This window comes from Cellvibrio japonicus Ueda107 (assembly GCF_000019225.1).
GTDB classification, from domain to species: domain Bacteria; phylum Pseudomonadota; class Gammaproteobacteria; order Pseudomonadales; family Cellvibrionaceae; genus Cellvibrio; species Cellvibrio japonicus.
In genome coordinates, this window is sequence record NC_010995.1 from 4,176,759 (window position 1) to 4,233,998 (window position 57,240).

58 protein-coding genes (1 of these 58 cut by a window edge) are annotated in these 57,240 nt (G+C 54.1%); 25 read left to right on the forward strand and 33 right to left on the reverse strand.

Annotated elements, in window-relative coordinates:
* Positions 1–68: 68 nt before the first annotated feature.
* The 5 genes from CJA_RS16785 to CJA_RS16805 all read left to right on the forward strand — a co-directional run bounded on the left by CJA_RS16785 (position 69) and on the right by CJA_RS16805 (position 3,468).
* Complete coding sequence (locus CJA_RS16785; RefSeq protein WP_012489057.1) at positions 69–572, forward strand: Fur family transcriptional regulator; 504 nt, start codon at positions 69–71, stop codon at positions 570–572.
* Positions 569–1,339 (forward strand): zinc ABC transporter ATP-binding protein ZnuC, encoded by a 771-nt coding sequence (znuC, locus tag CJA_RS16790; RefSeq protein ID WP_041551711.1) that lies wholly within the window; start codon positions 569–571, stop codon positions 1,337–1,339. Before CJA_RS16785 ends, znuC begins: the two co-directional genes overlap by 4 nt.
* A gap of 1 nt (position 1,340) precedes the next feature.
* The gene (gene znuB / locus CJA_RS16795) at positions 1,341–2,126 is read left to right on the forward strand and encodes a zinc ABC transporter permease subunit ZnuB (protein ID WP_041552632.1); all 786 of its coding nucleotides are present in this window, start codon (positions 1,341–1,343) and stop codon (positions 2,124–2,126) included.
* Between the two features lie 145 nt (positions 2,127–2,271).
* Complete coding sequence (locus tag CJA_RS16800; protein WP_148208917.1) at positions 2,272–2,490, forward strand: hypothetical protein; 219 nt, start codon at positions 2,272–2,274, stop codon at positions 2,488–2,490.
* Between the two features lie 108 nt (positions 2,491–2,598).
* Positions 2,599–3,468, forward strand: a complete 870-nt coding sequence (locus tag CJA_RS16805) for a UDP-2,3-diacylglucosamine diphosphatase (protein WP_083766895.1) — start codon at positions 2,599–2,601, stop codon at positions 3,466–3,468.
* Between the two features lie 291 nt (positions 3,469–3,759).
* Here CJA_RS16805 and CJA_RS16810 read toward each other — a convergent pair whose 3' ends face one another.
* The 6 genes from CJA_RS16810 to CJA_RS16835 form a co-directional block, all read right to left on the reverse strand.
* Positions 3,760–4,524, reverse strand: coding sequence for a ZIP family metal transporter (locus tag CJA_RS16810; RefSeq protein WP_012489062.1), 765 nt, complete (start codon positions 4,522–4,524; stop codon positions 3,760–3,762).
* Positions 4,521–4,934, reverse strand: coding sequence for an acyl-CoA thioesterase (locus CJA_RS16815; RefSeq protein ID WP_012489063.1), 414 nt, complete (start codon positions 4,932–4,934; stop codon positions 4,521–4,523). Before CJA_RS16815 ends, CJA_RS16810 begins: the two co-directional genes overlap by 4 nt.
* 19 nt (positions 4,935–4,953) lie before the next feature.
* Positions 4,954–5,736, reverse strand: a complete 783-nt coding sequence (locus CJA_RS16820; RefSeq protein WP_012489064.1) for a hydratase — start codon at positions 5,734–5,736, stop codon at positions 4,954–4,956.
* Between the two features lie 95 nt (positions 5,737–5,831).
* Entirely contained in the window at positions 5,832–7,238 is a 1,407-nt protein-coding gene (locus CJA_RS16825; protein ID WP_012489065.1) for an HDOD domain-containing protein, read from the reverse strand.
* 178 nt (positions 7,239–7,416) lie between these two features.
* Complete coding sequence (gene recG, locus CJA_RS16830; RefSeq protein WP_041552636.1) at positions 7,417–9,513, reverse strand: ATP-dependent DNA helicase RecG; 2,097 nt, start codon at positions 9,511–9,513, stop codon at positions 7,417–7,419.
* Between the two features lie 17 nt (positions 9,514–9,530).
* Positions 9,531–10,451 carry a hydrogen peroxide-inducible genes activator gene (locus CJA_RS16835; RefSeq protein WP_012489067.1) on the reverse strand — a complete coding sequence of 307 codons (921 nt, stop codon included), beginning with the start codon at positions 10,449–10,451 and terminating at the stop codon, positions 9,531–9,533.
* 66 nt (positions 10,452–10,517) lie between these two features.
* Here CJA_RS16835 and CJA_RS16840 point away from each other — a divergent pair, with 66 nt between their 5' ends.
* The gene (locus CJA_RS16840) at positions 10,518–11,384 is read left to right on the forward strand and encodes an SDR family oxidoreductase (protein ID WP_012489068.1); all 867 of its coding nucleotides are present in this window, start codon (positions 10,518–10,520) and stop codon (positions 11,382–11,384) included.
* A 122-nt stretch (positions 11,385–11,506) separates the two neighbouring features.
* Here CJA_RS16840 and CJA_RS16845 read toward each other — a convergent pair whose 3' ends face one another.
* From CJA_RS16845 to ftsY, 7 genes are all read right to left on the reverse strand, one after another.
* Complete coding sequence (locus CJA_RS16845; protein WP_012489069.1) at positions 11,507–12,556, reverse strand: OmpA family protein; 1,050 nt, start codon at positions 12,554–12,556, stop codon at positions 11,507–11,509.
* Between the two features lie 157 nt (positions 12,557–12,713).
* Positions 12,714–13,460 (reverse strand): tRNA (guanosine(46)-N7)-methyltransferase TrmB, encoded by a 747-nt coding sequence (gene trmB, locus CJA_RS16850; RefSeq protein WP_238526787.1) that lies wholly within the window; start codon positions 13,458–13,460, stop codon positions 12,714–12,716.
* Between the two features lie 34 nt (positions 13,461–13,494).
* Positions 13,495–13,881 (reverse strand): DUF423 domain-containing protein, encoded by a 387-nt coding sequence (locus CJA_RS16855; RefSeq protein ID WP_012489071.1) that lies wholly within the window; start codon positions 13,879–13,881, stop codon positions 13,495–13,497.
* Positions 13,882–13,963: 82 nt separating this feature from the next.
* A complete protein-coding gene (gene rpoH, locus CJA_RS16860; RefSeq protein WP_012489072.1) occupies positions 13,964–14,824 on the reverse strand; it encodes an RNA polymerase sigma factor RpoH in 861 nt (286 codons plus the stop codon).
* Positions 14,825–14,923: 99 nt separating this feature from the next.
* A complete protein-coding gene (gene ftsX / locus CJA_RS16865) occupies positions 14,924–16,024 on the reverse strand; it encodes a permease-like cell division protein FtsX (protein ID WP_012489073.1) in 1,101 nt (366 codons plus the stop codon).
* Complete coding sequence (gene ftsE, locus CJA_RS16870) at positions 16,021–16,689, reverse strand: cell division ATP-binding protein FtsE (protein WP_012489074.1); 669 nt, start codon at positions 16,687–16,689, stop codon at positions 16,021–16,023. Before ftsE ends, ftsX begins: the two co-directional genes overlap by 4 nt.
* Before the next feature lie 12 nt (positions 16,690–16,701).
* On the reverse strand, positions 16,702–17,826 hold the full coding sequence (ftsY, locus tag CJA_RS16875) for a signal recognition particle-docking protein FtsY (protein WP_012489075.1): 1,125 nt from the start codon (positions 17,824–17,826) through the stop codon (positions 16,702–16,704).
* Between the two features lie 128 nt (positions 17,827–17,954).
* Here ftsY and rsmD point away from each other — a divergent pair, with 128 nt between their 5' ends.
* Complete coding sequence (gene rsmD, locus CJA_RS16880) at positions 17,955–18,572, forward strand: 16S rRNA (guanine(966)-N(2))-methyltransferase RsmD (RefSeq protein WP_012489076.1); 618 nt, start codon at positions 17,955–17,957, stop codon at positions 18,570–18,572.
* On the opposite strand, the gene CJA_RS16885 is transcribed toward rsmD, so the two are convergent.
* Positions 18,573–19,202 carry a fibronectin type III domain-containing protein gene (locus tag CJA_RS16885; protein WP_012489077.1) on the reverse strand — a complete coding sequence of 210 codons (630 nt, stop codon included), beginning with the start codon at positions 19,200–19,202 and terminating at the stop codon, positions 18,573–18,575.
* Between the two features lie 251 nt (positions 19,203–19,453).
* Here CJA_RS16885 and coaD point away from each other — a divergent pair, with 251 nt between their 5' ends.
* On the forward strand, positions 19,454–19,936 hold the full coding sequence (gene coaD / locus CJA_RS16890) for a pantetheine-phosphate adenylyltransferase (RefSeq protein ID WP_041552641.1): 483 nt from the start codon (positions 19,454–19,456) through the stop codon (positions 19,934–19,936).
* Between the two features lie 52 nt (positions 19,937–19,988).
* On the opposite strand, the gene CJA_RS16895 is transcribed toward coaD, so the two are convergent.
* Both CJA_RS16895 and mutM read right to left on the reverse strand, forming a co-directional pair.
* The gene (locus tag CJA_RS16895; RefSeq protein WP_041551716.1) at positions 19,989–20,240 is read right to left on the reverse strand and encodes a GlsB/YeaQ/YmgE family stress response membrane protein; all 252 of its coding nucleotides are present in this window, start codon (positions 20,238–20,240) and stop codon (positions 19,989–19,991) included.
* A gap of 136 nt (positions 20,241–20,376) precedes the next feature.
* Positions 20,377–21,189 (reverse strand): bifunctional DNA-formamidopyrimidine glycosylase/DNA-(apurinic or apyrimidinic site) lyase, encoded by an 813-nt coding sequence (mutM, locus tag CJA_RS16900; protein WP_012489080.1) that lies wholly within the window; start codon positions 21,187–21,189, stop codon positions 20,377–20,379.
* Between the two features lie 286 nt (positions 21,190–21,475).
* On the opposite strand from mutM, the gene CJA_RS16905 reads away from it, so the two are divergent.
* Positions 21,476–22,108, forward strand: a complete 633-nt coding sequence (locus CJA_RS16905) for an Npun_F0296 family exosortase-dependent surface protein (RefSeq protein WP_012489082.1) — start codon at positions 21,476–21,478, stop codon at positions 22,106–22,108.
* A gap of 69 nt (positions 22,109–22,177) precedes the next feature.
* Here CJA_RS16905 and CJA_RS16910 read toward each other — a convergent pair whose 3' ends face one another.
* The 7 genes from CJA_RS16910 to rpmB form a co-directional block, all read right to left on the reverse strand.
* Positions 22,178–23,023: an FTR1 family protein gene (locus CJA_RS16910; RefSeq protein ID WP_012489083.1), complete on the reverse strand. Its 846-nt coding sequence runs from the start codon at positions 23,021–23,023 to the stop codon at positions 22,178–22,180.
* 1 nt (position 23,024) lies between these two features.
* Complete coding sequence (locus CJA_RS16915) at positions 23,025–23,354, reverse strand: cupredoxin domain-containing protein (protein WP_012489084.1); 330 nt, start codon at positions 23,352–23,354, stop codon at positions 23,025–23,027.
* Positions 23,347–24,762 (reverse strand): ATP-binding protein, encoded by a 1,416-nt coding sequence (locus CJA_RS16920; protein ID WP_012489085.1) that lies wholly within the window; start codon positions 24,760–24,762, stop codon positions 23,347–23,349. The genes CJA_RS16915 and CJA_RS16920 overlap by 8 nt, the downstream gene beginning before the upstream one ends.
* Positions 24,759–25,418: a response regulator gene (locus tag CJA_RS16925; protein ID WP_012489086.1), complete on the reverse strand. Its 660-nt coding sequence runs from the start codon at positions 25,416–25,418 to the stop codon at positions 24,759–24,761. Before CJA_RS16925 ends, CJA_RS16920 begins: the two co-directional genes overlap by 4 nt.
* Before the next feature lie 226 nt (positions 25,419–25,644).
* A complete protein-coding gene (locus CJA_RS16930) occupies positions 25,645–27,612 on the reverse strand; it encodes a monovalent cation:proton antiporter family protein (protein ID WP_012489088.1) in 1,968 nt (655 codons plus the stop codon).
* 144 nt (positions 27,613–27,756) lie between these two features.
* On the reverse strand, positions 27,757–27,912 hold the full coding sequence (rpmG, locus tag CJA_RS16935) for a 50S ribosomal protein L33 (protein ID WP_012489089.1): 156 nt from the start codon (positions 27,910–27,912) through the stop codon (positions 27,757–27,759).
* 17 nt (positions 27,913–27,929) lie between these two features.
* Complete coding sequence (gene rpmB, locus CJA_RS16940; RefSeq protein WP_012489090.1) at positions 27,930–28,166, reverse strand: 50S ribosomal protein L28; 237 nt, start codon at positions 28,164–28,166, stop codon at positions 27,930–27,932.
* Between the two features lie 424 nt (positions 28,167–28,590).
* Between rpmB and CJA_RS16950 the strand changes: the two genes are divergently transcribed.
* Positions 28,591–29,454 carry a substrate-binding periplasmic protein gene (locus CJA_RS16950; RefSeq protein ID WP_012489091.1) on the forward strand — a complete coding sequence of 288 codons (864 nt, stop codon included), beginning with the start codon at positions 28,591–28,593 and terminating at the stop codon, positions 29,452–29,454.
* A 119-nt stretch (positions 29,455–29,573) separates the two neighbouring features.
* Here the strand turns inward: CJA_RS16950 and CJA_RS19420 are convergent, their stop codons facing one another.
* The 3 genes from CJA_RS19420 to CJA_RS16965 form a co-directional block, all read right to left on the reverse strand.
* Positions 29,574–29,888, reverse strand: coding sequence for a hypothetical protein (locus CJA_RS19420; protein ID WP_148208919.1), 315 nt, complete (start codon positions 29,886–29,888; stop codon positions 29,574–29,576).
* 278 nt (positions 29,889–30,166) lie between these two features.
* On the reverse strand, positions 30,167–30,613 hold the full coding sequence (locus CJA_RS16960) for a hypothetical protein (RefSeq protein ID WP_012489093.1): 447 nt from the start codon (positions 30,611–30,613) through the stop codon (positions 30,167–30,169).
* 20 nt (positions 30,614–30,633) lie between these two features.
* Complete coding sequence (locus CJA_RS16965) at positions 30,634–32,847, reverse strand: tetratricopeptide repeat protein (RefSeq protein WP_012489094.1); 2,214 nt, start codon at positions 32,845–32,847, stop codon at positions 30,634–30,636.
* A 210-nt stretch (positions 32,848–33,057) separates the two neighbouring features.
* On the opposite strand from CJA_RS16965, the gene CJA_RS16970 reads away from it, so the two are divergent.
* Positions 33,058–33,756: a Crp/Fnr family transcriptional regulator gene (locus CJA_RS16970; protein ID WP_012489096.1), complete on the forward strand. Its 699-nt coding sequence runs from the start codon at positions 33,058–33,060 to the stop codon at positions 33,754–33,756.
* A 10-nt stretch (positions 33,757–33,766) separates the two neighbouring features.
* On the opposite strand, the gene radC is transcribed toward CJA_RS16970, so the two are convergent.
* Positions 33,767–34,441 carry a RadC family protein gene (radC, locus tag CJA_RS16975; protein WP_012489097.1) on the reverse strand — a complete coding sequence of 225 codons (675 nt, stop codon included), beginning with the start codon at positions 34,439–34,441 and terminating at the stop codon, positions 33,767–33,769.
* 247 nt (positions 34,442–34,688) lie between these two features.
* Between radC and coaBC the strand changes: the two genes are divergently transcribed.
* From coaBC to slmA, 4 genes are read left to right on the forward strand one after another with little or no spacing between them, the layout of a single operon-like run.
* Positions 34,689–35,906: a bifunctional phosphopantothenoylcysteine decarboxylase/phosphopantothenate--cysteine ligase CoaBC gene (gene coaBC / locus CJA_RS16980; protein ID WP_085953173.1), complete on the forward strand. Its 1,218-nt coding sequence runs from the start codon at positions 34,689–34,691 to the stop codon at positions 35,904–35,906.
* A gap of 23 nt (positions 35,907–35,929) precedes the next feature.
* On the forward strand, positions 35,930–38,437 hold the full coding sequence (locus CJA_RS19815; protein ID WP_012489099.1) for a phosphomannomutase/phosphoglucomutase: 2,508 nt from the start codon (positions 35,930–35,932) through the stop codon (positions 38,435–38,437).
* A 22-nt stretch (positions 38,438–38,459) separates the two neighbouring features.
* Entirely contained in the window at positions 38,460–39,365 is a 906-nt protein-coding gene (gene argB / locus CJA_RS16990; protein WP_012489100.1) for an acetylglutamate kinase, read from the forward strand.
* A 49-nt stretch (positions 39,366–39,414) separates the two neighbouring features.
* The gene (slmA, locus tag CJA_RS16995; RefSeq protein ID WP_012489101.1) at positions 39,415–40,029 is read left to right on the forward strand and encodes a nucleoid occlusion factor SlmA; all 615 of its coding nucleotides are present in this window, start codon (positions 39,415–39,417) and stop codon (positions 40,027–40,029) included.
* Between the two features lie 44 nt (positions 40,030–40,073).
* Here slmA and CJA_RS17000 read toward each other — a convergent pair whose 3' ends face one another.
* Both CJA_RS17000 and pyrE read right to left on the reverse strand, forming a co-directional pair.
* The gene (locus CJA_RS17000; protein ID WP_148208920.1) at positions 40,074–40,721 is read right to left on the reverse strand and encodes a hypothetical protein; all 648 of its coding nucleotides are present in this window, start codon (positions 40,719–40,721) and stop codon (positions 40,074–40,076) included.
* 22 nt (positions 40,722–40,743) lie between these two features.
* The gene (pyrE, locus tag CJA_RS17005; protein ID WP_012489103.1) at positions 40,744–41,391 is read right to left on the reverse strand and encodes an orotate phosphoribosyltransferase; all 648 of its coding nucleotides are present in this window, start codon (positions 41,389–41,391) and stop codon (positions 40,744–40,746) included.
* 210 nt (positions 41,392–41,601) lie between these two features.
* Here pyrE and CJA_RS17010 point away from each other — a divergent pair, with 210 nt between their 5' ends.
* Positions 41,602–42,372, forward strand: a complete 771-nt coding sequence (locus tag CJA_RS17010) for an exodeoxyribonuclease III (RefSeq protein WP_012489104.1) — start codon at positions 41,602–41,604, stop codon at positions 42,370–42,372.
* Positions 42,373–42,443: 71 nt separating this feature from the next.
* On the opposite strand, the gene CJA_RS17015 is transcribed toward CJA_RS17010, so the two are convergent.
* The 3 genes from CJA_RS17015 to CJA_RS17025 form a co-directional block, all read right to left on the reverse strand.
* Positions 42,444–42,863, reverse strand: a complete 420-nt coding sequence (locus CJA_RS17015) for a Dabb family protein (protein ID WP_012489105.1) — start codon at positions 42,861–42,863, stop codon at positions 42,444–42,446.
* A gap of 91 nt (positions 42,864–42,954) precedes the next feature.
* Entirely contained in the window at positions 42,955–44,430 is a 1,476-nt protein-coding gene (gene thiI / locus CJA_RS17020) for a tRNA uracil 4-sulfurtransferase ThiI (protein WP_012489106.1), read from the reverse strand.
* Between the two features lie 352 nt (positions 44,431–44,782).
* Complete coding sequence (locus CJA_RS17025; RefSeq protein WP_041551724.1) at positions 44,783–45,994, reverse strand: cation:proton antiporter; 1,212 nt, start codon at positions 45,992–45,994, stop codon at positions 44,783–44,785.
* A gap of 50 nt (positions 45,995–46,044) precedes the next feature.
* On the opposite strand from CJA_RS17025, the gene CJA_RS17030 reads away from it, so the two are divergent.
* From CJA_RS17030 to CJA_RS17055, 6 genes are all read left to right on the forward strand, one after another.
* Complete coding sequence (locus tag CJA_RS17030; protein WP_041551726.1) at positions 46,045–46,353, forward strand: hypothetical protein; 309 nt, start codon at positions 46,045–46,047, stop codon at positions 46,351–46,353.
* A gap of 199 nt (positions 46,354–46,552) precedes the next feature.
* Entirely contained in the window at positions 46,553–47,953 is a 1,401-nt protein-coding gene (gene glnA, locus CJA_RS17035) for a type I glutamate--ammonia ligase (protein ID WP_012489109.1), read from the forward strand.
* A gap of 132 nt (positions 47,954–48,085) precedes the next feature.
* A complete protein-coding gene (locus tag CJA_RS17040; RefSeq protein ID WP_012489110.1) occupies positions 48,086–48,643 on the forward strand; it encodes a DUF4124 domain-containing protein in 558 nt (185 codons plus the stop codon).
* 150 nt (positions 48,644–48,793) lie between these two features.
* On the forward strand, positions 48,794–49,870 hold the full coding sequence (glnL, locus tag CJA_RS17045; RefSeq protein WP_012489111.1) for a nitrogen regulation protein NR(II): 1,077 nt from the start codon (positions 48,794–48,796) through the stop codon (positions 49,868–49,870).
* Entirely contained in the window at positions 49,854–51,290 is a 1,437-nt protein-coding gene (gene glnG / locus CJA_RS17050) for a nitrogen regulation protein NR(I) (RefSeq protein WP_012489112.1), read from the forward strand. The genes glnL and glnG overlap by 17 nt, the downstream gene beginning before the upstream one ends.
* Positions 51,291–51,638: 348 nt before the next feature.
* Positions 51,639–53,129, forward strand: coding sequence for a methyl-accepting chemotaxis protein (locus tag CJA_RS17055; RefSeq protein WP_012489113.1), 1,491 nt, complete (start codon positions 51,639–51,641; stop codon positions 53,127–53,129).
* A 46-nt stretch (positions 53,130–53,175) separates the two neighbouring features.
* Here the strand turns inward: CJA_RS17055 and CJA_RS17060 are convergent, their stop codons facing one another.
* Positions 53,176–54,339 (reverse strand): GNAT family N-acetyltransferase, encoded by a 1,164-nt coding sequence (locus CJA_RS17060; RefSeq protein ID WP_012489114.1) that lies wholly within the window; start codon positions 54,337–54,339, stop codon positions 53,176–53,178.
* A 160-nt stretch (positions 54,340–54,499) separates the two neighbouring features.
* Here CJA_RS17060 and CJA_RS17065 point away from each other — a divergent pair, with 160 nt between their 5' ends.
* The 3 genes from CJA_RS17065 to CJA_RS17075 form a co-directional block, all read left to right on the forward strand.
* Positions 54,500–55,153 carry an exopolysaccharide biosynthesis protein gene (locus CJA_RS17065; protein WP_012489115.1) on the forward strand — a complete coding sequence of 218 codons (654 nt, stop codon included), beginning with the start codon at positions 54,500–54,502 and terminating at the stop codon, positions 55,151–55,153.
* An 18-nt stretch (positions 55,154–55,171) separates the two neighbouring features.
* The gene (locus tag CJA_RS17070) at positions 55,172–56,749 is read left to right on the forward strand and encodes a TerC family protein (protein ID WP_012489116.1); all 1,578 of its coding nucleotides are present in this window, start codon (positions 55,172–55,174) and stop codon (positions 56,747–56,749) included.
* A 241-nt stretch (positions 56,750–56,990) separates the two neighbouring features.
* Positions 56,991–57,240 carry the start of an outer membrane beta-barrel protein gene (locus CJA_RS17075; protein ID WP_012489118.1) on the forward strand. The gene runs 320 nt beyond the window's last position, so the window shows 250 of its 570 coding nt (coding positions 1–250); its start codon is at positions 56,991–56,993; its stop codon lies beyond the right edge, outside the window.

Genomic DNA, 57,240 nt, shown 5'->3' on the forward strand with positions numbered 1-57,240 from the left:
GGCCGGTTATAAAATGAAAGGTTATAGAGTAACATAACCTTTCATTTCCCGGATTCCTATAGCCACCAATGATGACCAATCCCCCCTTGGCCTGTAGCCACCATGACCACGGCCATTGTATTAGCGATGCACTGGCGGATGCCCGCGACCTCTGTGCCAGCCGCGGCGTCCGCCTGACGGACTTACGCTTGCAGGTTTTGGAGTTGATCTGGCAAAGCCACAAACCCCTTGGCGCTTATAGCCTGATGGAAATGCTCGCGGCCGCCTCAACCCGCCGGGTGGCTCCTCCGACGGTCTATCGGGCCCTGGACTTCCTGCTGGAACAGGGGCTGATCCATCGAATTAATGCGCTGAATGCCTTTATCGGCTGCCCCAGCCCACGCCATCATCACCAAAGTTATTTCCTGATTTGCCGTGTGTGCGGCAATGCTGCCGAGCTGGATAATCCCAACCTAAGCGCAACCATTGAAGCCAGCGCAGAAGCAGCCGGTTTTTCGGTACAAACACAATCATTGGAGGTGATGGGCATCTGTGGGCAATGCAGCAAAGAACAGCGGGCTGCACCACAATGAGCCTGTTGATCAATGCCGAGGGAATCAGCTTGAGCCGCCGCGGACGGCAGATACTGCAACAGGTAGATATTACCCTTAAAGCGGGCAAGATCCTGACGTTGATTGGCCCTAACGGTGCCGGCAAAACCAGCCTTGTGCGCTGCCTGCTGGGCCTGACCCGTCCGGATACAGGACACATCCGGCAAACAGCCGGACTGCGTATCGGTTATATGCCACAAAAAATCCATCTGGAAACCAGCCTTCCCCTGACTGTCAGCCGTTTCCTTGCCCTGGGTGGTAAACCGCGCCTGGATTTGACCGAGGTTGCACAGATGACCGGCATCGACAAGCTCACCGGTTTACCGATGCAGTCCCTCTCCGGTGGCGAAACCCAGCGGGTTTTATTGGCGCGCGCACTGCTGCGCGATCCGCAATTGCTGGTATTGGATGAGCCGGTTCAGGGGGTTGATGTGAGCGGCCAAACCGCGCTCTATCGCCTGATCCATGAAATACGCAATCGCCGCGGTTGCGGAGTGCTGCTAGTGTCCCATGACCTGCATCTGGTGATGGCTAACTCGGACACGGTGGTTTGCCTCAACCAACATGTATGCTGCCATGGGCACCCCGAACAGGTAACCAGTGACCCTGCCTACCTTGCCCTGTTTGGCGACCTGCCAGAACGCGACCAGCAGCAGATTGCGATCTACACCCACCATCACGATCACCAGCACGATGTGCATGGCAAGGTGATTCGCCCCCATGTCCACGGCCCCCATTGCGAACATTGATATGCCTGATTTTCTCTACCTCGCCCTGCTTGCGGGATTGGCTGTCGCCCTGGTAGCCGGCCCACTGGGTTCCTTTGCTGTCTGGCGGCGCATGGCCTACTTCGGCGATACCCTTGCCCATTCGGCACTGCTCGGTATTACCCTGGGATTATTACTGGAAATTAACCTGAACCTGGCGGTGGCACTCGGCTGCCTGGTATTGGCGCTGATCCTGGTGGGATTGCAACAACAGCGCTACCTGGCAACCGATACCCTGCTGGGTATCCTCTCCCACTCAACCCTGGCCCTGGGGTTAGTCTGTGTCAGCCTGTTCAGTGAGAGTCGTGTCGACCTGATGGCCTATTTGTTTGGGGACATCCTGGCGGTAACGCCGGGTGAGACCCTGGGGGTGTGGCTCGTCAGCCTGGTGGTCGTGGCTACCCTGGTCGGGTTCTGGCGACCATTGCTGTCCATCACGGTTCACGAAGACCTGGCGCGCATCGAAGGTATTCCTGTCGATGCGGTGCGCACCCTGCTTATGTTGCTCATGGCCCTGGTCATTGCCATCGCCATGAAAGTCGTGGGTGTTCTATTGATTACAGCCCTGCTGATCATCCCCGCCGCCGCAAGCCGCCGTTTGAGCCATACCCCGGAGCAGATGGCTATCATCGCCAGCCTGCTGGGCGCCCTGGCAGTATGCCTTGGATTGAGTGCCTCCTATTGGTGGGATAGTCCCGCCGGCCCGTCCATCGTACTCAGCGCGACATTGTTGTTCAGCCTGACGCTGCTAAAGAGGCAGGGAGATTGAGGTGTGTGTAAGCTAAAGCTCACAGTTTTTGTTGTTAAAGACGACTGTTCGCCACTTTATAGATAGGTATACTGTGCACCAGATCACAGACAACCGTTAACCTCACAACCCTCTGGCCATGCCAGTCATTGCAAGGATTTTGCCCATGACTACCCTGAATATTGGTGAACAAGCGTTCGACAGTAAGGATATTGCTTCTAAGGTACAAAGCGATATTCGCTTCCTGATCAGTCGCCTGCAGCATCTCGAACAACAACCCAATCCGAATCCCATCGTATTGCAAACCTACCGTGACATGCTGGAAAGCCGCCAGGCTGTCCTGGATTGGCTGGTTCAGGATAAGAAAGCGGTGGTAAATCATTAATAACACCCCTGGCAACAGGGGTGTCCTGTCACTGAATCTTCATGGAATTGTTGCCTTTCCGTCATAGTGCTGCGCAAAACTTGTGCAAAATACTTACGGGATTGCACTATGACTCCATCTCAACCGGCCACCATCGCCAGCCCACCACTGACTGAACCCGGTTTTGTCCCAACCCCACCCAAAGCGTCTCCACGCCCTACCGGGCACCTGATCCGCGCCAAGACGCTTTGGTTGTCGGATATCCATCTGGGTTTTCGCGATAGCAAGGTGGATTACCTGCTGGATTTCCTCAATAACGTGCACTGTGAAACCCTTTATCTGGTGGGGGATATAGTCGATCTGTGGGCTATGAAGCGCCGTTTTTGCTGGCCGGCCAAGCATTATCAGGTGATGCTCAAATTCTATGAGATGGCCGCCAAAGGTATTCGGGTGATCTATGTACCGGGTAATCACGACGATCCCATGCGTCGCTTTGACGGAGAGCTATTTGGCCCCATTGAAATCGCCGAGGAATGCGAACACCGCACCGCCGATGGCAAGCGCCTGCTGGTGATGCACGGGGATGCGATGGATGCGTATATCAATCATTCCTGGCTGGCACGGGTTATTGGCGATCACGGCTACGAACTGCTGCTGTTTATTAATCGCTGGTCAAACCGGATACGCAAATGGATGGGCCGGCCTTACTTTTCGCTGGCGGGTTTGATTAAAAGTAATATCAAAGGGGCCAAAGCTGCCATAGAAACCTATGAGCGCGAAGCCTTGGATGAAGCGCGCCGCCGCGGATTTGACGGTGTTGTCTGCGGCCATATCCACTACCCGGCCCTGCGCGAGGAACACGGCCTGCGCTACGCCAACTGCGGCGACTGGATCGAGAGCTGCACGGCCTTAGTAGAAGATCACCAGGGCACTATGCGCCTGCTGCACTACAGCGACAAGATTGAATGGCAAGAACTGCAACATCTGCAGACAGCTTGAGGTTTTTCAGGGATCGACCTACACCAGGGACCGATCAGGGATGGCTAGCCAGGGATGCAATTGCATTAGGGAAAAATGCCGTGGACAACAGGAGAACCAGGGATTTGGCTGGCAGAGGAAGTAGCCTGGCTCAAGGAGCGAGCCCGGAAAACACAGGGACGGCAAGCATGATGCTAACAACAATACACATAACAACTGGCAGTAAGCGTTACACCAACCCGTTTTGCTTTCACCGGAGACATCCAGTCTCCGGTGTTCCTCTTCATCCATGGTTTTTATTTATGACTTCCATTAGCCGCTGATCAGTTGAAGCAGTACGGCACTCACAAATCCCAAGGCAGCCACTAGGCCCGATAGCTCATGGGTTTCGGAAAAGGCTTCGGGAATCATGGTCTCTACCACCATAGCAAAAATACCGCCCGCCGCGACACAACTCACCAGTGCCCGAACCATAGGTGACGCATCACCAAAGAGCAGCACTCCCAGGATGGCGAAGACGCCGGATAGCAGGATCATGCTGGCCCACAACCCCAACATAAATCCACCGGAACGCCCGGCGCGACGCATACCCGATGTGCTCGATAGCGCCTCTGGCACATTGGAGATAAAAATTGCCAGCAGGGTTGCGAGACTCAGGGTCCCGCCACTGGCAACCATCAGGCCAATGGCAATAGATTCGGGGATGGCATCCAGCAGGGTGCCCACGGCTATCGCCATACCATTATTGGATTGGGCGGGCGCCTGGTGAACAGAGCGCTTGCGATGCCTGGCAACCGGGGTGTTAAGGCGATGGTTAATCAGCGAGTAAATAATCGCCCCAGCCATAAAGGCGCCCGCCACCCGGAGTCCATCGAGTATTGCTACCCCGCTGTCATCCAGGGCATGACCAACCAGGTCCAGGCTTAATGCAGCGATCAGGATACCGCTGCCAAATGCCATCACATGGGCCACTGCACGCGCTGAGAAATGCAGGAACCATCCCAGCAGCGCACCAATGAGCAAGCCACAGGCTGCAATCAGCCCCCAGGTACCCGCTTCAAGCCAGACAGGCATCATTGGTCAAACCAGCGACGTACCGCATCGGGCAAGGGCACAGACTTACCGTTCTCGCTACTGACCCAAACTACCTTGGAATAGCCTTCTGCCGCTGCCGCACCCGGTTGGGCAGCGGTATAGACCTTGTAGTAAATCATAAAACTGGAGCGCCCCGGCTCAGCGATGTGCAGATCGATACGCAAGTCTTCCGGGTAAAATAAAGGCCGCAGGAAAGTGCACCCGATAGTTACCACCACAGGATGGGTATCGCTTTTTAAGGGCATACCCTCCTTGAGCATCCACTGGAAACGGGCCTCCTCGAAATAACGAAAATACAGGGTGTTATTGACATGGCCATAGGCATCCATATCGCCCCAACGAACGGGCATCGCGCAACTGAATACAGGTGCTGAGTTGGTGTTATCCGCCATAAAACCTCCTGCGCTGACCTTAGTAAGACTGACGGGGTAAAAAACTCACGGACATTTCGCCCAGGCCGGCATAGTGGATGCGGATGTCGGTATCCAGAGGCACCTCCAGCACACCAGCATAGGAGCCGGTGATCACCGCCTGCCCGGCAACTATGCCTTGCCCTTGCTTGCGCAAGAACTCCACCAGCCAGTACAGGGGAGCGCGAGGATTGCCATTTGGGTGTTTACCCGCATATTCATTCTGCTCGCCATTGGCATCAACCCGTATCGAAAACTCACCGGCAACGGCCGCCAAGGCATTATCTACTTCCGGCCCAATAAACAATCCCTGGTTAACCAAGCCATCGGCCAACATTTCGGGGAACGCGCAAGCCTCTGGCTGGTGATAACGGCAGTGGATCAGCTCCAGCGCCATGTGGGTATGCACTATGGCTGCATCCACATCCGCCGGTGTATAGGGCTCAGGCCGCGAAGGCAGATCGACACCGAAAAAGAAGGCCAACTCCGGTTCAATCCGCGCCTTGTCGCCCTTGGGCCATAAGAGCACGGGAGCAACAGAGTCTATGGTGCGTGTATAAATAGGGCCGACAACGATTTTGTCCTGCGGTGGCTGCAAGCATTTCCATCCCCCGATACTGTCATCCATCAGCTCACACCAATAATTGCTCACCGCCTGCTGGATATCCAGGGCATCGACCAGGGTATAGGGACGGCAGGATTCCGGGAGGCGATCATCGGCAATGCCATTGCGGCGACGCTCAACAAGAATGGCAGCAGCTTCAGAAGCGAGGGATGGGTTCATATACATTCCTTAAGGGCAATCAGTCGATAAAAACCAGGGGCCATAAAGCACCAAACCCCGGAAAGGGGCTTGGTATGGGGTAACGCGGGTCGGAGTTAGTGCCCGTGAGGGGTTAGCTCACAGGCGATATGCTTTAAATCTTCGCTGGACTCTATGATGTTGGCGACAGTGTTGTTCGCCTTTTCCGGATCGAGATGCAGGTCGTCATACACTTGCTGGGGCACGGGCAGCTTGGGCCCTCGACCTATACCATGGTAGCGCAGCAGTCGCTGGGCAACGAAAATCAGCTTGGCATATTGGCTATGCTCCCCCTGATAGTGGGGATTGTTCTGGTAGCGCAAGCCTACAACAACTTCTTCGGGCATTGACCACAATGACATCAGGGCACTGGCCAGTTGCTCGCGGGTAATGCCGAGCAGGTGACGCTCAATCGCATTGTGCCCAACGTGGGGGTTGGCATCGGCAAACTGGCAATAGCTGTGGTAGTAGGGAGGGAAAACTTCCGACAGGATCAGGTAGCCAAAGTTATGCAACAGGCCACAGAGGTAAGCCATCCCGAAACTGGGTCGATGATCGCGTGGAATGGCAGTTACCAGTCCCTCAATGGTCGCTGCCATATAAACCGCCTGCTGCCAGTAGGGCATAACCCCATGAGGCCCTTCTTTAGGGAGGGTCAGGGTTTTACCCAGCGACAAACCCAGCGCCAGGTTAAGCACCATATCAAAACCCAGTACACGCACAATGGCATCGTGGATGGATTTGATTTTCCCCGGTGCCGAGTAATAGGGAGACGCCGCCCAACTCACCACCTGGGCTGCCAGGCTTGGATCTGTCTCCACAATCTGGGCGAGATCGCTGATATCGGCATTGGGATTCACGCGCAATTTGATAATACGCTGGGCCGTATCAGACAGCGGCGGTAATTCCAGAGTCTCTTCCAGGCGCTGCTTTACCCGCAGTTGGGTGAAGTTGCGTACAGCGCCCAATATCTGTTCGCTATCGCTGCTGTTGCTGTCATCCTGCTCCAATGGCAGTAACGGCACGGCAATATCGCAGATCTGGGCGTCTTCGAGGATATTCCTGAAATCATCCCGGCTAAAGCGCAGCAATTGGGCCTCATCACCACAATCGACCCAGAGCTCGTTGCGCTCGACCAAACTGCGGTCGACCAACGTCAGCAGGCCGGCCACCTTGGGCAGGGCCGGTACGGAATGAACATTGTGGGACACACAAAACTTGTGCACTTCCTCGGGGCTGGCAGCGTGAAGGTCGCGCCCCAGCTGGCGATTTACCGCTTTAAGGTCGAGCAAACTATCAGCGGAATGGATCACCTGCACCCGACCATTGGTGTCCTGCAAAATTACGGATTTGGCTGCACTCATATTTCGCAAGTGTTGGTCATGCCAATGGGAGCGCTCGTTCTCATCCACAGGTATGGCAGATACTTGATAGTGCGCATTCTGCTTACTGAGCAAAGATTGAACACTGGTAGGAACTGGCACGGCCTACTCCTTCTCTGGTTTTGGGTCTGGTTGATTGTTGGGATATGCGCCAACCACGAATAGCGCTTCCCTTTTAGCTCTTCTAGCTTAGTTCAAATTCAAAATTGCGCTGAGCCGCATAAGTAGCATTGTGCGAGCAAACCTGCAAAAACAGCAAATCTTTACTCTCTTTGGCGTCTCAAACCTGCAAATAACGTTGATTCTGGCCCAGCCAACGCTGGACGATCAATTGCGATACCTGAGGGTGCTCACTCATCAATAGTAAGGCGGCATTTTTGACATCGGGCAATAAATGGCTGTCGCGCTGCAAATCGGCAATTTTGAATTGCATGTCACCGGTCTGGCGAGTGCCCAGCACCTCACCCGGGCCGCGCAACAACAAATCCTGTTCAGCGATATAAAAACCATCGCTGCTCTCGCGCATCACCCGCAGGCGTTCACGGCTGTTATTGGACAGGGGCGAACCATACAATAATACGCAGTGGCTGGCCGCTGAACCCCGGCCCACACGCCCGCGCAGTTGGTGCAGCTGGGCAAGCCCCAGGCGCTCGGGGTTTTCAATAATCATCAAGCTGGCATTGGCGACATCTACCCCCACTTCGATAACCGTGGTGGCAACCAGCAAATCCAGTTCGCCCGCTTTGAAACCCGCCATCACCGATTCTTTCTCTGCCAGCTTCAAACGACCATGAACCAGGCCGATACGCAGCTGTGGCAGCGACTGGGCCAAACTGTCTGCCGTCGCCTGGGCCGCCTGGGCTTCAAGGGCCTCGGATTCCTCAATCAGGGTGCACACCCAATAGGCCTGACGCCCCTGCTCACAGGCGAGGCGCACTCGTTCAATCACTTCTTCGCGCCGGTTATCACTAATCACTACCGTAGTAACGGGAGTACGACCCGGCGGCAGCTCATCGATTACCGAACAATCCAGGTCGGCGTAAGCACTCATTGCCAGGGTACGGGGAATAGGTGTTGCCGTCATGATCAATTGATGCGGGCGCACAACACCGGCAAGCGCTCCATCAACCTGGCCTTTTTCCGATAGGGACAGGCGCTGGTGGACACCAAACCGGTGCTGTTCATCGATAATAACCAAACCCAGATCAGCAAAGGCGACGGCATCCTGGAACAAGGCATGGGTACCCACCACCACCTGTGCAGTCCCTGCCGCAATCATTTCCAATTGATAACGGCGCTCGCCTGACTTGAGTCGGCCGGTTAGCCATCCCACCTGAATCCCCAGCGGTTCCAACCATTTGCCAAAATTGAGGCGGTGCTGCTCGGCAAGGATTTCTGTCGGTGCCATCACTGCAGCCTGTTTACCACTGGCAACAGCCGCCAGGGCGGCCAGGGCGGCCACTACCGTTTTTCCCGACCCGACATCGCCTTGCACCAGGCGCAACATGGGCAGGGGTTTGGCCAGGTCTTCTGCAATCTCGGCAACCACCCGCTGCTGGGCCCGGGTTAGCTGAAAACCCAGTTGCTTGAGAAACCCATGCTCCAGTGCCGGTGTCAGTCGCAAACGAGGCGCCCCATCAGCCTGGGTCTCGCGGCGTAACAACAGCAAGCTCAGGTGATGAGCCAGCAACTCTTCAAATGCCAGTCGCTGTTGGTAGGGATGCTCCCCCTCTAATAGCTGCTGCACATTCGCACCCACAGGCGGCTGGTGCAAATAGCGCAGGGCATCAGCCAGGGTACATTGATTGAGACGGCGACGTACTGTTTCCGGTAAAAGTTCGCGCAAGGGGTGCTTGTCGAGCCAGGTTAATGCCTGTTGTGCCAGGCTGCGCAAGCGCGGCTGGGTAAGTCCTTCCGTTGCCGGATAGATAGGCGTTAAGGTCTGTTCCAACGGCAGGGGCGATGCCCCGGCCAGGAAATCGTACTCCGGGTGGTACATCTCTAACCCTGCCGCTCCCCGGCGGGTCTCACCAAAAACACGCAGTCGGGCACCTGCCACAAGGCGCTGCTTCTGGGCATTATTGAAATGGTAAAAGCGCAGGGTGAGGGTCCCGGTGCCATCCTGTACCCGGCAAACCAGGCTGCGGCGTTTGCCCAAGACTATGTCACAGGCTCGCACCTCTGCCTCTATGACCGCATTCAAGTTGGGCTGCAGTGCACCTATCGGGGTGATGCGCGTGCGATCCAGGTAGCGCAACGGTAAATGCAGCAGGAGATCTTGCAAACTGAAAAGCCCTATTTTCGCCAGCTTTTCCGCCAGGGTAGCGCCAACACCCTTGAGGGCGTTGACAGGAATCTGGTCCAGGGTTTGAGTCATAGGCCCCGCATTCATTGCTAGGCCTGGGGCTGGTTCCGGCACATCTGAATCGCTTTGCGCAAGGCATCAATGGCTTTATGGCGCGGGAAACTGGCGCGCCAGGCTAATGCCACCGTGCGACTGGGTGATGGTTCGGTAAAGGGGCGGGTCACTAACAGGTCAGAGCTGTAAAGTGAACTCTCCGCCGCCGATAAGGGGAGAATCGTAATCCCCAGGCCAGAAGCCACCATGTGGCGCAACGTTTCGAGGGAGCTGCCTTCCGCCGCTGTGCGTACGTTATTGGAGGCCTCCTCACCGTGGTGTTGCAAATTGGGACAAGTGGTTAACACCTGGTCACGGAAGCAATGCCCCTCACCCAATAACAGCAGCTGCTCAGTATTAAGGTCGTTGGGTTCTACAGCGTCTTTTTCTGCCAGCGGATGGTTTTTAGGAAGCAAAACCACAAAAGGCTCATCGTAAAGCGCCTGGGTAACAACATCCGGCTCCACAAACGGCAGCGCCACAATGATCACATCCAGCTCACCATTGCGTAGCTTTTTACGCAAATTGTGGGTATACCCCTCTTCTACATACAGAGGCATTTTGTTCGCCAGCTGTTGCAAATGGGGAATAAACTGCGGCAGCAGATAGGGGCCAATTGTAAAAATAGCCCCCACCGACAAGGGACTGGAAAGTTGGTCTTTGCCGGCGTCAGCCAGGTCTTTGATCGCAGCGGTTTGCTCCAGTACCAGGTTGGCCTGGGCGACAATCTGCTCACCCAGTGGCGTAGGCTGAACACGGGATTTGGTACGCTCGAACAGCGCCACGCCTAATTCATCCTCCAACTTTTTTACCGCAATACTCAGGGTGGGCTGGCTGACATAACAGCGGTCGGCAGCACGGCCAAAATGCTGCTCTTGGGCCAGAGTGACTATGTAGCGCAATTCGGTCAGTGTCATGATATCCCCCGCTCTCCGGTTCCAACTTGAATAGTCTAAAACTATCAGATTAAAGACATTTATCAAATGGCAATTACACAAAATGATCCACAAAAACTGCTTATTCTCGGTTGTGGTGACATAGGTCAACGCCTGGCACAACAACTGGCGCCGCGAGGCTATCGCATCGTTGGTGTGCGCCGCTCACCCCAAGCTGATTTACCCCACCTCCAGTATCAGATTGCGGATGTCACCCGCGCTGGCGCTATAGATCACATCCTGGCGCAACACCCGGACGTGATTGTGATTAGCATGACCCCGGACGAGCGCAGTGATGCGGGCTATGCCCTGGCCTATGTCCACACCTGCCGGCAATTGCTGGTCGCGCTTGAACGCACCCGGCAACAACCCCGACTACTGGTGTTTGTTTCCAGCACCGGGGTTTACACCCAGCAGGATGGCAGTTGGGTCGATGAAAGTTCCCCCACGGAACCAACCCATTTCAGTGGTCGACGATTGCTGGAGGCAGAGCAACTCATCAGCCAAAGCGGCTTCCCCCACTGTATTGTCCGTCCCAGTGGTATTTATGGTCCAGGCAGGTATCGCTTAATAGAACAGGTTCGCCAGCAACAGGCGAGCCCCAGCCAGCACTTTACCAATCGCATCCATGCCGAGGATGTTGCCGGGGCTATATCTCACCTGGTTGAGTATTCACGTCATCACCCGATAGCAACACTTTACCTGGCCAGCGATATGGCACCAGCTCCCATGGCAGATGTTGTTCACTGGCTTGCCGGGCAAATGGAAATCCGCGATCCGTTTTCTGTAAATACCAGCCATGAGCGGAGCAACAAACGCATTAACAATCAACGCCTGTTGAACTCGGGTTTTAAATTCCGCTATCCTGACTATCGTCAAGGTTACGCGGAACTGCTGCACAACCTCGGCTTTTGAAATTATTCGCCTAAAAATCGGCAAAAAAATCGGTCACTCACGGCACTGCTCGCAGTGCCGTTTTTATTTGAGTCCAATAAAAAACCCGGCATTACGCCGGGTTTTGTCGCTTAAAACAGCAATTAGTTTTTCAGGGTCTCTGAATACTTAACGCTCACTTCACCTACAACGCGACGGTTCTGCGCACGGCCTTCGGCTGTGGCGTTGTTAGCAATAGGACGCTCCAGGCCATAACCAACTGCAGTTACGCGATCAGCAGCAATGCCAAACTTCTCAACCAAAGCAGCTTTAACCGCATCAGCACGTTGTTGTGACAGGCGCTTGTTGAATGCAGCAGAACCTTGGCTGTCAGTGTGACCCTCAACAGTAACTACGGTGTTTTCATATTGGGTCAAGGCATCAGCCAGCTTTTTCACTTGTGGCAAGTACTGGGGCTTCACCTCTGACTTGGCAGTGTCGAACAGGATTTCCAGATTGATAACCAGGGTTTTTTCCAGCACAACCGGGCAGCCATCAGCGTCTACTTTCAAACCGCTAACAGTGTTGGGACACTTGTCTTTGGAGTCCAGTACCCCGTCACCATCACTGTCTTTATCTTCCACAACGGGAGCTGGTGCAGGTGCAGCAGCAACCACCGGGGCAGATTTTTTGCCGAACAGGTAGGTCAAGCCAAGGTTGACAGCGAGATCAGTATACTCATTGTCCAGGCTGTTAAAGGCGCGCACATCGGTACGGAACTGCCAGTTGCCACCAAGGCTACGCTTTACACCGGCACCCAGGTTCACCAGGGTTTCACGCGCAGAGCCACCACCAGCAACATTCAGCTCGCGCTTGAGGTCACCGACACCCAGAGCCAGGTAAGGTTTCCACTGGCTTTCAGTGATGATGTTGTAAATACCATCCAGGCGATATTGGGTACCGTCCAGGTCGAAACCACCATTTTGGGTTTCAGTGTCGTAGCGGCTCCATACGGCTTCCAGCGTCCAGTTTTCATTGACGGGGAAACCAAAACTTACACCCCAGGTGTCTGCATCTTCCAGCGGATCGTCGAAGAAAATACGACCGCCTTGTACAGTGATTTCACCGGTGTGATCCTGTGCACTCACGCCAGTTGATACCACAGCGGCGATAAATGCGGAAAGGGTTAACATTTTTACTTTGCTACTGGCCATTTCGTTCTCCGTTGAAATTAGCTTGGTCCATTAACCACCTGTGCAAGTAACAAAATTCAACGACTGCAGCAGATATTTAATTGACCTGTGTGTTGTTAAGATCAGGTTTATCTTGAAATCCATTTCATCATTATTGGTAAAAAAGCACCTTAGCAAACTAGTTGATCTTTTGAAACAACAGATCCCACACTCCATGCCCTAATCGCTCGCCCCGTTTTTCAAACTTGGTAACAGGGCGATAATCAGGCCGAGGGGCATAGCCACTTGTTTGCTGAGTATTGCGAAAGCCTGGTGCAGAATCCATAACATCTAACATATGTTCTGCATAAGGTTGCCAATCGGTTGCCATGTGGAAAATACCGCCGGTTTTTAATTTTGGCCGCAGTTTCTGCACAAATTCCGCTTGTAAAATACGCCGTTTGTGATGCTTTTTTTTGTGCCATGGATCAGGAAAATACAACTGCAACCGGTCAATACTTTCATTGGGGATGCAATCTTCCAATACATCCATAGCATCTGCCATGTATACCCGCAAGTTACTTAACTCCGCCTGAATCGCCAAATTCATCAACCGACCGACACCCGGTGGATGCACCTCAATACCAATAAAATTTTTATCCGATTCATTGCGTGCCATTGCCAGCAGCGAATCGCCCATGCCAAAACCGATTTCCAGGACAAGCGGTGCTTCGCGGGAAAAGACCAGGGAGGGATTAATCGCACCGGCAAAAAGGCTTAATCCTATGCGCGGCCAACATTCATCAAATGCCTTTTTCTGGCCTTCCGTAATGCGTCCGGCACGAATCACAAAACTGCGGATAGACTTGGGTTTAAATTCGGGTTTAATCAAAAAGCCCTGCTGATCTGCATCATCAACCGGCAAAATCTGGGGAATATCGGACATAAAAAAACTTCAACAATGGAACACAGGGTGAGCGTCAGCCGGCCTGGTGCTTACCTCGCCAGACAGCAACAGCAAATAACAGCCATCCCAACATAAAGCTTAAGCCGCCCAAGGGAGTTACCGGCCCGAGCCAGCGCGGACCACCCAGAGCAAGGGCGTATAGACTACCGCTAAATAAAAGGGCGCCCAGTATAAAGGCAAGTCCGCTGGCTTTTAAGCCTGTCCAGGCAGGTTGCAGCATTAACAGCAGTGCCGCCAGTATCAGCGCCAATGCATGGTACATCTGGTATTGGACACCTATCTGAAAGGCTTGTAATGCACTGTCCGATAACTGCTGCTTTAAGCCATGGGCAGCAAATGCGCCAAGCACAACGGATAACAACCCACTCAGGGCGCCGATTACCAGGAAAACACGGGCCATAGATATGCCTCTGCAGAAACTAGCCAGGAAATAAAAAGGCCGCGTAACGACGCGGCCTTTCGAGAAATAGAACCGATAGCCATCAGGCTTCCAGCATCATCGCCTTGACCTTGTTCATGGCATTTTTTTCCAATTGGCGAATGCGCTCGGCAGAAACACCATACTCAGCCGCCAAATCATGCAAGGTTGCCTTGTCATCATTGAGCCAACGACGCTGGAGAATTACACGACTGCGATCGTCGAGCTTTTCCATCGCCATTTCCAGACCATTGACGCTGGCTTCTTCCCAGTTGGCCTCTTCAAGACGGGCCGCCGGATCATAGCGGTTGTCTTCCAGATAGTTGGCAGGAGCGACATAGTTATCGTCCTCGTCATCATCGCTGGCATCAAAACCGGCATCATAGGATGCGAGGCGCCCCTCCATTTCACGCACCTGTTTGACATCTACGCCCAGATCCAGGGCGACTGCTTCCGCTTCGTCGTTGCTTAACCACGCCAGGCGCTTTTTAGCACCGCGCAGGTTGAAAAACAGTTTACGCTGGGCCTTGGTGGTCGCGATTTTGACGATACGCCAGTTGCGCAGGATAAATTCGTGGATTTCAGCCTTGATCCAATGGACGGCGAAAGACACCAGGCGCACCCCCTTATCCGGGTCGAAGCGCTTGACGGCTTTCATCAAACCGACGTTACCTTCCTGAATCAGATCGCCCAAAGGCAGACCATAGCCGTTATAGGAGCGGGCGATGTGCACCACAAAACGCAGGTGGGCCATAACCAGCTTGCGGGCAGCGTCCAGATTGCCATTGTCGTGCAGATCGCGAGCCAGCTGTTGCTCCTCTTCCACGGAGAGGATGGCGAAGCTGCTCACGGCTTGAACATAGGCATTCAGGTTTGCACCAGGGGCAAGGACGCCAATGGGTTGCAGACTTGTGCTTGTGCTCATGAAATACCTCCAGTTACGAGTGCCCCGAGTGTAGCACCTGACTTTTAGTTCGGCTAGACCACAAAAAGTTCCGGCGCCGGTTTCGACCCGGAGTGCGAACTAGCGCGGCTGGATTTGGTACAAATGCCGCGCTACCGCAATCCAGGCGCCGAGCAATCCCGTCAAGCCCGCAATCAATACCAGTTGCAGGCTTTCGAATAAATCCAACCCCTGTAAGCGGAACTGGCTTTGATACAGATCAGCCAATTGCGCGACCGGCGCCGCCAGCCAGCCAAAACCTATCGCCAGAATAATCGATGCGATAATCCCGCCACCGACGCCATACCAAAGGCCGGTATAAAGGAAGGGGCGCCGCACATAGGCATCGGTGGCACCGATCAGTTTCATGACCAGGATTTCATCGCGGCGCGCCTCTATGGCCATGCGGATGGTGTTACCAATCACCAATAACACCCCCAGGGCCAGTAAAATCGCCAGGGCCACCACAAAGCGCTCAGCAATACCGATGAACTGGTGCAGCCGCTTCAACCACAGCAGATCCAACTGCACCTCCGTCACCATGGGCTCGGCGGCCAGGGCTTGTTGCAGCGACTCCAGTTGGGTTGGGTCCTGATCCGGCTTGGGTTTAACCAGCAATACACCCGGCAGGGGGTTTTCTTTGAGTTGATCGAGCAGGCTACCCAGACCAGAGCCTGCTTTGAACTCTTCCAGCGCCTGGCCCGGATTGATGTAGGTGACATCAGCCACTTCGATACGCTGCGACCAGCGCAAGCGCAAAGCCTGTGCCTGGGGGTCATCCACTCCCGGCTTCAGATACACTGAAATCTGGCTGGAGTCCTCCCAGGCATAACCGATGTTCTGCAGGTTACTGAACACCACAAAGAGCGCCGCCGGCAGTGCCAGGGCGATGGCCAGCACCAGCCAGGTCATCAGGCTTTGCAGTGGTGTTGCCAGCAGGCGCACCAGGCTTTCGATGGCGGAGGTGCTGTGATGGGCACTCCAGGCTTCCAGTCTATCGCGCCAGGAGGTCTGGCTTTGGCGCGCGCCTTGCGGACGCCCTGGGGCGCGAGGCTCACGCTCTGCCCGCACGGATTCCCGCGGCGGCTCTGCGCGCAGGTTTTCGCGGCGACGACGTTCAGCGGCTGTCAGCGGGCGGGCGCCGGACGCACGGCGATCCTGGGAGGGTGGACGTCGTTTCACCAGAGCACCCCGTCATGTACTAACTTACCCTGTACCAACCCGAGCACACGCTTATTCATACGCTTGAGCAATTCCAGGTCGTGAGTGGCGATCATCACCGTCGTGCCCACTTCGTGGAACTGGCGAAACAGGGTCATGATTTCATTGGAAAGCTCGGGGTCCAGATTACCGGTAGGCTCGTCGGCCAACAGCAGTTTGGGTTTGTTAACCACAGCTCGGGCGATACCGACACGCTGCTGCTCACCACCTGACAAGGCCATGGGGTTACTGCGTTCCTTGTCGAGCAAATCGACCTTGTCGAGCGCGGCGCGCACTCGCTTGCCTATCTCATGGTGGGGGTAGCCTGCCACCTGCAGGGGCAGGGCGACATTGTCATACACACTGCGATCAAACAGCAGCTGGTGATTTTGGAAGACCACGCCGATATTGCGGCGGAAATAGGGTAATTGGCTATTCGACATGCGCGACAGCGGTTGGTCGTCGACATAGACCTGCCCCATGCTTGGATGCTCCATCAGCAGGATCAGTTTCATCAGGGTACTTTTGCCTGCCCCCGAATGCCCGGTAAGGAATAGCATTTCTCCTGGCAGCACCTCAAAGTCGACACGCGACAGGGCTTCATAGCCGGTATCGTAGCGCTTGGTGACAGAGTCAAATCGGATCACGACAAACCTTGTTTAGTTATCGGCAACGTTAAACAGCGCATTGATAAATGGCTCGGCAGCAAAGGGCTGGAGGTCATCAATACCTTCACCCACCCCGATAAAGCGCACCGGCAAACCAAATTTTTTACTCAACGCAAAAATCACCCCACCCTTGGCAGTACCGTCCAGCTTGGTAAGGGCAATACCCGTCACCCCGGCTGCATCGCGGAATTGTTCCGCCTGGTTGAGGGCATTCTGGCCAGTACCGGCATCCAATACCAGCAGTACCTCATGGGGCGCACTCACATCCAACTTGGCCATGACCCGTTTAACCTTGGCCAGTTCGTCCATCAAATGATTTTTGTTGTGCAGGCGACCGGCGGTATCGGCAATCACCACATCAATGCCGCGGGACTGGGCCGCGCTCAGGGCATCAAAAATGACCGATGCCGAATCCGCACCTGAGTGCTGGGCAATTACAGGCACATTGTTGCGCTGCCCCCAGACTTGCAACTGCTCGACCGCCGCCGCGCGGAAGGTATCGCCCGCCGCGAGCATGACTTTCCTGCCGTCGTTTTGCAGGCGTTTGGCCAGTTTACCGATGGTTGTGGTCTTACCGACACCATTAACCCCTACCACCAAAATCACATAGGGCTTATTGGCGGCAGGAATAACTAGCGGCTGCTCAACCGGGCGCAGTAATTCTGCCAACTGCTCACGCAGGGCGGCAAACAGGGCATCGCTATCCGCCAGTTGCTTGCGCGCCACTCGACTGGTGAGGTTATCGATGATTTCACTGGTTGCCTCCATACCCACATCAGCGATCAACAACTGGGTTTCCAACTCTTCAAACAGTTCTTCATCAATGGTTTTACGACCGAGGAACAGCTTGCCCAACCCTTCCGCAAAATGGCTGGAGGTACGGCTGAGGCCGCGTTTGATCCGCGCAAAGAATCCCAGTTTGGGCTCCGCATCGGGAGTCGTTGCTGCCGGTTCGGGGACTGGCGTGGACTCGCTGGACACAACACTATCGCCAGCTGCCGACGCCTGCTCTTCCGGTGCGGCAGGGGTGGGATTTTCGGGTTTGGGGGACTTCTTAAACAGGTCAAAAAACATGGTGATGATCTTGTTGCCAATTTCCTGAGGGGAAGGGCGCACAGCGCCGCATGAACCGGTACCGGTTGGGACTGACCGGGCAAAGGCGCTATGCTATCACTTCTGTGCAGCTTGCCAGCAGTATCGGCGCGTAAAATGCACAAATCATCGCTAAAGACGGAAGCCCTGTTTTGCCCAGATCGCCCATTGCCCCCAGTAAACCCGCACCCATTACCAGCCAGTTGCGCATTATTGGCGGCCAGTGGCGCGGACGTAAGTTGAGTTTTCCCGCTGTGGATGGTTTGCGCCCCACCGGGGATCGCATCCGCGAAACCCTGTTTAACTGGCTGGCACCGGAGCTGGCAGGTGCCCGCTGCCTGGATGTGTTTGCCGGCTCCGGCGCCCTGGGGCTGGAGGCGCTTTCACGCGGAGCAAGCTACAGCCTGCTGCTGGAGCGAGATCACCTGGCAGCGCAGTCTTTGCGCAATAACCTGCAATTGTTAAAAGCCAGCGCAGGCCACTTGGTGCAGACCGACAGCCTGCACTACCTGCGCCAGGGTAATAGCGGCGAGCCGTTTAACCTGGTGTTTATCGACCCACCTTTTGCACTGAACCTCTGGGCTGGTGTAATAGATGCGTTGGAACAGGGACACTGGCTGGCAGAGGACGCCAGCCTTTATATAGAAATGCCGCGCAACCAGCTGATTGCCACTCCCCCCAACTGGCGCTTGCATCGCGATAAGCAAGCGGGGCAGGTTAGCTATAGGCTCTACTACCGACAGACCGGACAACCGGAGTCAACGCCCTAATCAAGCCAAGGCTTTGGTTGGCGGCAGAGGTACAAATTGGCTGTATAAACCATTGTGATCAAAAGCAGCCACCTGGATGACATAGTCACCTTGCAAATAGCGGAACTGGTAATAATTTTTCCAGGGGTCATTGATGCTGACATAGGTGAAATGGTTGTCTTCCGTGCGCTTATAGCGCAGCTCATAGCCACCTAGCTCAGTAATATCCAGATAGCTGCCATCTTCCCGATAGCGCGGCACATCCCATTTGAGGATCACCCGCCCTGTTACCTTAAAGCAAGAAGCGGCAGCGGTGAGGGTATTATCAGGCACATAATGATTGTTGCTGGTGCCCGCATAGGCATTGCCCATCCAGGTCATCAGCGGTGCGCACAGGCTCATGACCAGCGTCATTTTGCGCGCATACATCTGCCAATTGAGGCCGCGCTTGAGCTGCTGGCGGGAGATATGGCCCAGTTCGATCAACATTTCCCCCAGGGAGGTGGCGTCCATCGCTGTTGTGTCGTCGGGGTCAACCTCCTGGCGACGGCGCCGCTGCTCCACTATGGCCTCGCGCAACTGTTCGAGATCAATGAGTCCTTTCTCTAGCAGTATGTCCCCAAGGCGAGTTGCCTGGATATCATCCGTCATAGCGTCCCCCCCTCCGCTCACATTCGATTGACAGTGTTACTCAACAAAACCCGGCCTATTGGCTTCCATGCAACAGAAAAACCGCTGGACGTGCCGCACAATGAGCAGCGCAGGTTGTATTTTAGCCAGCAGGATCGAGCGTTGAACGGGTACTTATAGATTGTTTTGCTCTTTGCAGCTTGCTGGTCAGCTCCCGGTGAATTTTGTACTATGCCCGCCCTGTTCCCCATGCATTGGCCAGTGAGACTCCCATGCGTACCGTCCTTTACCCCGGCACCTTTGACCCTATCACCAATGGCCATATCGACCTGGTAGAACGCGCCTGCCGCCTGTTTGACAACGTTATCGTGGCAGTGGCGGCCAGTACCCGTAAAAATCCTTTATTCAGCCTCGACCAACGTGTACAGCTGGCGCAAGAAACCCTGAGCCATCTGCCCAATGTCACGGTGGTGGGTTTTGATATTTTGCTGGTGGACTTCGTCAAGCAACAGAATGCCCAAGCGGTATTGCGCGGCCTGCGTGCGGTATCGGATTTTGAATACGAGTTTCAGCTTGCCAATATGAATCGCGCCCTGGCACCGGACATGGAAAGTATCTTCCTCACACCCGCCGAGCACCTGTCATTTATTTCATCGTCCATTGTGCGCGAAATCGCCATGCTCGGTGGCGATGTCAGTAAATTTGTTGCGCCTCCCGTGGAGGCGGCATTAAGGCAGAGATTTGATCGCACCTGAAAGCCATTGCCTCGGCACACCGGTGAGCAAAGCACCGGTGTGCCCATCGGGATCAAGCTTGTTTGATGATCCGAATAAGCGCCAACAGCACCACAGCCCCCAGGGTCGCACTGATAATTTGCCCTAGGATACCAATAGCGGCCAGGCCAACCAGGCTGAAAATGACACCGCCGATAAAGGCGCCGATAATCCCCACCACAATATTACCAACCAGGCCAAAACCACCGCCTTTTATCAGGGTGCCCGCCAACCAGCCAGCAACCGCTCCCACCACCAGAAAAATTAGCAATCCCGTTACAGTCATGGTTATTACTCCTGTGTTGATGTGTGTTTGGCGCCACAAAACATGGCACCTTTTCACTACCATTCTCTTAAAGAGAGCACCTTTGACCAAAAGTGCACATCCAGTATAGGTAAAACGGGCTGGAATACAGGTAAGCCTATTGCTGGCAGGTGACGCAGTACACAGTTGTGCGGTCATTCATGCGAATTTCCTTGAGCGGCTTCTGGCAGGTTTTGCAGGCCTCGCCACCGCGACCATAGACCAGTAACTGCTGCTGGAAATACCCCGGCTTGCCATCACCCCCGACAAAATCACGCAGGGTTGTGCCGCCTTGGGTAATGGAGCGCTGCAAGACAAAGCGAATATCGCGCACCAGGTCCTCGCACATGTGGCGGCTGAGCGCCCCCGCTTTGCGAATCGGTTTGATGCCGGCCATAAACAGGGATTCATTGGCGTAGATATTTCCCACCCCCACCACAATTTTGCTGTCCATAATGAACTGCTTGATCGCCTGGGTGCGCTTACGGCTGCGCTCGTAGAGGTAAGCGGGTGTGAAATCATCTCCCAGTGGTTCCGGCCCCAGATCGCGCAGCAGGGCATGCTGGTGGATATCCCCCGCCTCCCATAGCAGGCAGCCAAAGCGACGTGGATCACAGTAACGCAATATCCGATTGCCAAAATGCATATCAAAATGGTCGTGAAACAGGGGCGGCTCTTCCGGTTTGACGATACGCAAACTACCTGACATCCCTAGGTGAATCAGCGCCGTGCCGGTATTAAACGACAGCAGCAGGTACTTACCCCGGCGACTGGCAGCCTTGAGCTGCTGCCCGGGCAGCTGTTCGCTCAGCTCAAGGGGAATCGGCCAGCGCAGGCGCGGTTGGCGAATGACCAAATCCGTCACTTTACGACCAAGTATGTGGGGCGAAACGCCACGCAGGGTAGTTTCGACTTCAGGTAATTCCGGCATCTGCCCCTCTCTTTTCCCCTCGGATGACGACGAACGGCACTAAATAACCTTAATTTGGCACTGAAATCATCAAAATGCCTGTTAGACTTTGTTTTGTGACGCAAACCTCATTTTTGAATTGTCGCTTGTCACAAAAATGTAGGTTTTGGCACCACTTTTGCCCTGTTTAAGACTGCGTCAAAAAGTAAACGCTAAGCGCGCAGTGTATCTAACGGCAGCTCTTCCCAGAGGTAGCGGGAGGCTTCGGCCGGGAAATTTTCCAACCCTGATCCTCCGGGAGCCATGAATGAAACGCTTTACCCTGATTGCAACAATGCTGGGTTTATTGGTAAGCCTGACCAGCCAGGCCGCGCCTGTTGTAAGCCTGTCCGCGGCGGGCGAGCTTAACACTTCGGTTGCCGACGCGACCATTATTGATTTCAACGATGGCTGTGGTTATGCCCTGTGCAGCGGTGATTTTGTTATCGCCAGCGGAAGCCTGAGCGGTTATTACGCCAGTCCCGCCGGTGTCGACTCCCCCTACCTGAGCGTGCCTAACCCATCGGCAACGACCAAAACCGCTGAATTCAGCCTGGGCACCCTGGCGAATTACTTTGGCCTTTACTGGGGCTCTATCGACGCCTACAACTTCATCAGCTTTTATCTCAACGACACCCTGGTAGCCAGCTATTCAGGCAGTGATATCGTTGGGCAATTTGCTGATGGCAACCAAATCAGCCTCAGCTCCAACCGCTATATCAATTTTGATTTCGGCAGCAGTGTTTTTGACAAGGTGACCCTGTTCAGTAACGGCTTTGCGTTTGAAAGCGATAACCATGCATTTAAGACGATTGCCAGCCTGAGCGAACCGGCACCGGCACTGTTGATGCTACTTGGTCTGGCCAGCCTGGGGTTGATTCGCCGTCGCGCCCAAGCCTGAGTGTTAGTTCCCCACAAAAAAACCGCCTTAACGGCGGTTTTTTTGTGGGTACCGGCTGCAAAGCATACATTAACGCGATTTAGTCACAGCCGATAATGACGAACCTGTTGTCCTCCATGCTCGATAGCAAGCGATAGTCAACAAAATAACAACCGGCACAACAGCCATTAAATAAAAAATAACCTGAATCCTATTAGGGCGAGCATCATAACCGACCAGCGCATACAGTAACTCACCCAACCAGGAGTGCTCGCTGACAATGCCCGAGCTATCCCATAGCGGCGCTGTTGAATCCAATAATCCGACTTGCATTAACTCCTTAGCTATCTGCATCGACAAACCGCCAATTAACAAAGTGACTGCCAGCGAAAATAACCGCATAAAATAATGCCGGGCGGTGAGCACCAGAGCAAAGTACACAATCACGCCCACGCTAACGCCGATACCAACCCCGATGGCACCGCCACTCAAGGCAGCATTGCGCAATTCCGCACGGGTAAAACTGCTCAGGTAAATCCAGATCTCCGAACACTCACGCGCCATAGCGCTCACCACAATCACGATGAAGCAAATCATTAATACACCGTATTGGCGCAATCCGGGAAATGCCGGCGGTAATTCAATGCCAGAATGAAAAACCAGGGGAGCAATAATACGGATCACCAAGATAAAACACACAATTACCAACACGAACAAGAGCGAATTCAATAATTCCTGTCCCATACCATCAACGGCATCTGCAATCGTATAGGCAAAATGCGCCAGTACCCAGGAGGTAAAAAAGCCACCGGCCAGGGCCACCAGAACCCAGGGTGCTCCACGCAACCCCAACTGGCGACTCAACGCCAGCAACAGGCTGATAATGAGCGCGGCTTCCAATACCTCGCGCAAAACCAGCAACACAGCATCAAGCATGTTATTCCTCCGCGCGGATCACGCCCCGGGCTGTTTTGGGATTGAACTCGCCAAAAAAAGGATAATCGCCCGGTGCCAGCGGGCCAATAAAAATTACGGCGCGCGCGCCGCCCATAATGACTTTTTCACGATTTAACTCGTAACTTTCAAACTCTTCCGGGGTGGAGTCGTGGTTGACCACTAACAATCTGACTTTGGTATTGGCAGGAACAACCAGCATCGAGGGATAAAACAAATGGTCGCGGATTTCGAGCGTAAATTCAGGCACACCCGCCCACACAGGTGTGCAGCAAAGGCCAAGTAACCAATACCACCGAACGATTTTATTCATCCTGTTTATCTCCTTGCCGGGGTAACGGCGATAAAAGATTAGGGGCAACTTTTCCAGCAGGTGGAACAAGCAGTGCAGGCAAGGTCACTATCACCAGCAATCCCGCCTGATTGCGCGCACGGGTTAATTGCACACGGCCCCCATGGAGTTCAACCACCTGGCGCACAATCGATAATCCCAAACCACAGCCGGGAATGGCGGCATCATGGCGGTCACCATGCACGCGGTAAAAGCGATCAAACACCCGGTCATACTGGTCCTCTGCGATGCCCGGACCATTGTCCATAACCTCAAGCACCAGTTGCTGCCCACGCCGCCAGGTCGCCATCAGGATCTGACCTCCCGCCGGAGTATATTTAAGCGCATTGGACAGTAAATTATTGAGCAGGGACTCCAATGCACCGGCATCTCCCATGAGCCAGCACTCATCGCCATCCAATTCAATATCCATGTATTTTTCTTCCAGCGCATGGCTGAAGTTTGCGACGACTTGCCTGGCCTGGCCCGTTAAATTAACCGGCGCAAAAGAACCCATGAAATGATCAGGCGTGGTGCGGTTCAACAGCAAGATTTGCTCAACCAGGTAACTCATACGCTCGATGCCGGCCTGCAAATTGCGCAGTGACTCAGGAGCAGGCTGTAACTCCTGCATCAGGTTTTCGCAGTGAATACGCAGTATGGCAATGGGAGTACGCAGTTCATGGGCGGCATCTGCCGAAAAACGTTTTTCACGCGCAAATGACGCCTCCAGTCGACACAATAACTCATTAGCCGATTGCGTGAGAGGCCGGAGTTCCTGTGGCATGTTTGTTAACAGCAGGGGACGTAAATCCAGCGCCTTGCGCTCGTGTAACTGTTGCGCCAGGTTGCGTACTGGCTTTAGGCCTATGCTGATCACCCACCAGATAATAAGCGCAACTATCGGCAGTGCGATGAGCATAGGATATACCGCCTGCAAGATAATGGCCTCGGCCATACGGTAGCGCTGGTCATCGCGTTCGGCAATCAAGTACCAGGTTTGTTGGTCTGCACTGCGCGCCACCAGGACATGCCAGCGATAGTGGTGAAAGTTGGCAAACTTATGCCCTGCCTCCAAAGGCATGACCTGTGTTTCCGGCATGCCAGACGAACGCGCCAGCATACGGCCATCAGCATCGACCCATTGAAACTCCAGCGAGGCGCCACGGGTATTAATGGTGGAGGGAAAAACCATAACCGCATCGCCTGTTACAGACGCGCGGGGAGGCAACGTATAGTTAAGCAAGTCCACCTGTTGGTACATACGCTCATCAAACAGGTGTTGAGCCTCATCCATACTGTTGAGATAACCGCGCACCGCCGCGACAAAATTGGCCAGGGTAACGATTGCCAGTACCAGCAGTACCAAAAACAGGCGAATGGATTTCATTGGCGCGAAACCACATAGCCAACACCGCGAATTGTGCGGATAAAGTTCAAGGGTAATTTTTTGCGCAAGTTGTGGATATGAACTTCAATCGCATTACTGGCGACTTCATCATTCCAGCTATAGAGCTTGGCTTCCAGGCTTTCGCGAGTTTGGATAATACCCAGATTTTCGACCAAGGCCTTGAGCAACATATATTCGCGCCGCGAGAGTACCAGTGCGTCGCCATTCAATAGCACCAGGTGCTGTGTTGTATTTAAACTCAAGGGTCCAACATGAATCATGGCCGTATTGGCAGTACCCAGCCGCCGTTCCAGTACTCGCAGACGCGCCAGTAATTCGTCGAGGGCAAAGGGTTTGGTGAGATAATCGTCCGCACCGGCATCCAACCCCAGCACCTTGGCATTGGTGCTGTCACGCGCGGTCAGGATTAACACCTGCACCTGCAATTTTTTATCGCGGATAAACTTCAGTACATCCAGACCATCCATATCGGGCAAGCCGAGATCCAGCAGCAAAATATCGGGCGGTTCCGCTTGCAAATAAGTACAAGCAGCTTTGCCCGTTCTGGATAAGTTAACTGCGAAACCGGCTCGCTTGAGGGCATTCATCATGCCTTCGGCGAGCAGGTTATCGTCTTCCACTAACAAAATTTGCATGTAATTCCCACGCAGATGTCGGGTGTAAATACATCACTATTTCAAATAGGCGATGGCAATTTCCAGCAGAGTTTGCGTTTCCTGATGACACGCCTGATCCATCTTTGCCCAGCGGGCTAGTGACGCTGGTGCATCGGTTATGAGGCAAACTTTCGGGAGGTACAGTAAAAAAAGATACTTAAGGAGAACTTAACAATGCAAATAGCGCGCGCCGTTTATACAGCTGCTATTGCAGCTCCAGCTTTTCAGCCGCCTGCAACTGCTCCAGAGAGCCGAAAACAACCAGCACATCATCCTCTTGCAGGTAAATGTCTACCGCAGGCGCTGGGTATCGCTCGCCCTTGCGAACCAATGCCGTCACTGTCACGCCCGTTAATTTAAGCTCGCCCAGGCGATGCCCGATAACCGGGCTGGCGGGCGGTACAACGATGGAGCGCAAACGCTGCACATCCCACTCCTCCGGCGTTTCTGTCAGGGTATCACCGCGGAAAAACTCGCGCATTAGCGGATAGCGCCCGGCGCGTTGCGCCTGGATTCGTCGCGCAACCCGCGACAAGGGCACATCCAATAACAGCAGTGCCTGGGACGCGATCATCAACCCGGCCTCCAGTGTTTCGGGAACCACCTCCAGCGCACCGGCTGCCTGTAATTCCTCTACCTGGCTTTCATCGCGCGTCCGCACCATCACCGGTAACCCAGGCCTGACACTGCGCAAGTAAGCCAACATTTTCAGGGCCGCACTGACATCGTCATGGCTAATCACCACCAGCCGGGCCCGCTCCAACCCCAGTGCATCGAGGATGTCGCGTTGGGCGGCATCACCGTAATAAACAGGCTGTCCAGCCGTGTGGGCCTCGCGCACCCGCACCGGGTCCAGATCCAGGGCAATATAGGGGATTTTTTCTTCTTCCAGGAACCGACCAACACTCTGCCCGATACGGCCATAACCACAAACAATAACGTGACCTTGCAAATGCGCCGTTACCTCAGCATTCACTTCGGCCACCTGTGGTTCACTGGTCGCTGCCGGGCGCGCGCCGCCAAACAGGGTTGCCAGTACATAGTTATAACGGATCAGGAAAGGGCCTGCGATCATGGCAAAGAGCACCGATGTCAGCACTATTTGACTCAAATCCTTATCAATCACACCAGAGCTGAGCGCTATCGCCAGCAGCGCAAAGCCAAACTCGCCACCAACCGCCAGCAGCAATCCCGTGCGCCAGGCGGTGAGCTTGTCGATGCCGCTACGTTTAACCAGCAACATCACCAGCAGGGTTTTACTCAGCACCAACACCAACATGCCCAGCAACGCCCAATGCCAGATGGCAGGCAGGGCGGCCGGATCGATCAACATGCCAATCCCGACAAAGAAGAGCCCCAGCAGCACATCGCGGAAGGGGCGAATGGTGGACTCAACCTGGTGACGGAACTCAGTCTCTCCCAGCATCATCCCGGCGAGGAAGGCACCAAAGGCCATGGACAATCCCAGGCTGTTGGTTGTCCAGGCCGCCAACAGCGCCACCAATAATACTGTCAGGGTAAAGACCTCGGCGGAGCGCTGGGCTGCAACCAGATGGAATAGCGGGCGCAGGAGCCAGCGCCCGGCGATAAACACCAGCACAAAAGCCAGCACCGCCTTGGCCATCGCCCAGCCAAGGGTGTTGGCCAGCACGTCGGCACCAGCCGCCGCCCCCAGCACCGGAATAACAACGACAAAGGGCACGGCCGTCACATCCTGAAATACCGACATCGCCAATCCCAGGCGCCCATGGCGGCTGTTCTCCTCCCCCTGCTCGGCCAGTTGCTTGCCAATAATCGTGGTGGAGGATTGGGCAAAGACAGCGCCGATCACAAAGGCTACGGCCGGGTGGAACCCCGACAGCCAGGCCACCAGGCCGACAACCAGTGTCGTCAGTACCACTTGCCCGGTACCTAATCCTAATACCTGGTGGCGCAATGCGTGCAGTTGGGGAAGTGAGAAGTTCAGGCCTATGGTAAACAGCAGAAACACAATGCCAAACTCGGCCAATGATTTGATCTCTGCCACATCAAGCACTGGACCGACGGTGTAAGGCCCCAGGATGAGCCCCACCAGCAAATACCCCAGGCTGGACGGGATATGCAATCGTTGAAAGGTAACAACGACAGTCACCGCAATCCCCAATAACAGCAGTATTTGCACCAGGAACCCCATAAACACTCCCCATCCTCAAATCCAATAGATGGGCAGAGAATAGCCCAGCCCATAGGCCAGTGTTTTGACTTAACGCAGGAGACCCTTTTTCCAGGCACAAAAAAACCGGCCCAAGGCCGGTTTTTGAGAAAGCACAACAAGCGATTACTTGATTTTGCCTTCTTTGTAGACCACGTGCTTGCGCACAACGGGATCGTACTTTTTGATTTCCATCTTCTCGGGCATGGTGCGCTTGTTCTTGTCAGTGGTGTAAAAGTGACCAGTACCAGCAGAAGAGTTCAGACGAATTTTCTCGCGCATGACGATGTGCTCCTAAATTAAACTTTTTCGCCGCGGGCACGGATGTCAGCCAGAACAGCTTCGATACCCAGCTTGTCGATGATACGCATACCCTTTGGAGTCAGACGCAGAGTAACAAAACGCTTCTCGGCCTCTACCCAAAAACGGTGAGTTTGCAGGTTTGGCAAAAAACGACGCTTGGTGTGGTTTTTTGCGTGGGAAACATTGTGACCGGTAATAGGACGCTTACCAGTAACTTGACATACCTTGGACATTTCAGTGCCTCGTTAAAAATTCAGCGCCAGATCTGGAGCCGGTTTAGTGCCGTTAATAAAAACCCTGAAACAGACTAACAACCAGCCTGGAGCATTTGTTGAGCAGCCTATTCGTGTGAACGCGGCTGGAAAACTGGGGGTCGGGTTGGCTATGCAACCGCCGGATAACTCACTCTGGAAGCACTCAATGATGTGCCCAGAGCTACCCTGCCGCAAAGAGCCGCGTTTTATACCAAAACAGCCCTGCAATAGCAATGAGAAGCTGCTTTTTTGTCCAAAAAAACAGCTAACTGCCCCATATTTCCCGCTAAAACATGCCCTGGCTCGGGCAGGGAAGGCAAATATGCTCTAGGCTGTTAAGGCTAATCAGAATAAACAGGCACCAGGAATGTACCCGTGAGGGGCCACGCAGTTATCCCAAGCCATGAACCACATATATCACCATCTGCATTTACGTCACCTGGCCGCTTGGCTCATCTTGCCCTGGCTGCTCTGCGCCAGCGCAAGCCTCCAGGCGTCATCCCAGCCCCAGCCATTGCGCGTCGTGGTCCCCACCCGGGATATAGCGACTATGGCCGACACCCACTATTTCTACCCCTTACTCAATTTGGCCCTGCAGAAGACCGAAGCGACCCATGGCCCATTTGTTACCCAGCACTACCCGCGGGTGCTGTCCTCGGCACGTATCCTGTCCAAGTTGAAAGGCCGGGACGGTATAGACCTGGTATGGACCAGTACCAGTGCCGAACGCGAGCGGGACTTTCACTATATTCCCATCTCCCTGCTGCGCGAACTGAGCAACTATCGGGTACTGCTGATCCGCAAGGGCAACCAGCCAGCCTTTAGCCAGGTCGAAACCCTGGCACAGTTGCGCGACATGCGCATGGGTATCGGTGGCCACTGGCCAGACGCTCGCCTGCTGGAAAACAACGGATTTCGGATTGTGACTTCTATCTATTACGAATCCCTGTTCAAAATGCTCGCCGCCAATCGCTTTGACGCCTTTCCACGCGGGTTGTTTGAAGCCTGGGATGATTACGAACAACATAAAGGCCTGGGCATAGAAATCGAACAAACGCTGATGTTGCGCTACCAGGCTCCCTTTTATTTCTTTGTAAACAAAGACAATACCGCCCTGGCAAAACGTATTGAAGAGGGTTTGCGGATAGCCATCGCCGATGGCAGCTTTGACGCGTTATTGATGAGTATTCCCGCATTTAAACGCGGACAGGAAGAGCTGGATAACCACCAGAGACGCATCTTTACGCTGGAGGAAAACTACAACTAGCGACAGCAACATCCGTATGTAGAAGGATGTGTAACCAGTGACGGGAAATTGCATAAAAAAACCGGATTGCACACAGCACAATCCGGTAACCATACAATCACAACAAGAAGACGATCCACCTACTTGGCAGACTTTTTAAAGCAGGAACATACACACAATACAATCAGCAACATCAACAGCCACCACATGGAAGAGAAACCTGAAGACTCAGGCGGAACCTCGACCACTAGCAAGCCAGATGCCTGGCCCTGTACAGATGTCAGGCAATGCCGTTTGCCACAGGGTTCGGAAGATACACAATCTACCGATACAGCGGCGTTAGCCACCAAGGGGTTTAAAGCGGCACAATCCACTGCGCCCGATGGCTCTGCTGCCATGGCCAGCACACCTATCACGCACCAGGCTATGCCCCATAATAATCGCCACACCAGCATCTCCGCCCTCCTTTTGCATGTGAGCTACAGTCTTTTGCATTTGAGCCATAGTCACGTGCACCTGGATATAGTCACGTGCGTAAATCCGGCCACTCCCTGGCCAGCGAGACGCCAACCCGCCCACGATTCCTTGCGAAGAGTTTACGGAGGCAACCTTAACAATACAGACGAGCGATCGCTGTGTGGCATTTGGGGGCTGGCCTGTGAAATATTCACACCCCACATAAAAAACCAGCGGCATTTGCCGCTGGTCGATGATCAAACATGGGAACTGCGAATTACGGATTACCCGGCCTTTTGATAATCATTGGCGGATCAAGCTCCCGGTCGCCAACTCGAATACCGTAATCAAAACGCAAGAAGCCATTTTTGCGTCCCTCCTCAAGCAAATCCTTACGCTCGAAAATATCTTTCGGTATATCGACAATAACCAATCCACCTTCAGAGCGTATCTCTACCTGCGTGACGGGTGTTTTTTTATCTTTAAAGAACACCGTAAAATCTTTAGGGCCGGCGTAAACCACTTTTTGGCCAGGCAAGAGAATCAACTCTTTAACCCCATCCCGGGGCGCTCCCTTTTTATCGACGGAAACCCCTAACACAACAGTATCAGTACCTTCAAGCGCTGTAACTGTTTGAAGCTCTTTATCTACATCAATTTTCATCACTGCACACCCTGTCAGAAATACCAAAAGAATAATGGAAAGAAATTGTCTAATAATCATATCCCACTCCCTGCATCAAGTTAATGGTTAAAAAAAATATCCCTGAATTTTTCTTCTTTTAATAAAGATAAATCAGGGTCTGCCAAAAGCAACTCATAAGAGTATTCTGCATCAAGCAACTTCGTTGCATACATTTTTATACGCTCATCATCCAGTTCCGTCAAAGCAATTCGCAGATGGGTATAGTTAGCCTCTGTACTATTGGGTTCCAAACCATCGGCTATGTCCATCAACTCATTGGCTTTGGCCAGGTTGCCGAAATAGGTATAGGCCCTGGCTAAATAATAATAGCTCCTTGCCGACCTAGGATTATTTTGCCTATCAACGGCAGCATACTTAATGACCCGCTCAAAGCACTCCGATGCCTGCTTATTTTTACCGCTAATATGTTTATAGGCATCCCCCAAATATGCTAGATATTGGTAATTATCCGGCTCTAGCTGCAGCGCCTCACTATACATCTCTGCAGCCTTATCAAAAGCACCCAACGTATAATACATATTGCCTGTGTTGGCATAGGAATACCCACTGGGGTCAATGTTGGACGCTTTCTCAAAAAAAGCGGCGGCTCGTTTAAAATCCATTTTGTAAAAATAATTGATGGCAATGTTGTTCAGCGCAAAACTGTTATCCGGAACAAAATCTATAATTTTCTCATAGAGTTTAATCGCTTCATCATATCGACCTCTCCCTGTCAAAAAATACGCGTAATGCTCATAGGCTTTCCAGTTTTTGGGGTCCTTTTGGATGGATAACACATAGATTTTTTCCGCATTCCCGATGTCGTTCATGTCACTGTAGACACTCGCCAAGACCAGCATGACACTTATATTGTCCTTTTTGATAGACAATCCATTTTCCAAATAGTCAATTGCCTGCTGGTGACGACCAGTATCCCGGTATATCGCGGCCAACGACATATAGGCGTCCACCAGCTGGTCATCCAGCGACAGGGCCTCTATACAATGTTTTTCAGCAAAGTCTAACCAAACCCAATCGCCCACCAACTCATACTTGCGCCAGTAGGACTCACAAAGCCCCCTCATTGCCAAAGGGAAATGACTATCATGAACCAGGGCCGTACTAAACCTTTTGACCGCCTCGTCAATACTGGCGTGAGTGATAGATGCATTGAGGTAATCCACGCCCTGCATGTAAAAATCATAGGCTGTTACATCATTGGTTAACTTAAGCGGTGCAGGGCGAAAATTTTGCAAGCTGAACTCATCTGCCAAAAACCGCGCGATCTCACCCACCAGGCGATCCTGCAAGATAAAAATATCCTGATAGGTGCCATCCAGCTTGCCGCCCACAATTTGCACATTGCCCTTGCGGCGTAATAAACGATAGGAGATGCGAATATTATCGCCAAGGCGTTGCACGCTGCCCTCCAGGCGCAGGGGCGCATGTATCCCCTCCTTGGCATCGACGATATAGACATCGCGCAGGTCGGCCAGCTGTGATCGCACCGCTTCGGTAATCCCTGCCGAAAAATAATCTGCTTCTCCTTTTTTATCCATCAGGTTCTGGAAATCGGCAATTTCCACATAGTTGGCACTGTATCCCGGCACCAGCCAGCGGGGAATAAAATAAATACCTGCGGCAATGAGTGCGAATAACATGGCCACTAATGGGTAGCGATAGGCAAATATGTTTTCGTTGAGGCCGCGCAGGAAATAATGCAGGTGATCACGCCAGCCGATACCCGCAGGCTTGATGAAATAAACACGCACCCGCTGCTCAATATTTTTGAGCGATGGCGTACCCAGACGCTTGGCGGGTGAGGAGAGGCTCAGGCGGATGTCCTCATAGACACTGTGTGAAATGCAAATACCATCGGGAACGGCCAGGGGTTCAAGGCGTGCAGCAATATTGACACTATCCCCAAAGACTGCACCACCACGGAGCATGACTTCGCCTTTATGAAGACCTATGCGGGTTTGCAGGCGCGGGAGTTTTTTATCGCGCGCCTCATTAAACACCAACAGCTCTTGCTGGATAGCTATAGCGGCAGCAACAGCGGCGGCGGCGCTGTTAAAACGGGCGAAGATGGCATCCCCAACAAACTCCACCAGGACTCCACCCTGCGCCTGGATATGCGCCAACAAAATCCGGCGATAATCCCCCAGCATGTCCACCGCGAGTGACTCATTACACCCCATCAGGCGCGAGTAACCTACGATGTCAGTGAACATCAATGTCTGTTCACAGTGCTGGGTATGATCGGCGACCATGGATAAGTCGGCTCTCCGTGCAGTGTGCGAGTGCGGATTGAAAAAGAGGTGAACCCGATTTGAAGTTCCTGCCTGCGGTGGGAACAGGCATGAATATGGCCGGGATTATTGTGCGTTTTATTGTCAATAACAACCCATTACGCCAAGAACCCACACAAAGTGACTTTGTTCACAATTTTCAGTAGATTTTTGCGCCACAAATAACCTGCAATGACGGTCAGAGGGTATGATTGCCGCCACGCCAATCAACCCCATCCCGAAGCTATCATCATGCTCGCCAATGTCAGCCTGTTTACAGAAGTTCCTGCGCAATATCTTGCCGAACTGGAAAAATCCAGCGTCCTGCGCAGATTCCCCAAAAATACTGTCCTGGTCACCGAGGGAGATGAATCGACCCACTTGTATATCATCCGCAAGGGCATAGTCAGCGCCTTCCTGAATAATGATGAGGGGCGCCAGGTCAATTTAAATTACATGCATGAAGGTGAATACTTCGGCGAGCTGTCCCTGATTGATAGCCAGCCACGCTCCGCCTCCGTGGTCACCATTACCGATTGTGAAATCATCCTGGTATCGCGTGCCAGCGTGCATGAATTGCTGGGCAAATATCCGGACTTTGCGATGGTTTTACTAAAGGAGTTGACGCGACGTGTGCGCGGGCTAACCGATGCCGTAAAAGACCTGGCGCTGCTGGATGTCTACGGGCGCGTGAGCAGCGCCCTGGAAAAACTCTGCGACGACAACAAACGCATCCATAATCCCAAGGTTACCCATCAGGATATTGCCAATATGGTGGGATCATCGCGCGAGATGGTGAGCCGCATCATGAAACAGTTGTTGATTGGCGAATATATCGTGCAATGCTCCGGTTACATCGAAATCAAAAAACCCCTGCCTCGCTACTGGTAACAGCAGGTGGCTACAGCCACCCGCGCTCCGCCAGGGACACCAGCTCGCCATCACCGACGACCAAATGATCCAGCACACGGATATCCACCAGGCCCAGCGCTTCCTGCAGGCGCCGGGTGATACGTATATCCGCCTGGCTCGGCTCTGCCAGGCCCGAAGGGTGATTGTGGGCAAAAATCACTGCGGCCGCGTTATGGGCCAGGGCCTGTTTAACCACTTCGCGCGGATAAACATTAGCGCCATCAATCGTCCCCTGGAACAGCTCTTCATAGGCGATGAGCCGGTTCTGGTTATCGAGGAACAAGACAGCAAAGACTTCGCGCGCATGATGCCGTAATTGCGCACGCAGGTAATCGCGCACCAGGTGGGGACTGGAGAGCAGATCACCGACCTTCATGTCGGCATGGATATGGCGCCGCGCCATTTCCAGCACCGCTTGCAGTTGGACATATTTGACCATTCCCAGCCCTCGCCCGCGACAGAACTCCTTCTGGCTGGCCTCCAATAGCGGCCGCAGACCACCGAATTGTTGAAGGAGTTCGCGCGCTACATCGACAGCAGATTTACCAACGCAGCCAATGCGCAGGAATATGGCGAGCAGTTCAGCATCGGAGAGGGCAGGAGCGCCCATGGAGAGGAGTTTTTCACGCGGGCGTTCGGACGCCGGCCATTTTGAGATAGACATAGCGAATTCCTTGCTGGTCATATAATGGATAGAGCGCCTTCCGGTTACGAAAAGCAGCGCAAGGATGGTATCTTAGCCAACCGGCGTCAAGCCCCCCGGAGCTAACCCGGAAAAGGCCTTGCGTGTAAGTAGTTAATCACTTACCGCGGCAGGCAACGCCAAAAAGCGCTAGGCTTGATAGCGCTTGACTGACTTGCCCGTCGTTTACCTGATAGTCATTTACCGGATACCGAATTCCCCTATGGCGATCCTCTCCCTGTACAACAAACATATCCTGCTCGGCGTCACCGGCGGCATAGCCGCTTATAAAAGCGCAGAGCTGGTGCGCCGCCTGCAAGATGCCGGCGCGCAGGTACAGGTTGTCATGACACCGGCAGCCCAGGAATTTATTACGCCACTAACCCTGCAAGCACTCTCCGGCAATCCGGTCCACACCCAATTGCTGGACCCGGAAGCAGAGGCCGGCATGGGCCATATCCAGCTGGCGCGCTGGGCCGACCTGGTGCTGGTCGCCCCGGCAACGGCTGACTTTATCGCGCGCCTGGCCCAGGGCATGGGCAATGACCTGCTCACCAGTATCTGCCTGGCCACCGCCGCCCCCCTGACCCTGGCTCCCGCCATGAACCAGGGCATGTGGCGCAACCAAAGCACCCAGGCCAATGTAAACATCCTGCGCGACCGAGGTATTCAACTCTTCGGCCCGACCGATGGTTCACAAGCCTGCGGCGATATAGGTCCGGGACGTATGCTGGAGCCGACACAGCTAGTAGAAGCCGCCGCAGGCCTGTTCCAGACCGGCTTGCTGGCCGGGAAAAAAGTCGTGATTACCGCCGGCCCAACCCGTGAGGCCATAGATCCGGTGCGCTATATCAGCAACCACAGCTCAGGCAAGATGGGCTATGCCCTGGCAGAGGCCGCCGCAGAGGCAGGAGCCCACACACTGCTCATCAGTGGCCCCACACAGTTGCCCTGCCCGGCGCGGGTAACCCGGATTGATGTGGTTAGCGCTGTCGATATGTTTGCAGCCAGCCTGCGCGAAGCAGCGGACTGTGACCTTTTTATTGCCTCTGCCGCGGTTGCAGATTACCGCCCCCGGGAAGTGGCTGAACAAAAAATAAAAAAGGGCGAGGGTGAGAGCATCACCCTGACCCTGGTAAAAAACCCGGACATAGTGGCAGCGGTCGCCCGCTTGCCGCAGCGACCTTTCACGGTTGGCTTTGCCGCAGAGAGCGAGCACTTGGTTGAATATGCCCGACGCAAGCTGGTGCGCAAAAAACTGGATCTCGTCATCGCCAACGACATTACCCAACCCGGTATAGGTTTTAACAGCGATAACAATGCCGTAACCCTGGTGGATGCCGCCGGCGAGCAAGTGATTGACCAGCGCAGTAAAACCCAACTTGCCCGTGAATTGGTAACCATACTGGCCGAAAAATTGGCTTCATCATCCCATCATCATTCCTAATTTCTTCGACAGGCTGACAGCGCGTGGATAACAAACCCGACTCACCCGAAAAGATTAAAAGTGAATCCAAGGCCGCGCTGCGCGCCCAGGAAGCCAGCAAACGCAAAGCAGCTTTGCAGCGCAAAATCCTCTTGAGCCTGGGGGCTATCGCCCTGCTGGCAAGTGCTGTTATCAGCTGGTGGCTGCATGGACAATTGGTGGTTACCAAGCAGCAGGAGCGTCTAAACCAGCTGACGCAGATGGAAGCGGACAACCGCAAAATGCTGCTGGAAAGTTATTTGCGCACCCAGACCCAAACTGTTGATCGCCTGGCCGCCAACCAGGACTTTATCGATAGCCTCACCCCGGAACACCCCAGCAACACACCGGAACAGCGCGATACACTCACCCGCCAATGGCTGCGCGCCACACCAGGGGCATTGAGCGTGCGCCTGTTTGAGTTGCACAGTGCAGAGCTGGATCGCAACGCGGAGTATCCTATTCGCTTTGCGGAAATGGATCTGATTCGCCGCGCCGAAACGCGCCAGACAATCCAACCCGAGCTGGTACAAATCAACGACCGATGGCAAATCAATTGGGCGCGTCCCATCGCGGTTGATAACAGCAGCGATCCACTGGGCAGCCTTTTTATCGTTATTGATGCCAGCGAATTGCTCAATCTTTTTCAGGGAGGGGACAAGCGACTGGGCGAAATCCAACTCATTCAACAATTCGCGGGCAGCGCACCGCTGATTGTCCTGAAGCAGGGCACAGGCAATGCCGGCCCCAGTGTCCAGGTGCAAGTTGCCGGTAGTGCGTTACAACTCAAATTCACGCCGTCCTCCGAATTAGTGGCTATGTCTGCAGAGCTGCCCAGCCTCTGGATTATGATCAGTGCGTTGATCACCGCTGCACTCCTGGCGCTCGCCTTACTCGCCAGTAAATTCCTGGTTCGCCTCGAACTGGGCAAAGCGCCGCAAGAGCCGGCACTCAGTGATTTGGTGCCCGCACATAAACCAGCCAGCAGCGCCAGCGAAGAAAGCGTAGCCAATCCCTTATTCCACAAGCAGGACATCCTGGATATTGCCGTCATCGATGAAGATGAGGATGTACTCGGCCTGGGCGGCAGTCGCGGTAAAAAAACCAGCGGCCTCACCAACACCCAAATGAGTGAGGATGACATTCCGCGGGATATTTTCCGCTCTTACGATATCCGTGGCTTGGTCGGCAGCCAGCTCACCCCGGAACTGGCCCTGAAAATTGGCCAGGCCATTGGCAGCGAAGCGCTGGATCAGGGTGAGCAAAGCCTGATTGTTGCGCGCGACGGGCGCACCCACAGCGCAAACCTGACCCAGGCGCTGATCAAGGGTATCCTCAAATCTGGCTGTAACGTTATCAACATAGGTGTCGTGCCCACACCATTGATGTATTTCGCCAGCTTCCAGTTTGAAGACACCCGCAGTGGTGTCATGGTAACGGCCAGCCACAATCCCAAGGAATATAACGGTTTTAAAGTGGTGATTAACAACGAGGCGCTGGCCGACGAAGCGGTACTCGACCTGCGCGCACGTATTATCGGCCAGCGATTACATCAGGGACTGGGCGAGGAGTTCCCGCGCGACATTATCCCCGCGTATATCGAGCGCATTTTCTCGGATGTCGCCCTGGCCGGTAATGTTTCGCTGGTTATTGACGCCGGCAATGCCGTTACCGGTTTGGTTGCACCGCAATTGTTCGAGGAATTGGGATGTGATGTGACGCCCCTGTTTTGCGATCTCGATGGCGAATTCCCCAATCACAACCCGGATCCCACCGAAGAAAAAAACCTCAGCGCATTAATTGCCAAGGTGCAGGAAACCGGTGCCGATATGGGCGTGGCTTTCGATGGCGATGGCGATCGACTGGTTGTCGTTACCCCCAAGGGCGATATTATCTGGCCAGATCGGATGCTGATGCTGTTTGCACGCGATATACTCGCGCGCCATCCGGGGGCCGATGTGCTCTTCGATGTGAAATGCTCACGCCAGCTCAACCAGGTGATCAGCAGCTACGGCGGCCGGCCGATCATGTGGAAAACCGGCCACTCACCGATGAAAGCCAAAATGGTCGAAACCGGAGCTCTCATTGGCGGGGAATATTCCGGCCATATTTTTATCAAGGATCGCTGGTATGGTTTTGACGATGGCCTTTACGCCATGGCACGTTTGCTGGAAATCATCACCCTGCGCGACCAGAAGATCGATGATATTTTTGCCAGTTTCCCCCCCATGGTCATTACCCCGGAATTAAAAATCCCGAGCAGTGACCGCAACAAGTTCGCGCTTATCGAAAAATTGCAGGCACAGGGCGATTTCCAGAATGGCGCCATTACCACCATCGATGGTTTGCGCGTGGATTTCCCCAAGGGCTGGGGCCTGGTGCGCGCCTCCAATACATCGCCGGCACTGACGTTGCGCTTTGAGGCGGAAAGCCAGGAAATGCTGGTCAAGATCCAACAATTGTTTAAACGCGAGCTGCTTAAAGTCGATAGTAGCCTTGCGCTCCCTTTTTAACCTCTCGCTATAGGATTTCACCATGTCTCTCAGCCGTGAATCAGCAATGAATATCGCCAATGTACTTACCGAAGCCCTGCCTTACATCCAGCGCTTTACGGGTAAAACCGTCGTTGTCAAATTCGGTGGCAACGCGATGGAAGGCGAAGCGCTGCAAAACAGTTTTGCGCGCGATATCGTATTAATGAAACTGGTCGGTATGAACCCGGTAGTGGTTCACGGCGGCGGACCACAAATTGGCAGCCTGCTGGAAAAACTCAATATCAAATCCGAATTTATCAACGGCATGCGTGTTACCGACAGCGCCACCATGGATGTGGTTGAAATGGTGCTGGGCGGCACGGTCAATAAACAAATCGTCAGCCTGATCAATCGCAATGGCGGCCAGGCCATAGGCCTCACCGGCAAAGATGGCCAACTGATCCGCGCCAAAAAGCTGACCGTTACCCATAAAACCCCCGAGATGCTGGCTCCGGAAATTCTCGACATAGGCCATGTCGGTGAAGTGCAAAGCGTGAATACCGCTGTGATTGATATGTTAATCAACAGCGATTTTATTCCGGTGATTGCCCCTATCGGGGTCGGCGAAGACGGCGCTTCCTACAATATCAACGCCGACCTGGTAGCAGGTAAAATTGCTGAATTCCTGCGCGCGGAAAAACTGATGCTGCTCACCAACGTATCCGGCCTGCAAGACAAGCAGGGCAATGTGCTTACCGGCCTTTCCACTGAGCAAGTCGATGCACTGATTGCCGATGGCACCATTTATGGTGGCATGCTGCCCAAAATTGCCTGTGCCCTGGATGCGGTCAAAGGCGGTGTCACCAGTGCGCATATTATTGATGGCCGCGTCGATCACGCGGTGCTGCTGGAGATCTTCACCGACGCCGGTGTGGGCACCCTGATCACGAATAAACCCAAGGCCTGATCACTAAACGCTGCCCACCAGGGACAGCGCCTTCGGTGGAGCACCGCTTATGACCAGCAGTTCCGGCAAAATTCCACGTCGCCAGCAGATCCTTGAATGCCTGGCTCGTATGCTTGAGTCCAGCCCCGGCGAACGCATCACGACCGCCAACCTGGCGCGCGAGGTGGGGGTTTCCGAGGCGGCGCTCTACCGCCATTTCCCCAGCAAATCCAAGATGTTTGAAGGCCTGATTGAATTTATTGAGGAAACTGTTTTCACGCGCATTACCGTAATCCTGGCGGAAGAAAAATCTGCACTCAAACGCTGTGAAACCCTGCTGGCATTGTTGCTGACATTTGCCGAGCGCAATCCGGGCCTGACGCGCCTGCTGACCGGGGATGCCCTGACCGGCGAAACCGAACGCCTGCGCCTGCGCATCGCCCAATTTTTTGAGCGACTGGAAACCCAATTGCGACAAATATTGCGCGAAGCCGAATTGCGCGAGGGACTGCGCCCACAACTTCCCGTCGCCGCGGCAGCCAACCTGATGATTGCCCTGGCGGATGGCAAGATTGTGGAGTTTGTGCGCTCGGGCTTCCGCCGCCCTCCCACCGAAGGCTGGCAGGATCAATGGCAATTGATCGCCCAGGGATTATTGGTCGCCGGTGAGGTTACCGAAGGTTAGTAAGTCACCAGGACAGAAATAGTAACGGCTAAAAAAATCCCGGCTTAATGCCGGGATTTTTCATCTTCCGTAATTTCAATAAAACGCGTTCGGTCTGTATCGAATTTGGCTGAGACCTGGTTAAACTCCTGCTCGCGCTGCTTAATCTGAGCCTGAATATCGCGCTCTTCCTGCTCGGTATTCTGGATGGTTTTCAGCAAGTCTGCCGGAATCTCGCGACCACCGCGCTCTATCGCTGCGGCCTGTTGCTGGGACTGGGCCAACCTGGTGCGCACACCGCTGAGGTTGGCTTCAAGTATGCCAATATTACCGCGCAGGCTTTGCAGGTTGCGCTCCTTGGCTGCATCTATGTCCGCCACATTGCTATAACTGCGACGCAATTGCAGATCTGCCTTGGCCTGTTCATCCTTTGCCTTTCTTTCGCGACCGGCTTTCTCTGCCGCCTCGCCCTGCAGGACAGGGGGAACCACCTTGATCACCTTGCCGCTGCGGGACATCACCTCGTACCCCTTAGCCGCAAGTTCCGGTGGAGGCAGCTTGCTGTCCATCACCACAATGCCCTGTTCATTTTTGTAGCGATAGATATGCCGCGAATCGGTATCTTTTTTTGCCTGTGCCATGACCTGCGGGCATAACAATAAAACGGCCAGGACAACACTGGCACATAAGCCAATCACGTTAAAGGGTTTCATAGGTTGCAAAACGTCTCGCTATCTACAGTTCTACACCATAGGTCGCGCGGTAGCTTTTAATCCTGTCCACCAGCGCCGCTTGACCAGGTTGGTGCTCCAAATAATGAATAATGTGATTCAGGTTGATAATACTGATGACGGGCACACCAAAATTCTGCTCCACTTCCTGAATAGCGGAGAGCTCGCCCCGTCCTTTTTCCTGGCGGTTCAAACCGATCAGTACTGCCGCAGGTTGTGCCCCTGCCTGCTGGATAATGCCCATGACCTCACGTACAGCAGTACCCGCGGTAATGACATCATCGACAATCAGGATACGCCCTTTAAGTGGTGCACCAACCAGGGTGCCACCTTCACCGTGGTCCTTGGCTTCCTTGCGATTGTAGCAATAGGGCAGATCGCGACCGAATTCATCAGCCAATGCAATCGCGGTTGCCGCTGCCAGGGGAATCCCTTTATAGGCCGGGCCGAAGACTACATCGAAATCCACCCCGGCGGCGGTGATGGCTGCCGCATAATGGCGTCCCAGTTCTGCCAGGGCACTTCCGGTTTGAAAACGACCCGCGTTAAAAAAGTAGGGGCTGGTGCGCCCGGATTTGAGAACGAATTCACCAAAACATAACGCCTGGTGCTTGATTGCCAGCTGAATGAAGTCAGATTGGTACTTTTCCATGCAAAGTTCCTGAGGATGAACTAGGTTTGTAACAGAGAATAACAATTAGGCAGTTTGGCTATGTACCAAGCGCCCATTTGGCAGAAATCGACCCTACCAAATGTAAGGATGTGAAAATTCGTAACGCCTACCACAAAAAACCCAGCCGTAACGGTAACACAATCACAGAAAGCTCGGGTATGATACACAGTCCATAATCAAGGGGCTAACATGAGAGTTATCAGTCTTAGCGTCGATGGTATTTTTCAGGCGGCGCAACGCGGCCTGTACACATGGCTCGCCAGTCAGGATGCAGATTTTATCTGTTTGCAGGATCTACGCGCCCTGGAGCGCGAACTGGAAAAACCCGAGTTTGAGCTCAAGGGTTACAACGCCTACTTCTTCGATTCAGGCACCAAACACTATAACGGTGTGGCTATCTATACCCGTCTGCAACCCAAAGCCTTGATCTACGGCTTGGGTTTTGCTTCAGGTGTCGATATGGAAGGCCGTTACCTGCAGGTGGATTTCGAGCAGTTGAGTATCGGTTCACTCCTCGCACCCAGTGCGTCTTCGGAGTTGGAATCCCAGGAAGTCAAAATCAAGTTCTTTGATGATTTCCAGGCTCACCTGGACAAAATCACCCGCAAGCGCCGCGAGTACGTCTTCTGTGGTAACTGGCAGATGGCCCATACCCCCAAAGATGTCAGCAACAGCACAGAGAACCAGCACAACTCCGGTTTCCTGCCCCACGAGCGCCAGTGGTTAAGCCAGCTGTTTAACCAGATCGGCTATGTGGATGCCTTCCGCAAGGTCAACAAAGACGCTGACGAATACAGCTGGTGGCCGAGTGGAGCCAAAGGCGAGGGCGACGGCTGGCGCACCGATTTCCAGGTTGTATCCAACAGCCTGGGACACAAGGTGGAATACGCCACCATCTACAAAACCCAGCAGTTTTCCAGCCATTTGCCGGTCATTATTGATTACGACATAGAACTCTGATCAAACACACCTGCATTAAAAAAGCCCGCGATGAATATCCATCGCGGGCTTTTTAATTTCCTATCCGGATATCAGTCGACAGCTAACACATCGTAAACCACAACCCTGGACCAGAGGTGTTGATATTGCTCGACAAACTTTTGATGGATGGGGTGAACCTGATAGGCGTCCTGGCCAGCCACATCGTCAAACCCCAGCAATTCCGAGACATGGTAGGAGTTATCCACCACCTCGCGTTTTTCCGTCGATGCAGGCACGCCGACATGGAAACTGCGCACCGTCTCTATGGCGGCGAGGGTTTTAATCCCGGTAATTAATTGCGCGCGATCCTGTGCAGACTCAGGATTTTTCAACCAGAAAAATACATGGTGCAATAACTTGGGCATGACTGGGGCCTGGGGCTGTGTCGCTGACAGCGACGATGAAACCGCCAGGCTGGCCCCGGCAAGGGCACTGGTGGCCAGGAATTGGCGACGATTGAAATCTGACATGAAAAGCTCCTTGTGATCAGTAAGGGACAGCCCCCTACCTTACCCACCCGTGCTTATCTGGCAATTTCCTTTACGCAAGATTACCCGCCCACTAGATAGCACAGGCGCTCCTGGGCTCGGGCCGATAAACACCGACATTGGTATGGCCTGCATCCTTGAGGTTGGCAGCGTGCAACTGGCTCATGACCCCTTTCTGGCAATAAAGGAAATACTGTTTTCCTGTGTCGAGTTGCGCGAACTGGTTGTTGAGGCGATAGAACGGAATCTTAAGAATGTCTACTCCGGACACACGCAGGGGATTCGCCTCTTCCTCATCCGGGTGGCGGATATCGATCAGCGCCTGCCCCGGTTGCACAACATCCACAACCGGCACCGCCAGATCCTGATCCAGCTCTTCGACAATTTCATCAATATTCTGCGCGCGACGCTCGGCGATGGCGCGCTCCAATATCGCCATATCAAATTTGGCCTCTTCCCGCTCCACCTTGTGCATGCGCGCCTTGGTAGTGGGATTAACCGAAATCACACCACAATACTCCGGCATGCTGGCGGCAAAACTCTCCGTACCGATTTTGCGCGAAATATCGATGATATCGCCCTTGTCCATGGTCGCCAGCGGGCGCAGTACCAGCATATCAATCGCGCGATCAATGGCATTCAGGTTAATCAGCGTCTGGCTCGATACCTGGGCGACACTCTCGCCGGTAACCAGGGCAGGAATTTCGAGTGACTCAGCCACTTTCTCCGCTGCGCGCAACATCATGCGCTTGAGTGTCACGCCCATATAGGCATTGTCAACTTTTTCCAGGATTTCCCGGACAACCTCTTCAAAGGGAACAGTGACAAACTTCACCCGGTGTGAAGCGCCATATTTATTCCACAAATAGTAAGCGACCTCTTTCACCCCGATTTCGTGCGCACGTCCACCGAGGTTGAAAAAACAATAGTGCGCACGCAACCCGCGTTTAATGCATAAATAAGTAGACACTGTAGAGTCGAAACCACCGGAGATCAGCGACAGTACCGGGTCCTGTGCCCCCAGGGGGAAACCGCCCAAGCCCTGGGTTTTGCGGGTAATGACCCACAGGCGCTCTCCCTTAATCTCCAGGGGCACAGTAACCTCGGGGTGATGCAGGTCCACACCGGCAGCCCGGGTATGCTCCAGCAAACCACCCCCCACATATTGCTCGACCTGCACAGACGTAAATTCGTGTTTACCGGCGCGCTTCACCCGCACACAAAAGCGCTTGCCTGCCAGGGCATCTCCCCAATGGCGCAGGGTGTGACGAAAAATGGATTCCAGATCTGCCAGGGGGTAATCCTGGATCAGGGCAAAATTGGCAATACCGGGGGTATGGGCAAGTACCTCGGAAACCTGCGCCGTGATCAATTCATCGGCTTCCGGACAGCGGATTTCAATTTTTTCCCAATCGCGTTGCACATCGATACTGACACCGAGATTATTCAAGAGCACGCGCAAGTTATCGCGCAGTTGCTTGATGAACCTTTTTCTGACTGGCGGGCTTTTAATGATGATTTCGGGAAAAACTTTGACAATAAAATGCATGGAACACACCTGGCAGGATAGCGCGAAACGAGTAAACCAAAAGCGGGCGATTATAAAGCAAGCCTTCCATCCAAGGGGCTTTGTCCCCTAAAAACCCGGAAATCTGCGCCCCAATTCAGTCTCGTCCCTGCACATTATTTTGTAGATTCCAGGCCAAATGGCACAGCACAGCCTAACACCAAAACGATGAGCCCCGGCAGACAGCTGCTAGCGTTACCCAAATGAGCCCTGCCGAGGATGGATCAGTAAGGTTCTGGACGTGCTTTGTGCTCTTGCCGAACAAGCCAATCTATTCGCGCTTAAGGCGGTGATTGCTGACAACAATCCCGGCATCATATGCCGGGATTGTTGTTTATTTGGAGCGATGGACAACAGCTGCCAGCTGTTTGAGTTTGGGAGTAACTATCGGCACCGTCATCATGGTGCTAACAACCGCCATAATCAGCAGGGCGGTAAAGGTTTCGCTGGTGATAATTTGTTTGTCCAGCAATACGTTAGCAAAAATAATCATGATCAGAGCCTTGGTTTGCAGCAGCCACCCTATGATGGAGGCTTCACCCTTTTCCCATTTGAGAACCCGACCCGCAAGGTGTACTCCGGCCAATTTTCCAGCGGCTTGCGCCAACAGCAACACCGCCGCCGCCGCAAATACGGCGATGCCTCCCACTTCCCAGTTAGTGCGCAAGCCTGTGCTGAGGAAGAATACGGGCATAATGATCAGCAATACGAAATGGCGCAGCTTGTCCATGTCTTCCTGATTGAACCATTCTGCATCCATAACGGCACCTGCCAGGAAGGCCCCTACCATAAAATGTAACCCGGCCCAGTCTGCCAACAGGCCGCAAAGCGCCAACCAGATAAAACCAATGTACCAACGATCACGCTCCTGTAATGCCAGCATCAGCTTGCGGAACAAATAGCTGGCCACCACAAAACTCAGCAGAAAAATCCCCTGGCGTCCAATGCGCTCCCAATCAAGCAGGATCAACGCCAGGACGCCCCAAATCGCAATATCATCCAGGCTGGCATAGCGCAGAATCCGCTGCCCTATGGGTTGGCGCAGTATCTCCATCTTTTCCATCAGCAGGATCAGAATCGGCAAAGCAGTTACCGCACAGGCCATCCCCACACCAACAATAAACTGCCAGGTCATTCCATTGGGGCCCATCCAGCCATCGCTGATACTGAGCAAAATGGCGGCTGCCACACAGCCAAACAACAGGGGGGTACCCAGTGCCAGGCCGGCGGTAATACCGCTCTCGCGCTTGTATTCCCAGGCCTTTTTCAAATCCAGCTCAATACCGGCGATCCAGACAAAAATCATCACTGCCCACCAGGCGATACCGTTAAGCGCCTGGATCACCTGGGGATTAAATACAAACTGGTAATAGTCGGGAAAAGCCGCCCCCAAAACACCGGGCCCCAGGAGAATACCGGTGATGATCTGTACCACGACCAGGGGAGCCCAATAATCGGTCCTGAATAAACGCCAAATCAGGTAGGGAACCGTAAAGATGATCAGCATAGCGATCAGGAAGATTTCCGTAATGGTAACTGCGTGCATAACTTGCCTTGGATTTTTTAGGGAATTGTTTATTTTATAAACGGCACAGCATGCCTGAGTCCGCACCTGTGGCCGAGCGCGCAAGGCTAACCCTCTTTAGCAGCCCAGGCGAGCCATCCCTCATAAACAATCGCTATGGCATGATCGCAGGGCTTTCGCCCTCTTTTCAGGCAGGTGGACAGATTGAATTTTGCCATGACACGGCCAGCCTTCCCGGCATGGAAAGCCACGCCACAAAAAGCACCAATATTGATCATTTCAGAAAAAATACGCACCAATACAGTGCTTTTGCATTTTTTAAAACCCGGCGATCTATGCTTAAACCCTTATTTTTAAACGGCTGTTGCTATTTTCTTTAAATGGCATATATTTTGCCCCGTTTCTGACACCCTAGTCCCGTGTCGCTCACCGAAATGAGTCGTTCCGTGAAATGAGCAACGTGTCTGGATGAACGTGGGCAACAATTCCAGGTAGGCGATCCTCCGGGCTGTCTACTTACCCGCAATAACAACTTTCTCAATCTATAGCCTTCGGGCTATAACAACTTGGAGGCATTCAATGTCTAAGACTTTAGACCTGATCAAGCAACACGAAGCTCGCTGGATCGACCTGCGTTTCACTGACACCAAAGGTAAAGAGCAACACGTAACCTTCCCATCTCACGTAGTGGATGACAAGTTCTTCACCGAAGGCAAGATGTTCGACGGCTCTTCTATCGCTGGCTGGAAAGGCATTAACGACTCAGACATGATCCTGATGCCGGACGACTCTACCGCGGTACTGGATCCTTTCTACGACGAACCCACTATTATCATTCGCTGTAACATCGTTGAGCCATCAACCATGCAAGGCTACGATCGCGACCCGCGCTCTATCGGCCTGCGCGCTGAAGAATACCTGAAGTCTACCGGTCTGGGCGACGTTGCCCTGTTCGGTCCAGAGCCAGAATTCTTCATCTTCGACAGTGTTCACTATGCATCCGGCATGGGCGGCTCTTTCTACAAAATCAAGTCTGAAGAAGCTTCCTGGCAGTCAGGCGAAGACAGCGAAGGCAAGCACGGCCACGCGCCACGCGTAAAAGGCGGCTACTTCCCCGTTGCACCTATCGATTCCCTGCACGACATCCGTGGCGCTATGTGTAACGCGATGGAAGCCATGGGCCTGACCATCGAAATCCACCACCACGAAGTTGCTAACGCCGGCCAGTGTGAAATCGGTGTAGGCGCCAACACCCTGGTTAAGAAAGCGGACGAAGTACAAATCCTCAAGTACTGCGTGCACAACGTAGCTCACCAGTACGGCAAAACCGCTACTTTCATGCCGAAGCCACTGATCGGTGATAACGGTTCAGGTATGCACGTTCACCAGTCTTTCTCCAAGAATGGCAAAAACCAATTCGCAGGCGATGCTTACGCCGGCCTGAGCGAAACTGCCCTGTACTACGTTGGCGGTATCATCAAGCACGCCAAGGCACTGAACGCTTTCTGTAACGCTTCTACCAACTCTTACAAGCGTCTGGTTCCAGGCTTCGAAGCGCCAGTTATGCTGGCTTACTCTGCCCGTAACCGCTCTGCGTCTATCCGTATTCCTTACACTGTGGGCGAGAAAGCCAAGCGTATTGAAACCCGCTTCCCCGACCCGACTGCCAACCCATACCTGTGCTTCGCTGCACTGTTGATGGCAGGTATCGACGGCGTACAGAACAAGATCCACCCGGGCGAGCCAGCGACCAAAGACCTGTACGACCTGGAGCCGGAAGAAGAAGCCCAGATTCCACAAGTATGTGCCTCTTTGGAAGAAGCTTTGAGTGCCCTGGAAGCTGACCACGAGTTCCTGCTGAAAGGCGGCGTATTCAGCAAAGACTTCATCGATGCGTACATCGACCTGAAGAAAGCTGACATCCAACGTGTAAACATGACTCCTCACCCGGTAGAATTCGAACTCTATTACAGCGTGTAAGGTCACAGATTTTGCCGAGCAATTGGCAAAATCTCCCTGCAAGATGGCAAAAAGCCCGCCCCCGACAGGGAGCGGGCTTTTTGTTTGCGGCGAGAGCGATTAATCTCAGTGTAATCCCCGGAGGAATCGGCTATGAACTCGCATCTATCCACATTCTGGCTTTCAATGCTGCTGGCTTGCCTGCTGGCTCCCTGGACCATGGCAGAGGTTTATAAAACCGTCGATAAAGATGGCCGGGTCATCTATTCCGACAGCCCCAAAACCGACAACGCCGAGCGCATCAAACTGCGCGAACTCAACACAGTCCCCAGTCCGGATGCCATTCCGCAATACCAGACAAACCAGGCACCCGCCGTCGTTGAAGACGAAGGCTATGAGATACATATCATCAGCCCTCGCCATGAAGTTACTATTCCCGTCGGCCAACGCGACCTGGCCATTGCCATCAACCTTAACCGCGAGCTGCAGGCAGATCACCTGCTGGTGTATTTCATGGATGGGGAGCTTATCGAAGAAACCCGTATGACCAACATCCTGATCAAGGACGTTATGCGCGGCACCCACGTGATCAGCGTGGAGGCCATAGACGCAGATGGTCAATCATTGGGCACATCGGAGCCGGTTACCGTGAACCTAATTCGACCAATTATTAAAAAACCTGCATCACCAACGCCCAAGCCCAGCAAGTAGCACCAAAATAGTGCACACCGGATACCCCTGTGCTAGATTTTGGACGGGGTTTTGCGCTAAAACAGGCCTTTTTCTTTGGTTTTTCAGTTGGTTTGCTTTTTGCATTAACTCCATTGCCCATTGTCGAGGCGTTGTGGAGAGCAAAAGTCGTTGAGCCCGCCGGATATTTACAAGCCCATTCTCGATAGCCTGAGTACCGCCATTATCCTGGTGGACAGGGACCTTTTGCTGTGCCATATGAACCCGGCTGCCGAGGCCTTGCTGGCCATGAGCTGCGAGAGCAATACCGGCGAGCCCATTACCTACTTCTTTTACGAATCCGATGAAACGGATCGCCAGTTGAAGCTGGCGGCCGCCCAGGCCAACCATTACACCAAACGCCATGCCGAATGGCGCCTGTTAAGCGGTGGCACTATCACCGTAGACTATACCGTCACCCCCTATGGCGATCACGAAGGATTGATTGTGGAAATCCAACCCATCGATCGCCTGCTGCGCATCAGCCGCGAGGAAATGCTCACCAGCTCCCACGAAACAACGCGCAACCTGATCCGCGGCATGGCCCACGAAATCAAGAATCCCCTGGGGGGAATCCGCGGTGCCGCCCAACTGCTGGCCCGGGAATTACCCCATTCCAATCTGACCGAATACACCAGCATCATCATCGACGAAGCCGATCGCCTGCGTAACCTGGTTGACCGGATGCTCGGCCCCAACCAGGTTCCCCAATGGCAGTCACTCAATGTGCACGAGGCCATCGAGCGGGTCGCCAATATCATTAAGGCCGAAAGTAGCGACGCGATCAAAATCGTGCGCGACTACGATCCCAGTATTCCCAACCTGCTGGGCGATAAGGAGATGCTTATCCAGGCATTGCTCAATATTGTCCGCAACGCTATGCAGGCCCTGTTGGAAGCCAATGTCAAAAACGGGGTTATCCAGCTGCGCAGCCGTATCCAGCGCCAATACACCATTGGTCGCCGCCACCATTCACTGGTGTGCCGCATCGATGTCATCGACAACGGACCGGGTATCCCCACCGATATCATCGAAAATATTTTCTACCCCATGATCACCGGCCGCGCCGAAGGTACTGGCCTGGGGCTCACCATTTCGCAACACCTCATCCACCAACATCACGGCCTGATTGAGTGCCATAGTGAGCCGGGCAACACCCGCTTCTCGCTTTATCTACCAATGGAAAATCACCATGCAGAAGTCCAATAAAGTCTGGATAATCGACGATGACCGGTCCATCCGCTGGGTACTGGAAAAAGCCCTGCAGGGTGCAAATATCGAAACACGGGTCTTTGATTCGGGTGACAGCGCACTGAGCCAGCTCAACCGCGACATACCCGATGCCATCATCAGTGATATCCGCATGCCAGGTACCGATGGCCTTACCCTGCTCAGTAACCTTCACAATACCCACCCCCATATTCCCATCATCATCATGACGGCCCACTCCGACCTGGACAGTGCGGTAGCCGCTTATCAGGGGGGCGCCTTCGAGTATTTGCCCAAACCCTTTGATGTGGATGATGCGGTAGCCGTTACCCAGCGCGCCCTGGCCCATGCCCAGGAGCAAAAGTCGGAGCAAGCGCCGGAGAGTACCCCGGAAACCAATACCGAAATCATCGGTGAAGCACCGGCCATGCAGGAAGTCTTTCGCGCTATCGGGCGCCTGTCGCAATCCAACATCACGGTACTGATCAACGGCCAATCAGGTACGGGAAAGGAGCTGGTGGCACGTGCTCTGCACCGCCACAGCCCGCGCCGCAATGGTCCCTTTATCGCCCTGAATATGGCGGCCATCCCCAAAGACCTGATGGAGTCAGAGTTGTTTGGCCATGAGAAGGGCGCCTTCACCGGGGCGGCGGCGCAACGCCAGGGGCGCTTTGAGCAGGCCAATGGTGGCTCCTTGTTCCTCGACGAAATCGGCGATATGCCCGCGGAAACCCAAACCCGCTTGCTGCGCGTCCTGGCCGATGGCGAGTTTTACCGCGTCGGTGGCCATACCCCGGTGAAAGTGGATGTGCGTATCATCGCCGCCACCCACCAGAACCTGGAACACCTGGTAGCGGAAAATCGTTTCCGCGAAGACCTGTTCCACCGCCTGAACGTGATTCGTATCCACATTCCCAAACTGGCCAACCGCCGCGAGGATATCCCCAAACTGGCGCGCTTCTTCCTGCACAAGGCTGCAACGGAGTTGAATGTGGACACCAAGGTACTGCTGCCGGAAACCGAGGAGTTTTTCTGCTCCCTGCAATGGCCTGGTAATGTGCGTCAGCTGGAGAACACCTGCCGCTGGATTACCGTCATGGCATCCGGCCGCGAGGTACATATCGAGGATTTGCCGCCGGAATTACTCGATCACAAGGAAACCAGCACACCGGCAGACGACTGGGAAAAGGCCCTGCGCCACTGGGCCGACCAGGCCCTGGCACGCGGCCAGCACCAATTGCTCAGCGAAGCGGTACCCACCTTTGAGCGCGCCCTGATCGAAACTGCGCTCAAATACACCGCAGGCCGCAAGCGCGACGCCGCCAACCTGCTCGGCTGGGGCCGCAACACCCTGACCCGGAAACTCAAGGATTTGGGCATGGCGGGAGGCCAGGATATCGAGGGCGACGACGACAACTGATAGCGCAGCCTACACTGCTTTACCCCACCTCAACCCCCTGGAACGCGACAAACGGGCCAGGGTATTTTTTTGCATGTTGTTTGTAGCGACAACAGCAAGTTTGGGAACCTGTGACTATACTCAGGCCAAGGCGTCACTCTTGAGCCCACCAACAGACCTAATCGCACCCTGATCGGACTTACGCTGTGAGCAAATCACGGTGGGCATACCAATCTTGCGCACAGATTGGCATGAATGCGAGCGATACAATGGGACACAAGTACGCCAGGCCTCAAGACGTTGCAAAGAATGCCGATAGATAACGACAAGCCAAAACATAACAGTTCTACCGCAAGCTCGGGGGAAACAATGGTACAAAAATCTCTTTTAACCAAGTTAATGGTCGTGCTTACCACCACCATGGTCGCAATCGCCCTGATTGTCTCTTTCATCAACTACCGCGTCGCTGAGAGCGGTCTGGAAAAGGCGCTTGAGACCGAAACCAACGCCATGGTGGAGCTGACCAACAGCTCACTGCTGGAGGCCGTATTTGCCTACGATTTCCAGCAAATTGAGGCTATCGCCAAGTCCCTCGTCAATACGGCGCTGGTGACCTCGGTCAGTGTGTCCGACCACCGCGGCCAATCCCTGGCCAAGGCCAGCGACGATGACCGCAGCAACGGCCAAATAGAACGCAAAGCCATCCCTATCGTGTACAACGGCAGCACAATAGGCAGTTACGACATCAGCTTCTCCACCGATGAAATGCGCCAAACCCTGGCTGACCAGGTAGAGGCCACTATCCTCACCGTTATCGCCCTGCTCGCCGCCAGCCTGATTACTGTTTATGTGTTGATGCGCAGCCTTGTACTGGCACCAGTCGCCGAAGTGACCCGCTCTCTGTCTGCCATTGCGGACGGTGGTGGCGACCTGACCCGCCGCCTGCCCACCGACAGTAAAAACGAAATTGCCGAGCTGGCCCATAACTTCAACCGCGTGATGGAACATATCGCCGACATTATTCGCAATGTGATCCAGGTGAACGAGAAGGTGCGCAGTAACGTCAATACCATGGGTCGAGCCACCGAAAGCACCGTCAGCTCCACCTCCCAACAATTGCGTGAAATTGAATTGGTTGCCACTGCCGTGGAAGAGCTGTCTGCCTCTGCCACTGAAATTGCCCGCCATGCCGGGGAAACCGCCGAGCGCACCAATGCCACCAGTATCCTGGCAGAAGAGGGCAACACCATCGTCAGCCAATCCCTGGATAACGTGAATCGCCTGACCGGCCAGATTGAATCCACCGCACAAAAAATCCAGGTGCTGAAAAACAACTCCGTCAACATCGGCTCAGTGATGGAGGTGATTCGGACTATCGCCGAACAAACCAACCTGCTCGCCCTTAACGCGGCGATTGAGGCAGCCCGCGCGGGTGAACAGGGCCGCGGTTTCGCGGTAGTGGCGGACGAAGTGCGCTCACTGGCCCAGAAGACCCGCTCGTCTACCGAGGAAATCGAATCGATTATTGTGCAGTTGCAGCGCGCGGCGGACGAAGCCCACCAAGCCATGAGCACCAGCACGGCCTCTGCCCGTGAAACCATCGATATCGCCTCTAAAGTGGGTCAGGCACTGGATAAGATTCGCAACAATATCGGCACCATCAACGATATGAACCACCAGATTGCCACCGCCTCACACCAGCAGAGTTCCGTGGCCAACGAGGTGAGCAAAAACATCACGGCAATCCATGCCCTGTCTGAAAAAGTGGCTGAGAACGCCCAGGTAGTGAACCAGAGCGGCAGCCAGTTGATCCAGGAAACCGGCGAGCTGAAACAGCAGATCGACAACTTCAAAGTGTGATTGCCTTAACCATAAATAAACCCGCCAGCTGGCGGGTTTATGGTTTTCAGGTTGCGTCCCTGGACAATCCGACCCCCTCACGATACGGCAAATAGCCTATTGCCTCCTCGCGATAAGCGCGTACCTGTTGTGCTTCTCCAGCCACAAAACGACTGACTGCCGCCGTAAAATCCGCATCGCACAACCAATGGTTGGAGTAGGTCAACAGGGGTTCAAACCCTCTCGCCAATTTGTGCTCCCCCTGGGCACCGCCATCGAAACGCTGCAACCCGTGGGCAATTGCAAATTCTATTCCCTGGTAATAACAGGTTTCAAAATGCAGGAACTGGTACTCCTCAAGGCAACCCCAATAACGCCCATAGAGGGTGCATTCGTCATAGAAGAACAGCGCTGCAGCTATGGCATCTCCATCGGAATTGAGGACGCGGATTAACAGGGTCATGTCGGCCAGGTCAGGCCCCAGGCGCGCAAAAAAATCCGCGCTCAGATAGCCATCATGGCCGCTGCGCTTGCGGTAGGTGTTACGGTACAACTGGTAAAAATGGGCACATATCTCCGGGGTTAGTTGGCTGCCGGTCAACCACTCAAAACGCAATCCCTGTGCAGCAACCTGCTGCCGCTCCTTGCGCAGGGTCTTGCGTTTGCGCGAGCTGAGTTGCGCCAGGAAATCCTCAAACCCCTGGTAGTCCCGGTTAAACCAATGGAACTGGCACCCCAGGCGCATCATCGTGCCAGCATCCTCCCAGCGCCGGGACTCGGAATCCGCCGGAAACAGGCAGTGCCAACCAGATAGGCCCAAGCGCTCCACCTCCTGTTGGATACAGGCAAACATCCGGAGGTAAAGTTGCTCCGCAGATTGTCCCGGTGCCACCAATAAGCGCGCACCATAACAGGGCGTAAAAGGAATGGCAGAAATCAGTTTGGGGTAGTACTCATGGCCATAGCGGTGATAGGCATCGGCCCAGGCCCAGTCGAAGACATATTCACCGTAAGAGTGGCTCTTGATGTATCCGGGCAGGGCCGCAACAAGTTTGCCATCCTCTTCCATTAGCAAATGGTGCGGCTGCCAACCATTTTTCGCGCTGCAACTGCCACTCAGCTCCAGTGCCGCCAGGAAGCGGTGCCGAATAAACGGATAGGAGGCAGGGCAGAGGTTATCCCACTGCATGGCAGATACCTGGTTGATCGACGAGATAAAACGATGGGGCATTGGTGTCCTCGGAATATTCCCCTGGCCAAATCGCGGGGGACCAGACAAAAACAGGGGCGATAAGTCTGTGTAAAGTTAGGCAACAGATTTTCGAACGCGCTAGTCATTGTCAATCCATCTACAGTAGAATCCCGCCACCTTGGTTACTTCTGGTCATTGAATGACAGCTTCTGAACCTGACCCTGAACACATACCCCAGCGTCACACAACTCCCAGCCTATCCACCCTCTTGCAGGATTTCGCCTCCAGTTTCAGCGCCGAGCGGGTACGTGTACGCGATATCACCGAATCACTGGGGCCACGCTCTTTCGGTTTTATCCTGCTGATTTTTGCCCTACCCAATTCCCTTCCCATCATCGGTATCCCCGGTGTATCCGCCATTACCGGTTTGCCTATGCTGTTTGTTGCAGTGCAGATGGCCCTTAAACATGATCGTGTCTATTTGCCGCGCTGGATTGCCGACAGCTCCATGTCGACGGCCGACTTCCAGTCCCTGGTGAACAAGGTAGCTCCCTGGCTAAAGCGCATCGAAAAGCTGATGAAGCCACGTATCCCACTGTTGACCCAAGGCAATGCCGAGCGGGTTTTAGGCGCCCTGTGCGCACTCCAGGCATTCCTGCTGGCCCTGCCCATTCCCTTTGGCAACCTCCTGCCGGCACTCAGCATCCTGTTTATCGCCCTTGGGCTTATCGAGAACGACGGTGTTTGTGTCCTCGGAGGGATTGCACTCGGAGTCGCCAGTTGGGCACTCCTGGGCGGACTGGCCTGGGTCATCATGCAAACCCTATTTACCGTCGTCGAACGACTATTTTGATAACAAGAGGAATCAATCGTGGAATGGATCGCTGATCCCGGCGCCTGGCTGGGTCTGCTGACCCTGGTGGTACTGGAAATAGTACTGGGGATCGATAATCTTATCTTTATTGCCATCCTGGCCAACAAGCTCCCGCCGCACCAGCGCGACAAAGCCCGCGTCCTGGGGTTGGGCCTGGCACTGGGTATGCGTCTGCTGCTGTTATTAGGCATTTCCTGGATGGTCACCCTCACTGAACCCCTGTTCAGTGTTTTTGGCCATAGCCTGTCCGGGCGCGACCTTATCCTGCTCTTCGGCGGCATCTTCCTGTTGTTCAAGGCCACCCTGGAAGTTCACGAACGGGTAGAAGGCAAGATCCATGCACCGCGCCAAACCAAGGTACACGCCGCATTCTGGGGGGTAGTGGCCCAGATCATTGTGCTCGACGCCGTTTTCTCCCTGGATGCGGTAATCACCGCTGTCGGCATGGTGGAACATGTTGAAGTCATGATGATCGCCGTCGTTATTGCCATGCTGGTGATGATCATCGCGAGCAAGGCGCTCACCGATTTCGTCAATCGCCACCCCACGGTGGTCATGCTCTGCCTTGGCTTCCTGTTGATGATCGGCTTTAGCCTGGTGGCAGAAGGCGCCGGCTTCCAGATTCCCAAGGGCTACCTCTACGGTGCTATTGCGTTCTCAATACTGATCGAAGTTTTCAATCAACTGGCGCGCTCCAACCGCACGCGCAACCTGATTGGCGAGCGCCCGCTGCGCGATCGCACGGCCGAAGCAGTGCTCAAATTACTGGGGGGACGCAGCAACGCCGATGAAGTAGGCGATGATATTGCAGCCATGGCCACCCCCAAGGACGAGGAAGTCGCGTTTGACCAAAATGAACGCACCATGATTCGCAGCGTATTACAGCTCTCCGACCGCCCGATACAGTCGCTAATGACACCGCGTCCCGACATCGTGTGGGTAGATGCCAAGGCAACACCGGCAGAGCTGCTTGATATCCTGAAAAAGACACCGCAAACCCGCCTGCTGGTAGCCCGCGAAGAGCTGGACGACCTGATTGGCGTGGTGCAAAGCCGCGACCTGCTTACCGCCGCACTGGACAACCAGACCCTGGACCTGGGCAAGCTGGCGCTGCCACCCCTGGCAGTCCCGGAGGGTACCAGTGCCCTCAAGGTGCTGGAAATGTTGCGCCAGGAAACCCTGCCCATGGCAATCGTCATCGACGAATACGGCAGCATCAAGGGCCTGGTCACAACCGGAGACCTGCTTGCCGCTATCGCCGGGGAACTCGCCGATACCTACGATGAACCCCTGGCGGTACCTATTGAAGATGGCTGGCTGCTCGATGGCAGTATTGCCCTGGAAAAACTGGAAGAGCTACTGCGCATCCAGCTGGATCGGGGCGATGGCGAATACTTCACCCTCGCCGGATTAATCCTGGAGCAGTTGCAGCACATTCCCAAGATAGGCGAAGAACTGAGCCTGGCCGGTTATCGCTTCCGTATCGCCAGCATGGAAGGGCGCCGCATCCACCAGGTGCTGGCCAAACCCCTGGCCGATGCCGATGAGGAACTGCCCCAACAAACCTTGTTTTAGGGTTATTTTCCACGCCAACGCGAACCCGGTCACGGGCGTTAATACGCCCTTGGTGAATAATGGCGCGCACCGGAAAACCGGTCGCGTGCGCCCTGTCACAACCTGTCTATACCGGGCCAGAACCCTCAGATTTATTGGGGTTGAGTTCAGAAAAACCCACCTAGACTCGCTCCAGCCTACAACAATCCACAGCGCCCAATGCACACGGCAGGGGCGCCATTTCAAGACCAAGGAGTCCACCATGAAAACCAATCCCTTGCGCAACCTGATAGCTATCGGCCTACTAAGCAGCGGCGCCCTGATCAGTACCCAGGTATTGGCCAGCGACCGTATCAGTTACAACTATGTGGGTTTGCAGTTCCTGAATCAGGACCTCGATGACAGCAACTGCGACCAGGACGGCCTCAATGCCTATGGCAGCATGGCACTCAACAGCGACTTCTTTGTCCAGGGCTCACTCGCAGACCTGAGTGGCAGCGGTTGCGGTTCTA

What these genes read in the sequence shown, in the direction of transcription:
- CJA_RS16925 (WP_012489086.1), bottom strand. Translation starts at nt 25,418, where the DNA reads ATGCAAATTTTGTTAGTGGAAGACGATAACCTGCTCGCCGAAGGCATG.
- recG (WP_041552636.1), bottom strand. Translation starts at nt 9,513, where the DNA reads ATGACTCAAACCCTGGACCAGATTCCTGTCAACGCCCTCAAGGGTGTT.
- CJA_RS16845 (WP_012489069.1), bottom strand. Translation starts at nt 12,556, where the DNA reads ATGGCCAGTAGCAAAGTAAAAATGTTAACCCTTTCCGCATTTATCGCC.
- CJA_RS16930 (WP_012489088.1), bottom strand. Translation starts at nt 27,612, where the DNA reads ATGGGGTTCCTGGTGCAAATACTGCTGTTATTGGGGATTGCGGTGACT.
- trmB (WP_238526787.1), bottom strand. Translation starts at nt 13,460, where the DNA reads ATGTCCGATATTCCCCAGATTTTGCCGGTTGATGATGCAGATCAGCAG.
- CJA_RS17060 (WP_012489114.1), bottom strand. Translation starts at nt 54,339, where the DNA reads ATGCCCCATCGTTTTATCTCGTCGATCAACCAGGTATCTGCCATGCAG.
- CJA_RS16835 (WP_012489067.1), bottom strand. Translation starts at nt 10,451, where the DNA reads ATGACACTGACCGAATTGCGCTACATAGTCACTCTGGCCCAAGAGCAG.
- CJA_RS17030 (WP_041551726.1), top strand. Translation starts at nt 46,045, where the DNA reads ATGCCTGAGTCCGCACCTGTGGCCGAGCGCGCAAGGCTAACCCTCTTT.
- slmA (WP_012489101.1), top strand. Translation starts at nt 39,415, where the DNA reads ATGACCAGCAGTTCCGGCAAAATTCCACGTCGCCAGCAGATCCTTGAA.
- mutM (WP_012489080.1), bottom strand. Translation starts at nt 21,189, where the DNA reads ATGCCGGAATTACCTGAAGTCGAAACTACCCTGCGTGGCGTTTCGCCC.
- CJA_RS17065 (WP_012489115.1), top strand. Translation starts at nt 54,500, where the DNA reads ATGACAGCTTCTGAACCTGACCCTGAACACATACCCCAGCGTCACACA.
- CJA_RS16840 (WP_012489068.1), top strand. Translation starts at nt 10,518, where the DNA reads ATGGCAATTACACAAAATGATCCACAAAAACTGCTTATTCTCGGTTGT.
- rpoH (WP_012489072.1), bottom strand. Translation starts at nt 14,824, where the DNA reads ATGAGCACAAGCACAAGTCTGCAACCCATTGGCGTCCTTGCCCCTGGT.
- CJA_RS16820 (WP_012489064.1), bottom strand. Translation starts at nt 5,736, where the DNA reads ATGAACCCATCCCTCGCTTCTGAAGCTGCTGCCATTCTTGTTGAGCGT.
- rpmG (WP_012489089.1), bottom strand. Translation starts at nt 27,912, where the DNA reads ATGCGCGAGAAAATTCGTCTGAACTCTTCTGCTGGTACTGGTCACTTT.
- CJA_RS16885 (WP_012489077.1), bottom strand. Translation starts at nt 19,202, where the DNA reads ATGACGGATGATATCCAGGCAACTCGCCTTGGGGACATACTGCTAGAG.
- thiI (WP_012489106.1), bottom strand. Translation starts at nt 44,430, where the DNA reads ATGCATTTTATTGTCAAAGTTTTTCCCGAAATCATCATTAAAAGCCCG.
- CJA_RS17000 (WP_148208920.1), bottom strand. Translation starts at nt 40,721, where the DNA reads ATGAAACCCTTTAACGTGATTGGCTTATGTGCCAGTGTTGTCCTGGCC.
- CJA_RS16805 (WP_083766895.1), top strand. Translation starts at nt 2,599, where the DNA reads ATGACTCCATCTCAACCGGCCACCATCGCCAGCCCACCACTGACTGAA.
- znuB (WP_041552632.1), top strand. Translation starts at nt 1,341, where the DNA reads ATGCCTGATTTTCTCTACCTCGCCCTGCTTGCGGGATTGGCTGTCGCC.
- CJA_RS16965 (WP_012489094.1), bottom strand. Translation starts at nt 32,847, where the DNA reads ATGGTCGCCGATCATACCCAGCACTGTGAACAGACATTGATGTTCACT.
- CJA_RS16810 (WP_012489062.1), bottom strand. Translation starts at nt 4,524, where the DNA reads ATGATGCCTGTCTGGCTTGAAGCGGGTACCTGGGGGCTGATTGCAGCC.
- pyrE (WP_012489103.1), bottom strand. Translation starts at nt 41,391, where the DNA reads ATGGAAAAGTACCAATCTGACTTCATTCAGCTGGCAATCAAGCACCAG.
- rpmB (WP_012489090.1), bottom strand. Translation starts at nt 28,166, where the DNA reads ATGTCCAAGGTATGTCAAGTTACTGGTAAGCGTCCTATTACCGGTCAC.
- CJA_RS17040 (WP_012489110.1), top strand. Translation starts at nt 48,086, where the DNA reads ATGAACTCGCATCTATCCACATTCTGGCTTTCAATGCTGCTGGCTTGC.
- CJA_RS16800 (WP_148208917.1), top strand. Translation starts at nt 2,272, where the DNA reads ATGACTACCCTGAATATTGGTGAACAAGCGTTCGACAGTAAGGATATT.
- argB (WP_012489100.1), top strand. Translation starts at nt 38,460, where the DNA reads ATGTCTCTCAGCCGTGAATCAGCAATGAATATCGCCAATGTACTTACC.
- CJA_RS16920 (WP_012489085.1), bottom strand. Translation starts at nt 24,762, where the DNA reads ATGAAATCCATTCGCCTGTTTTTGGTACTGCTGGTACTGGCAATCGTT.
- CJA_RS17055 (WP_012489113.1), top strand. Translation starts at nt 51,639, where the DNA reads ATGGTACAAAAATCTCTTTTAACCAAGTTAATGGTCGTGCTTACCACC.
- radC (WP_012489097.1), bottom strand. Translation starts at nt 34,441, where the DNA reads ATGTCTATCTCAAAATGGCCGGCGTCCGAACGCCCGCGTGAAAAACTC.
- CJA_RS16855 (WP_012489071.1), bottom strand. Translation starts at nt 13,881, where the DNA reads ATGGCCCGTGTTTTCCTGGTAATCGGCGCCCTGAGTGGGTTGTTATCC.
- CJA_RS16915 (WP_012489084.1), bottom strand. Translation starts at nt 23,354, where the DNA reads ATGAATAAAATCGTTCGGTGGTATTGGTTACTTGGCCTTTGCTGCACA.
- CJA_RS16895 (WP_041551716.1), bottom strand. Translation starts at nt 20,240, where the DNA reads ATGACTGTAACGGGATTGCTAATTTTTCTGGTGGTGGGAGCGGTTGCT.
- CJA_RS16960 (WP_012489093.1), bottom strand. Translation starts at nt 30,613, where the DNA reads ATGATTATTAGACAATTTCTTTCCATTATTCTTTTGGTATTTCTGACA.
- CJA_RS16905 (WP_012489082.1), top strand. Translation starts at nt 21,476, where the DNA reads ATGAAACGCTTTACCCTGATTGCAACAATGCTGGGTTTATTGGTAAGC.
- CJA_RS17015 (WP_012489105.1), bottom strand. Translation starts at nt 42,863, where the DNA reads ATGTCAGATTTCAATCGTCGCCAATTCCTGGCCACCAGTGCCCTTGCC.
- coaD (WP_041552641.1), top strand. Translation starts at nt 19,454, where the DNA reads ATGCGTACCGTCCTTTACCCCGGCACCTTTGACCCTATCACCAATGGC.
- glnA (WP_012489109.1), top strand. Translation starts at nt 46,553, where the DNA reads ATGTCTAAGACTTTAGACCTGATCAAGCAACACGAAGCTCGCTGGATC.
- CJA_RS16910 (WP_012489083.1), bottom strand. Translation starts at nt 23,023, where the DNA reads ATGCTTGATGCTGTGTTGCTGGTTTTGCGCGAGGTATTGGAAGCCGCG.
- CJA_RS16970 (WP_012489096.1), top strand. Translation starts at nt 33,058, where the DNA reads ATGACGGTCAGAGGGTATGATTGCCGCCACGCCAATCAACCCCATCCC.
- CJA_RS19420 (WP_148208919.1), bottom strand. Translation starts at nt 29,888, where the DNA reads ATGCTGGTGTGGCGATTATTATGGGGCATAGCCTGGTGCGTGATAGGT.
- znuC (WP_041551711.1), top strand. Translation starts at nt 569, where the DNA reads ATGAGCCTGTTGATCAATGCCGAGGGAATCAGCTTGAGCCGCCGCGGA.
- glnG (WP_012489112.1), top strand. Translation starts at nt 49,854, where the DNA reads ATGCAGAAGTCCAATAAAGTCTGGATAATCGACGATGACCGGTCCATC.
- CJA_RS16815 (WP_012489063.1), bottom strand. Translation starts at nt 4,934, where the DNA reads ATGGCGGATAACACCAACTCAGCACCTGTATTCAGTTGCGCGATGCCC.
- CJA_RS16950 (WP_012489091.1), top strand. Translation starts at nt 28,591, where the DNA reads ATGAACCACATATATCACCATCTGCATTTACGTCACCTGGCCGCTTGG.
- CJA_RS17010 (WP_012489104.1), top strand. Translation starts at nt 41,602, where the DNA reads ATGAGAGTTATCAGTCTTAGCGTCGATGGTATTTTTCAGGCGGCGCAA.
- CJA_RS17025 (WP_041551724.1), bottom strand. Translation starts at nt 45,994, where the DNA reads ATGCACGCAGTTACCATTACGGAAATCTTCCTGATCGCTATGCTGATC.
- CJA_RS16785 (WP_012489057.1), top strand. Translation starts at nt 69, where the DNA reads ATGATGACCAATCCCCCCTTGGCCTGTAGCCACCATGACCACGGCCAT.